The organism is Vibrio sp. M260112 (genome assembly GCF_036533775.1).
Taxonomy (GTDB): Bacteria; Pseudomonadota; Gammaproteobacteria; order Enterobacterales; family Vibrionaceae; genus Vibrio.
In genome coordinates this window covers 1-57,671 of record NZ_JATABH010000022.1, presented here as the reverse complement: position 1 = coordinate 57,671, position 57,671 = coordinate 1, and the positions used below count along the sequence as shown (strand labels likewise).

At 45.5% G+C, this 57,671-nt stretch carries 48 protein-coding genes, 1 pseudogene and 2 riboswitches; of the genes and pseudogenes, 37 read left to right on the top strand and 12 right to left on the bottom strand.

The window, feature by feature from the left end; all coding sequences use genetic code 11:
- The first annotated feature begins 38 nt into the window (after positions 1–38).
- From mpl to thiQ, 5 genes are all read left to right on the top strand, one after another.
- A complete protein-coding gene (gene mpl / locus QTN95_RS11460; protein ID WP_138973854.1) occupies positions 39–1,391 on the top strand; it encodes a UDP-N-acetylmuramate:L-alanyl-gamma-D-glutamyl-meso-diaminopimelate ligase in 1,353 nt (450 codons plus the stop codon).
- Between the two features lie 14 nt (positions 1,392–1,405).
- Positions 1,406–2,029 (top strand): flavin prenyltransferase UbiX, encoded by a 624-nt coding sequence (locus QTN95_RS11455; RefSeq protein ID WP_138973853.1) that lies wholly within the window; start codon positions 1,406–1,408, stop codon positions 2,027–2,029.
- A 53-nt stretch (positions 2,030–2,082) separates the two neighbouring features.
- Positions 2,083–2,203, top strand: a riboswitch (TPP riboswitch).
- 52 nt (positions 2,204–2,255) lie between these two features.
- On the top strand, positions 2,256–3,263 hold the full coding sequence (thiB, locus tag QTN95_RS11450) for a thiamine ABC transporter substrate binding subunit (RefSeq protein ID WP_331417570.1): 1,008 nt from the start codon (positions 2,256–2,258) through the stop codon (positions 3,261–3,263).
- A 9-nt stretch (positions 3,264–3,272) separates the two neighbouring features.
- A complete protein-coding gene (gene thiP / locus QTN95_RS11445) occupies positions 3,273–4,877 on the top strand; it encodes a thiamine/thiamine pyrophosphate ABC transporter permease ThiP (protein WP_331417569.1) in 1,605 nt (534 codons plus the stop codon).
- Positions 4,861–5,565 carry a thiamine ABC transporter ATP-binding protein gene (thiQ, locus tag QTN95_RS11440; RefSeq protein WP_331417568.1) on the top strand — a complete coding sequence of 235 codons (705 nt, stop codon included), beginning with the start codon at positions 4,861–4,863 and terminating at the stop codon, positions 5,563–5,565. The genes thiP and thiQ overlap by 17 nt, the downstream gene beginning before the upstream one ends.
- Before the next feature lie 62 nt (positions 5,566–5,627).
- Here the strand turns inward: thiQ and yjgA are convergent, their stop codons facing one another.
- Positions 5,628–6,155 (bottom strand): ribosome biogenesis factor YjgA, encoded by a 528-nt coding sequence (yjgA, locus tag QTN95_RS11435; protein ID WP_331417567.1) that lies wholly within the window; start codon positions 6,153–6,155, stop codon positions 5,628–5,630.
- 108 nt (positions 6,156–6,263) lie between these two features.
- Between yjgA and pmbA the strand changes: the two genes are divergently transcribed.
- A complete protein-coding gene (gene pmbA / locus QTN95_RS11430; RefSeq protein WP_331417566.1) occupies positions 6,264–7,607 on the top strand; it encodes a metalloprotease PmbA in 1,344 nt (447 codons plus the stop codon).
- Between the two features lie 58 nt (positions 7,608–7,665).
- On the opposite strand, the gene lysC is transcribed toward pmbA, so the two are convergent.
- Positions 7,666–9,018 (bottom strand): lysine-sensitive aspartokinase 3, encoded by a 1,353-nt coding sequence (lysC, locus tag QTN95_RS11425; RefSeq protein WP_331417565.1) that lies wholly within the window; start codon positions 9,016–9,018, stop codon positions 7,666–7,668.
- A gap of 113 nt (positions 9,019–9,131) precedes the next feature.
- Positions 9,132–9,309, bottom strand: a riboswitch (Lysine riboswitch).
- 225 nt (positions 9,310–9,534) lie between these two features.
- On the opposite strand from lysC, the gene QTN95_RS11420 reads away from it, so the two are divergent.
- On the top strand, positions 9,535–10,656 hold the full coding sequence (locus QTN95_RS11420) for a pyridoxal-phosphate-dependent aminotransferase family protein (RefSeq protein ID WP_331417564.1): 1,122 nt from the start codon (positions 9,535–9,537) through the stop codon (positions 10,654–10,656).
- A 38-nt stretch (positions 10,657–10,694) separates the two neighbouring features.
- On the opposite strand, the gene QTN95_RS11415 is transcribed toward QTN95_RS11420, so the two are convergent.
- From QTN95_RS11415 to QTN95_RS11400, 4 genes are all read right to left on the bottom strand, one after another.
- The gene (locus tag QTN95_RS11415; RefSeq protein WP_331417563.1) at positions 10,695–12,470 is read right to left on the bottom strand and encodes a PglL family O-oligosaccharyltransferase; all 1,776 of its coding nucleotides are present in this window, start codon (positions 12,468–12,470) and stop codon (positions 10,695–10,697) included.
- A gap of 69 nt (positions 12,471–12,539) precedes the next feature.
- Positions 12,540–15,362: an excinuclease ABC subunit UvrA gene (gene uvrA, locus QTN95_RS11410; protein ID WP_331417562.1), complete on the bottom strand. Its 2,823-nt coding sequence runs from the start codon at positions 15,360–15,362 to the stop codon at positions 12,540–12,542.
- Between the two features lie 135 nt (positions 15,363–15,497).
- Complete coding sequence (galU, locus tag QTN95_RS11405; RefSeq protein ID WP_138973843.1) at positions 15,498–16,373, bottom strand: UTP--glucose-1-phosphate uridylyltransferase GalU; 876 nt, start codon at positions 16,371–16,373, stop codon at positions 15,498–15,500.
- 116 nt (positions 16,374–16,489) lie between these two features.
- Positions 16,490–17,143, bottom strand: coding sequence for a response regulator transcription factor (locus QTN95_RS11400; RefSeq protein ID WP_331417561.1), 654 nt, complete (start codon positions 17,141–17,143; stop codon positions 16,490–16,492).
- Between the two features lie 282 nt (positions 17,144–17,425).
- Here QTN95_RS11400 and QTN95_RS11395 point away from each other — a divergent pair, with 282 nt between their 5' ends.
- The 26 genes from QTN95_RS11395 to tldD all read left to right on the top strand — a co-directional run bounded on the left by QTN95_RS11395 (position 17,426) and on the right by tldD (position 46,998).
- Complete coding sequence (locus QTN95_RS11395) at positions 17,426–17,959, top strand: single-stranded DNA-binding protein (protein ID WP_269377940.1); 534 nt, start codon at positions 17,426–17,428, stop codon at positions 17,957–17,959.
- Positions 17,960–18,129: 170 nt separating this feature from the next.
- The gene (gene csrD / locus QTN95_RS11390) at positions 18,130–20,139 is read left to right on the top strand and encodes an RNase E specificity factor CsrD (RefSeq protein ID WP_331417560.1); all 2,010 of its coding nucleotides are present in this window, start codon (positions 18,130–18,132) and stop codon (positions 20,137–20,139) included.
- Positions 20,140–20,145: 6 nt separating this feature from the next.
- A complete protein-coding gene (locus tag QTN95_RS11385) occupies positions 20,146–21,582 on the top strand; it encodes an MSHA biogenesis protein MshI (protein WP_331417559.1) in 1,437 nt (478 codons plus the stop codon).
- The gene (gene gspM / locus QTN95_RS11380; protein ID WP_331417558.1) at positions 21,582–22,232 is read left to right on the top strand and encodes a type II secretion system protein GspM; all 651 of its coding nucleotides are present in this window, start codon (positions 21,582–21,584) and stop codon (positions 22,230–22,232) included. Before QTN95_RS11385 ends, gspM begins: the two co-directional genes overlap by 1 nt.
- Positions 22,225–22,554, top strand: a complete 330-nt coding sequence (locus QTN95_RS11375) for an MSHA biogenesis protein MshK (protein WP_138973837.1) — start codon at positions 22,225–22,227, stop codon at positions 22,552–22,554. The genes gspM and QTN95_RS11375 overlap by 8 nt, the downstream gene beginning before the upstream one ends.
- A gap of 15 nt (positions 22,555–22,569) precedes the next feature.
- The gene (gene mshL, locus QTN95_RS11370; protein ID WP_331417557.1) at positions 22,570–24,228 is read left to right on the top strand and encodes a pilus (MSHA type) biogenesis protein MshL; all 1,659 of its coding nucleotides are present in this window, start codon (positions 22,570–22,572) and stop codon (positions 24,226–24,228) included.
- 5 nt (positions 24,229–24,233) lie between these two features.
- Positions 24,234–25,073, top strand: coding sequence for an ExeA family protein (locus tag QTN95_RS11365; RefSeq protein ID WP_331417556.1), 840 nt, complete (start codon positions 24,234–24,236; stop codon positions 25,071–25,073).
- Positions 25,074–25,076: 3 nt separating this feature from the next.
- Positions 25,077–26,123 (top strand): tetratricopeptide repeat protein, encoded by a 1,047-nt coding sequence (locus QTN95_RS11360; RefSeq protein ID WP_331417555.1) that lies wholly within the window; start codon positions 25,077–25,079, stop codon positions 26,121–26,123.
- Positions 26,113–27,837 (top strand): GspE/PulE family protein, encoded by a 1,725-nt coding sequence (locus QTN95_RS11355; protein WP_138973833.1) that lies wholly within the window; start codon positions 26,113–26,115, stop codon positions 27,835–27,837. The genes QTN95_RS11360 and QTN95_RS11355 overlap by 11 nt, the downstream gene beginning before the upstream one ends.
- Positions 27,838–27,845: 8 nt before the next feature.
- Positions 27,846–29,066, top strand: a complete 1,221-nt coding sequence (locus QTN95_RS11350; RefSeq protein ID WP_331417554.1) for a type II secretion system F family protein — start codon at positions 27,846–27,848, stop codon at positions 29,064–29,066.
- The gene (locus tag QTN95_RS11345) at positions 29,050–29,538 is read left to right on the top strand and encodes an MSHA biogenesis protein MshF (protein ID WP_331417553.1); all 489 of its coding nucleotides are present in this window, start codon (positions 29,050–29,052) and stop codon (positions 29,536–29,538) included. Before QTN95_RS11350 ends, QTN95_RS11345 begins: the two co-directional genes overlap by 17 nt.
- A 69-nt stretch (positions 29,539–29,607) precedes the next feature.
- Complete coding sequence (locus QTN95_RS11340; RefSeq protein WP_331417552.1) at positions 29,608–30,174, top strand: prepilin-type N-terminal cleavage/methylation domain-containing protein; 567 nt, start codon at positions 29,608–29,610, stop codon at positions 30,172–30,174.
- Between the two features lie 28 nt (positions 30,175–30,202).
- Positions 30,203–30,718 (top strand): type II secretion system protein, encoded by a 516-nt coding sequence (locus QTN95_RS11335; protein ID WP_331417551.1) that lies wholly within the window; start codon positions 30,203–30,205, stop codon positions 30,716–30,718.
- 132 nt (positions 30,719–30,850) lie between these two features.
- Entirely contained in the window at positions 30,851–31,324 is a 474-nt protein-coding gene (locus QTN95_RS11330; protein WP_331417550.1) for a prepilin-type N-terminal cleavage/methylation domain-containing protein, read from the top strand.
- A complete protein-coding gene (locus QTN95_RS11325) occupies positions 31,324–31,872 on the top strand; it encodes a type IV pilus modification PilV family protein (RefSeq protein ID WP_331417549.1) in 549 nt (182 codons plus the stop codon). Before QTN95_RS11330 ends, QTN95_RS11325 begins: the two co-directional genes overlap by 1 nt.
- Positions 31,872–32,597: a PulJ/GspJ family protein gene (locus QTN95_RS11320; protein WP_331417548.1), complete on the top strand. Its 726-nt coding sequence runs from the start codon at positions 31,872–31,874 to the stop codon at positions 32,595–32,597. Before QTN95_RS11325 ends, QTN95_RS11320 begins: the two co-directional genes overlap by 1 nt.
- The gene (locus QTN95_RS11315; RefSeq protein WP_331417547.1) at positions 32,587–33,006 is read left to right on the top strand and encodes an MSHA biogenesis protein MshP; all 420 of its coding nucleotides are present in this window, start codon (positions 32,587–32,589) and stop codon (positions 33,004–33,006) included. Before QTN95_RS11320 ends, QTN95_RS11315 begins: the two co-directional genes overlap by 11 nt.
- The gene (locus QTN95_RS11310) at positions 33,006–36,164 is read left to right on the top strand and encodes a DUF6701 domain-containing protein (protein WP_331417546.1); all 3,159 of its coding nucleotides are present in this window, start codon (positions 33,006–33,008) and stop codon (positions 36,162–36,164) included. The genes QTN95_RS11315 and QTN95_RS11310 overlap by 1 nt, the downstream gene beginning before the upstream one ends.
- A 152-nt stretch (positions 36,165–36,316) precedes the next feature.
- Entirely contained in the window at positions 36,317–37,360 is a 1,044-nt protein-coding gene (locus QTN95_RS11305) for a rod shape-determining protein (protein WP_004747218.1), read from the top strand.
- Positions 37,361–37,413: 53 nt separating this feature from the next.
- Entirely contained in the window at positions 37,414–38,283 is an 870-nt protein-coding gene (mreC, locus tag QTN95_RS11300) for a rod shape-determining protein MreC (protein ID WP_331417545.1), read from the top strand.
- Between the two features lie 5 nt (positions 38,284–38,288).
- Complete coding sequence (mreD, locus tag QTN95_RS11295; protein ID WP_269377959.1) at positions 38,289–38,777, top strand: rod shape-determining protein MreD; 489 nt, start codon at positions 38,289–38,291, stop codon at positions 38,775–38,777.
- Between the two features lie 3 nt (positions 38,778–38,780).
- Positions 38,781–39,341, top strand: a complete 561-nt coding sequence (locus QTN95_RS11290; RefSeq protein WP_331417544.1) for a Maf family protein — start codon at positions 38,781–38,783, stop codon at positions 39,339–39,341.
- Between the two features lie 19 nt (positions 39,342–39,360).
- Positions 39,361–40,830 carry a ribonuclease G gene (gene rng, locus QTN95_RS11285; RefSeq protein ID WP_331417543.1) on the top strand — a complete coding sequence of 490 codons (1,470 nt, stop codon included), beginning with the start codon at positions 39,361–39,363 and terminating at the stop codon, positions 40,828–40,830.
- Positions 40,831–40,839: 9 nt separating this feature from the next.
- Complete coding sequence (locus QTN95_RS11280; protein WP_331417542.1) at positions 40,840–44,712, top strand: YhdP family protein; 3,873 nt, start codon at positions 40,840–40,842, stop codon at positions 44,710–44,712.
- Between the two features lie 12 nt (positions 44,713–44,724).
- Complete coding sequence (locus QTN95_RS11275; RefSeq protein ID WP_138973818.1) at positions 44,725–45,543, top strand: carbon-nitrogen hydrolase family protein; 819 nt, start codon at positions 44,725–44,727, stop codon at positions 45,541–45,543.
- Between the two features lie 9 nt (positions 45,544–45,552).
- Complete coding sequence (gene tldD / locus QTN95_RS11270) at positions 45,553–46,998, top strand: metalloprotease TldD (protein WP_331417541.1); 1,446 nt, start codon at positions 45,553–45,555, stop codon at positions 46,996–46,998.
- Positions 46,999–47,222: 224 nt separating this feature from the next.
- Here tldD and arcA read toward each other — a convergent pair whose 3' ends face one another.
- The gene (arcA, locus tag QTN95_RS11265) at positions 47,223–48,443 is read right to left on the bottom strand and encodes an arginine deiminase (protein ID WP_331417540.1); all 1,221 of its coding nucleotides are present in this window, start codon (positions 48,441–48,443) and stop codon (positions 47,223–47,225) included.
- 566 nt (positions 48,444–49,009) lie between these two features.
- Here arcA and rraB point away from each other — a divergent pair.
- Both rraB and QTN95_RS11255 read left to right on the top strand, forming a co-directional pair.
- Entirely contained in the window at positions 49,010–49,426 is a 417-nt protein-coding gene (gene rraB, locus QTN95_RS11260) for a ribonuclease E inhibitor RraB (RefSeq protein WP_269377966.1), read from the top strand.
- 134 nt (positions 49,427–49,560) lie between these two features.
- Positions 49,561–50,362, top strand: a pseudogene (locus QTN95_RS11255) (glycosyl hydrolase 2 galactose-binding domain-containing protein).
- Here the strand turns inward: QTN95_RS11255 and QTN95_RS11250 are convergent.
- The 5 genes from QTN95_RS11250 to argR all read right to left on the bottom strand — a co-directional run bounded on the left by QTN95_RS11250 (position 50,359) and on the right by argR (position 55,933).
- Complete coding sequence (locus tag QTN95_RS11250) at positions 50,359–50,751, bottom strand: DUF2061 domain-containing protein (protein WP_331417539.1); 393 nt, start codon at positions 50,749–50,751, stop codon at positions 50,359–50,361. The pseudogene QTN95_RS11255 and the gene QTN95_RS11250 sit on opposite strands and share 4 nt — an antisense overlap.
- Before the next feature lie 148 nt (positions 50,752–50,899).
- Positions 50,900–51,337: a universal stress protein gene (locus QTN95_RS11245; protein ID WP_331417538.1), complete on the bottom strand. Its 438-nt coding sequence runs from the start codon at positions 51,335–51,337 to the stop codon at positions 50,900–50,902.
- 18 nt (positions 51,338–51,355) lie between these two features.
- A complete protein-coding gene (locus tag QTN95_RS11240) occupies positions 51,356–53,935 on the bottom strand; it encodes a TRAP transporter permease (RefSeq protein WP_331417537.1) in 2,580 nt (859 codons plus the stop codon).
- Between the two features lie 226 nt (positions 53,936–54,161).
- Positions 54,162–55,130 carry a TAXI family TRAP transporter solute-binding subunit gene (locus QTN95_RS11235; protein ID WP_269377971.1) on the bottom strand — a complete coding sequence of 323 codons (969 nt, stop codon included), beginning with the start codon at positions 55,128–55,130 and terminating at the stop codon, positions 54,162–54,164.
- Between the two features lie 332 nt (positions 55,131–55,462).
- The gene (gene argR, locus QTN95_RS11230; protein ID WP_269377972.1) at positions 55,463–55,933 is read right to left on the bottom strand and encodes a transcriptional regulator ArgR; all 471 of its coding nucleotides are present in this window, start codon (positions 55,931–55,933) and stop codon (positions 55,463–55,465) included.
- Between the two features lie 334 nt (positions 55,934–56,267).
- Between argR and mdh the strand changes: the two genes are divergently transcribed.
- Positions 56,268–57,203 (top strand): malate dehydrogenase, encoded by a 936-nt coding sequence (mdh, locus tag QTN95_RS11225; RefSeq protein WP_269377973.1) that lies wholly within the window; start codon positions 56,268–56,270, stop codon positions 57,201–57,203.
- A gap of 96 nt (positions 57,204–57,299) precedes the next feature.
- Positions 57,300–57,491, top strand: coding sequence for a hypothetical protein (locus QTN95_RS11220; protein WP_138971929.1), 192 nt, complete (start codon positions 57,300–57,302; stop codon positions 57,489–57,491).
- Positions 57,492–57,671 lie beyond the last annotated feature (180 nt).

The following is a 57,671-nucleotide window of genomic DNA, read 5'->3' as shown; positions in this document are numbered from 1 at the left end:
TAATGAACAGATAATTTTTGCCTAGGACAAAGTCAGTTATGCACATTCATATCTTGGGAATATGTGGCACCTTCATGGGTGGCGCAGCGATACTCGCTCGTCAGCTTGGACACAAAGTGACAGGTAGTGACGCGAATGTTTATCCACCGATGAGTACGTTGCTGGAATCGCAAGGTATTGAAATCATAGAAGGCTTTGACCCATCTCAGCTTGACCCAGCACCGGATCTGGTTGTTATCGGTAATGCAATGAGTCGAGGTAATCCGTGCGTTGAGTACGTGCTAAACAGCCAAATTCGTTACACTTCTGGACCGCAATGGTTGCAAGAGTTTCTACTCCATGACCGTTGGGTGCTAGCGGTGTCGGGTACACATGGCAAGACAACGACTTCGAGCATGCTTGCTTGGATCTTAGAGGACTGTGGCTATCAGCCAGGATTTCTTGTTGGTGGCGTACTAGGAAACTTCGGTGTTTCAGCACGTTTAGGCGAAAGTGTCTTTTTTGTCGTCGAAGCAGATGAATACGACAGTGCTTTTTTTGACAAGCGTTCTAAGTTTGTACATTACCACCCACGCACTTTAGTGATGAACAATCTTGAGTTCGATCATGCGGATATCTTTGATGATTTAGAAGCGATTAAGCGACAATTCCATCACCTTGTTCGTACCGTTCCTGGAAATGGTCGTATTCTCGCGCCTAAGCAAGATGCTGATCTTGCCGATGTATTAGAACGCGGTTGCTGGAGTGAGACTGAATTTAGCGGTGAAGAGGGCGATTGGCAGGCTGAGAAGCTGATTGTAGATGGTTCTCAGTTTAAGGTGTTCTTCCAAGGCGAAGAAGTGGGTATTGTTCGATGGGACTTGGTTGGTGACCACAACGTCGATAATGCCTTGATGGCGATTGCAGCGGCGCGCCATGTCGGAGTGACACCAGATTTGGCCTGTGAGTCATTGGCTAAATTTATTAATACTAAGCGTCGTCTGGAACTGAAAGGTGAAGTGAACGGTGTGACCGTCTACGACGATTTTGCTCATCATCCTACCGCAATTGAACTTACCCTAGGTGGATTACGTAACAAGGTCGGCAAAGAGAAAATTATTGCGGTATTGGAACCGCGCAGCGCAACGATGAAACGTGGTGTTCATAAGGAAACCTTAGCGGCATCATTGGCAACCGCTGACGAAGTGTTTCTTTACCAGCCTGACAACATTGATTGGTCGGTGGAAGATGTAGCCAATCAGTGCCACCAACCTGCCCAAGTGAGCGCACAGATTGATGAACTTGTGGAGAAGATCGTGACGAGTGCGAAAGCGGGTGATCACATTCTTGTGATGAGCAATGGTGGCTTTGAAGGTATTCACACTAAGCTGGTGGATAAACTGGCTCAATAACGTAGTTTTAAAGAATGAACAAACAACATAAAGCCATCACTTTAGCTTTTACTGGAGCATCCGGTGCGCCTTACGGATTGCGGCTTTTAGAGTGCTTACTTGCTGCGGACTATCAAGTTTATCTGCTGATTTCGTCTGCCGCTCGTGTGGTTCTCGCTACCGAGCATGATCTGAAATTGCCCGCTCACCCTGAAGCCACACAGCAAGCGTTGGTTGACCATTTTAAATGTGCCCCAGAAAAACTGGTTGTCTGCGGCAAGGATGACTGGTTTTCTCCTGTTGCTTCGGGATCTGCTGCACCAAAACAGATGGTAGTGTGTCCTTGCTCAGCCGGTAGTGTAGCCGCGATTGCACATGGGATGTCGGATAATCTTATCGAGCGAGCAGCGGATGTGGTGATGAAGGAGCGTGGACAGCTTCTTTTGGTGGTGAGGGAGACTCCGTTTTCGACTCTTCATTTGGAAAACATGCTCAAATTGTCGCAGATGGGTGTCACGATTATGCCTGCGGCTCCAGGTTTTTATCATCAACCCAAGTCGATAGAAGATCTTGTCGATTTCATGGTCGCACGTATTTTAGATCATCTTGGCATTGAGCAGGGCTTAGTACCGCGTTGGGGATATGACCAACGTAGTTAAGAGTTCCTCTCATCAACTCTAGCTATTGAGTCACATAACTATTACAATTTGTCCGTTACTCATCGGGGAGCGATAGAGGCCATTTATATTGGACTCAGCTGAGATCGAGCTTTGCTCGGGACCCGTGTACCTGAACCAGATAATGCTGGCGTAGGAATTGAGTCTGGACATCCTTAACCACATTGTCCCTCAAGCCTGTGCCGCTCATACAAGGAGAGAGCGAGCAGTGAAAACCACTCTAAATACCATTTCAATCAGTACTCTGGCTGTTGTTAGCCTAACGTCCTTTTCTGCTCTTGCAGCAGACAAAACCTTGACTGTTTACACTTACGATTCCTTCGCCGCGGATTGGGGTCCAGGCCCTACGGTAGAAAAAGCATTCGAAGCACAGTGTGGCTGTGACGTTAATTTTGTCGCGTTAGATGATGGTGTATCGATACTAAATCGCTTACGTCTAGAAGGGGAAAACAGCAAAGCGGACATCGTTTTGGGGCTAGACAACAACTTAATGGCAGAAGCGAAGAAAACGGGTTTGCTTAGCCAACATAATGTCGATACCAGTGCTGTGACTCTGCCGAATGGCTGGGATGACAAGACCTTTGTTCCTTATGACTTTGGCTATTTTGCTTTTGTTTACAACAAGGAAAGATTGGCGAATCCACCTAAGAGCTTGAAAGAGTTGGTTGAATCTCGTGACGATCTTAAAGTTATCTACCAAGACCCACGTACTTCAACGCCGGGACAAGGTTTAATGTTATGGATGAAGTCCGTCTACGGTGATGACGTTTCTCAGGCATGGCAAAAGTTAGCGAAAAAAACCGTTACCGTAACCAAAGGCTGGTCAGAAGCGTACTCGATGTTCCTTGAGGGTGAATCTGATTTGGTTCTTTCGTACACCACTTCACCTGCTTATCATTTAATTGCTGAAAACGACGCGAAATTTGCGGCAGCAGACTTCGCTGAAGGTCATTACACTCAAGTGGAAGTGGCAGCCAAAGTTAAGGGTTCAAAAAACGAACAGCTTGCTGATGAGTTTATGAATTTTATCCTCAGTGACGGTTTCCAATCGGCGATGCCAACGGGTAACTGGATGTATCCAGTAACGGGAGTTGCATTACCGAAAGGTTTTGAGACTCTGACAGTACCAAGCAAAGCTCTCGGTTTTAGTGCTGATGAAGTGGCGGATAATCGCAAGTCATGGATTCGTGAGTGGCAAAGCGCATTAACTTTCTAAGGTTGTCTTTTGCGTAACATTCCCAAAATAGGCATTTGGGTCGCGATATTTATCGCGGCCTTTGTTATTTCTGCCTTAGGTGCATTGCTAGTCAATGCGCCAACTCTCGATGTGAGTCATGTTTGGAGCGATCCTTACTATCGTCATGTTACCAAGTTCAGCTTCTACCAGTCATTCCTTTCGACTGTGATCAGTGTAGGTTTGGCGATTCCTGTGGCGCACGCGCTATCGCGGCGACAGTTCCTAGGCAAAGCGTTATTACTCAAGCTGTTTGCGACCACGCTCGTTTTACCTGTGCTGGTTGGTGTTTTTGGGCTACTGGCTATTTATGGCAATAGTGGTTTAGTGGCTCAGTTATTTACCAGTTTAGACAGTAAACTCCCATTTTCGATTTATGGGTTGAATGGTATTTTGCTTGCCCATGTGTTCTTTAATCTTCCTTACGCAACCCGTCTGTTATTACAAGCTTTAGATTCGATTCCTCAGCAACAGCATAAGCTTTGTGCTCACCTCGGGATGGGGCACTGGGACAAATTTCGTTGGGTTGAATGGCCCCGTATTCGACAACAGCTCCTACATGTCAGTGGTTTGGTCTTTATGCTTTGCTTTACGAGTTTTGCAACAGTAATGGCATTAGGGGGAGGCCCAAAATCAACCACTATTGAGCTTGCCATTTATCAAGCGATTAAATTTGATTTTGACTTACAGGCCGGTGCTCTGCTGGCGATCTGGCAGATGATGTTGTGTGGTGTTATGGCTTTGGCTATTCAACGCTTAGCTAAACCTATGGCGGTGACGCCAGGTAGCCAGTCTAGATATGTCTATCTATGTAAAGACACTCGGGCATCTAAGTGTTGGGACTGGGGGTGGATATGTGCTGCGATGTTACTTGTTTTGCCTCCGTTACTGATGGTGGTGTTGAGTGGTCTCAATCAGCAGGCGCTAGAGATATTTAGCGATGGCCGTTTTTGGTTGGCGTTATGGGCATCGGTAAAAGTTGCAACGCTGGCTAGCTTTGTCGCGGTGATAGCGGGTGTCTCGATATTGATTACTAGCCGTAGGTTTAGGCTCAATAAACGGGAAAAGAGCGCGGATCATATAGAGTTGATCGGGACGATTATTCTTGTCACTCCTGGGCTAGTGATTTCAACAGGTGTGTTTCTATTACTGCGCAGTTTTACCGATGTGTTTAGCCTTGCGTTCTTTGTTGTCGTAGCTGTAAATGCCTTGATGGGGCTGCCTTATGTGATAAAAACATTAGCTCAGCCGATGCTGCATATAGAACAGCAATACCAATATGTATGTGCCAGTCTAGGAATGAAAGGGTGGCAACGTTTTCGGGTTGTCGAATGGAAAGCGCTCAAGAAGCCGCTCGCCCATGCATTTGCAATTAGCTTTATGTTTGCCATCGGTGATCTAAGCGCGATTGCCTTGTTCGGTAGCCAAGAATTTCGCACACTACCACTGTATCTTTTCCAACTCCTTGGTAGCTATCAAATGGACGCTGCAGCGGTAGTCTCCTTAACGTTATTAATGCTCAGTGTCGGTTGTTTTGCTGTGATTGAGAAACTGCTTAAAGCGAATTCAAAGGTAAATTATGTTAGCGCTGACTAAAGTCGATTATTACTACCATGATGAGTTGTTTCATTTTGATGTGAGTATCGCACAAGGTTCTGTTGTGGCTTTGATGGGGCCTAGTGGTGCTGGTAAATCGACACTGTTGGCCTTAGTTGCGGGTTTTATTGAGCCTAGTAGTGGGCGGATTGAAGTAAACGGTGTCAATCTTGTGGGGCAAGAACCTCATCAACGTCCTTTTGCTATGTTGTTTCAAGAACACAACTTATTTGCTCATTTAACAGTAAGGCAGAATATTGCATTGGGCTTACACCCTGGCTTGAAATTGACTGCCGAGCAGAATAAACAGGTGGAACAAGCGGCTAAGCAGGTTGGCGTTGAGGAGTACCTTGAGCGTTTACCAGAGCAACTCTCAGGTGGTCAACGTCAGCGAGTTGCTTTGGCTCGTAGCTTCGTCCAGCCTCATCCCATCTGGTTACTTGATGAACCTTTCTCAGCTCTCGATCCGATTCTACGTGAGGAAATGCTGGGACTGGTTAAAACCTTAGCAAGAGAGCGACAAATTACCGTATTGATGGTGACTCATCATATTAGTGATGCCAGAGCAATTGGTAGTGATTTTATCTATGTTGCTAATGGAAAAGTGGAAGTGACGGGCAAGATAACGGAGTTGTCGTCACAGCATCAAAATGTATCGTTTAGTGATTTTGTTAGAGCAGGGGAATAGCTCTAACAAAAAGGCCGATGGATGACATCGGCCTTTAGAGTGCGTTTAATTGAAGAGGCTAATTAGCGCGCCGCTTCATTTAATGCTTTTAACATTTGAAAAATTTCGCGAGATGCCTTTGGTGGTTTATTCGCTGATTTTTCCTTTGCTGCCTGACGCGCTAGCTGACGAAGACGCTGACGATCTGCATCGGGATATAGTTCTACTGCATCATTGATAGCAGCATCACCTTTCTCGATGATACGGTCGCGCAACAGCTCAAGTTTGTGTAACTCTGCGGTTGCTTGAGAGTGTTTGTTTCGTACTTTATCCAGTGCAGCTTGCAGCGGCTCTGGATCTTCTAAACGCATCAGTCTACCAATGTACTGAAGCTGACGACGACGAGCTTCGTTTTTGAAACGTTGCGCGTCTTTGATTGCGTCTGCAAGGTCTTCACTGAGTGGAAATTTTTCAAGCACCGAAGGTTTCAGGCTAACGAGTTCTTCACCCAACTTTTGAAGCTCGTCCATATCGCGTTTCATTTCGGTTTTACTAACCCAAATGATCTCTTCTTCCTCTTCCCATGGCGCTTTTTGATTCTTACGTGCCATCTTTCTGCCTTATTTGAACATCTATTTCTCTATTTTAACAAGAATCGTGGGGAGAAAGCGAAATTCTTGTTATTCTAATGGCAATTGATTTTGAGAAATTAAGTAAATATGGACGTAAGACAGCAAGTTGCTCAACAAAGAGTTGAGTTAGAAGCAGCAGTGGCAAAAGCACTGGAAATGGCAGCAGAGAAATCTGATGCTGCAGAAGTGGCCATAAGCAAGACGACGGGCTTAAGTGTATCGACTCGTATGTGCGAAGTGGAGAACGTTGAGTTTAATAGCGATGGTGCTCTAGGTATTACGGTATATCGCAATCAACGCAAAGGCAGTGCGTCAACATCTGACTTGAGCGAAAAGGCGATTCAACAGACTGTACTTGCTGCGCTTGATATTGCTCAGTACACATCGGAAGATCCGTATGCAGGGCCAGCGCCTAAAGAATTGATGGTTAAAGAAATCCCAGATCTTGACCTGTTCCACCCTGATACGCCTGATCCTGATGTTGCTGCGCAAATCGCGATTGCTGCTGAGCGACAGGCTTTGTCTTACAGCGATAAGATTAAACAGAGTGATGGTGCAAGCTATGACAGCCACTACGGCTTGAAAGTTTATGGTAACAGCCACGGCCTATTGGCGAGTTATGCATCTAGCCGACACAGTACGAGCTGTTGCGTGATTGGACAGGGGCGTAATGGCGAAATGGAACGTGATTACAGCTATACCGTCGCCCGCCATAAAGATGATTTATGGACGCCAGAAGTGGTTGGCCAGAAAGCGGCTGAGAAAACGGTCAGCCGTCTCGATGCGCAAAAAATGAAAACAGGTAAATACCCAGTGATGTTCGCTGCTGACGTTGCCACTGGATTGCTAGGGCATCTCGTGATGGCGATCAGTGGAGGCAATCTTTACCGTAAATCGTCATTCTTACTTGATCATCTTGGCAAACAGATTCTTCCTGAGTGGTTTAGTGCCTCGGAGCGCCCTCACGTTCTTCGAGGTCTTGCCTCGACGCCATTCGATAGTGAAGGGGTTTTCACTCAAGATCTTGAAATCATTACCGATGGTGTACTTGCAACATATCTTCTTACTAGTTACGCAGCACGTAAGATGAACATGACGCCGACAGGCCATGCTGGTGGCATCCATAACTGGTTTGTAAAATCGACAGGTCAGAACTTCGAGCAAATGCTGAAAGAGCTAGGCACGGGGTTATTGGTCACCGAAGTAATGGGTCAAGGCGTGAATGTTGTCACTGGCGATTACTCTCGTGGTGCTGCGGGCTTCTGGGTTGAAAACGGTGAGATTCAATATCCGGTGTCTGAAATCACCATTGCGAGTAACTTGAAAGAGATGTTTAACCAGATTGTTGCGGTGGGCAATGATGTTGAAACTCGCTCCCAAATCCAGACTGGGTCAATCTTGCTTGAATCGATGAAAGTCGCAGGCGAATAAGGTAAACCTTTGAGCTTGAAGGGTTGGTATAGTGTGCCAACCCTTCAAAATTTTCTCGCTACTTTTCAAACAACTCCGCATGCAGTTTTTGAATGGCGAGACGTGATACGGATTCATTGACCAAGAAACATAAATTGTGCGGGCTTGCGCCGTAACAAATCATTCGTAAGTTCAAGTCCTCCAAAGTACCAAATACCTGCTTCGCGTAACCTTTACTTTCACTCATGTTATTACCGATCAGAGCGACGACACTGAGATTATGCTCAACCTCTACACTACAAAGCTCTTCCAGTTCAACACGCGCTGATTCGGGTAATTGTGGTGCGCCACCCGATGTTCCTGTTTGATCAAGAGTTAGAGAAACACTGATCTCTGATGTCGTGATGAGATCGACGGATACCTTATGCTTCGCCAGTATTTCGAATACTTTCGCCAAAAAACCGTACGCGTGGAACATTTGGGCACTGCGTAGCGTGACCATGGTTTGGTTGTTGCGCAAAGCCAATGCACGGAATAGTGGTGAGCTTTCGACTTGATGACGTATCCAAGTGCCGCCCTTCTCTGGCTCTTTCGATGAACCGACGAAAACAGGGATATCGTGGCGCAAAGCGGGTACCAGTGTTGATGGGTGCAGGATCTTGGCACCAAAGTTCGCCATCTCTGAAGCTTCACTAAAGCTGATCTCTGGGATTGGCGATGCTTTTGGCGCGATTCGTGGATCAGTGGTGTAAATTCCTGGAACGTCTGTCCAGATTTCCAGTCCTGACGCCTCTACGGCCTCGGCAATCAATGCTGCACTGTAGTCACTGCCACCTCGGCCTAATGTCGTGGTGTTACCTTCGTCATCGGAACCGATAAAGCCTTGTGTGATCACAACAAAATCTTGGCATAGCGGAACGAGTAACTGTTTCGCTAAGGCGCTGATTTGTTCCAATACCGGCTCTGCTTTTCCAAAATGGCTGTCTGTACGAAGAACATCACGAATATCAAAACGAACCGCATTGATGCCGCGCTCTTTCATTAGTTGAGTGAGCAGATGTGTTGACATCAGCTCACCACAAGCCACGAGGTGGTCGGTAAGTTTGTGGCTAGGTTGAATCGATGCCGCTTCAGCCAAGCTAGTAATCGTATCGAGGATTGAATAAACCTCAGTCGCAGTCTGAGTTGCATCTTCTAGTTGGCTTATAATGGCGTCGTGAATTTCAGCGAGTTCAACAAGAACTTGATTGCGTCGAGTTTGGTCTTGAACGCCGTTGGCAAGTTCAACTAATAGGTTAGTCACACCAGAACATGCGCTGCTTACAACGAGTTTGGTGTTTGGATTGTTTTCGATAATTGCAGCACAGCGGCTCATCGCCTCAAAGTTAGCGACACTTGTCCCACCAAATTTAGCTACATTAAAACTGCTCACAGCATTTCTCCCAAGGCTTCCTGAAATAAAAAATTTTGGTAGCTATACCAACATCCAATGTTTTGCTTTGATGAAGAGATTCGAGCGAAAGAGAGGTCTATATTTGAATGATTTACCTCAGAAGCTCATCATCAGACAGGGCTGATGACAGTTGCAGGGATTCAACCCTAACAACCGATAGATTCAAACCGACAATTTGAATCCATCTCGGCACTGCTCCCCCTCAAAGCGTTGTTTTGGAGTTGTGGCTCCACAACACATCTACCTGGGCAGTGCTCCTCTTCTGCAAAATAATTTGCTATGTGGCATAAATATCCACCACATGATCTGCATTGAACGTGTTTCTGTGAGTTATGTCAATGACTATCTGTAACTTTATGGCATTTATAATTTAACAAACTTGTGACACTGGTTTGACCTCACGACTTTGGGCTAATTGTCGCAGAGCCAGAATTGGATTAAGGTGGTTTGATGAGTAAAGATAGAACGAAAAATATAATTCAAAAGGAGCTGCCAATGACGATTCAAAGTTTTATTCCTCCCCACCGTATTCTTATGGGGCCAGGCCCTTCAGATATCTCACCACAAGTTTTACAAGCCTTGAGTCGTCCAACCGTTGGGCATTTAGATCCATTGTTTGTCGCGATGATGGACGAGCTTAAATCACTACTTAAATATGCGTTTCAGACGGAAAATGAGTTTACCATTGCCGTTTCTGCTCCGGGCAGTGCGGGAATGGAAGCCTGTTTTGTCAACTTAATCGAAGCTGGCGAGAAAGTGATTGTTTGTCGAAATGGTGTGTTTGGCGAACGTATGCGTGAAAACGTTATTCGTGCTGGTGGTGTAGCCGAAGTTGTCGATGATGAATGGGGCGCGCCTGTTTCTATCGATAAAGTCGAGCAGGCATTGAAAGCAAACCCTGATGCTAAGGTGCTTGCGTTTGTTCATGCTGAAACTTCCACAGGAGCATGCAGTGATGCAGAAGCTTTAGGTAAGCTCGCTAAGCAATATGGCGTGCTAACTATTGTTGATGCCGTGACTTCCCTTGGTGGCGTGCCACTTAAAGTGGATGAATGGCAGCTTGATGCCGTGTATTCGGGAAGTCAGAAGTGTCTCTCATGTGTACCTGGATTGTCTCCCGTGACTTTTTCACCGGCTGCTATTGAGAAGATTCAGTCACGCACGACGCCAGTGCAAAGTTGGTTCCTTGATCAAAGCTTAGTGTTGGGCTATTGGAGCGGAGAAGGTAAACGCAGTTACCATCATACAGCGCCAGTAAATAGCTTATATGCACTTCATGAAGCATTGCTGATCCTGAAAAATGAAGGGTTGGAATCAGCATGGGCTCGTCACCGTGCTATGCACGAAAAGTTGAAACAAGGCTTGGAAAAACTTGGTTTCGAATTTGTCGTCGAGGAAAGCTCTCGCCTTCCTCAGCTCAACGCAATCTATGTTCCTCAAGGCATTGATGAAGCAAAAGTTCGTACCCACCTTCTAGACACCTATAATTTAGAGATTGGTGCAGGTCTGGGCGCTTTGGCTGGTAAAGCGTGGCGCATTGGTTTGATGGGCTATGGGGCTCGTGCTGAGAATGTAGCTCTGTGTTTACGAGCACTTGAAGAGGCTCTTACTCAGTAACAGCCATCTTTATTTTAGGCGACCTCGGGTCGCCTTTTTTATTGCGGCTGGTTTGTTCGGTCTGCTTTTAGTGCATCTATGTCTGGTGGAATATAGTGAACTTCGGAGAAATTTATGTCAGGGAACAAAAACTGAGCTTCGCTACGAATTTGCTCTGCTTTGATCGTTTCCCCTAAGCCCAAATATGCCAAGATCAGGTTGTTGTAAAAAGCAGGTCTAGGTTTATCTCGAATGATTTTCAGTGACCAGTCAACATAAGCTTGAATGAGTTCATCTTGCTGCGTCATCAAACCAATATTGAGAAACGTGCTGTAGATGTCCCAGTTATACCTGTCTTGCCACACCACTGGGTTAGACACCTGATTAAGAATATCAGGGTTCTTTGGTTGAGAACGCTCAAAACCAGTAAGGACATAATTGGTATGAAGAGTTGTGGTTAAGTAAAACCCAGACACGATGGGCATGACTAAACTTAAAACACGCAGCGTGCTTTGGGAGATGATACTCAACGAAGCTTGTCGATAATGACATGCGCGTTGATCAACCCAGTAGAGCAGAATGATGAATGCGATCCAGTGAATCGCCGAGTGATAAAAAGGGTATTCCAGCTGGCTGTGCAACACGATGGGCACGAATAGGGCAAACATAGCTAAACGAGTCCCTTTCTTTGCCTGATATAGGCGTGCCAGAACGAAGAGAGCAGCAAGAAGAATCGCAAGTAGCGGCAATAAGCCCCCCTCCACCCCCCAATACAAGAGTTCGTTATGTGGGTGAACCATTGAAGCTAACCCCGGTTTATAACTGAGATTGAGTTGATGCTGGCGGGCGGTGTAAACAAGATACTCAGGCTCGAATCGACCGTAGCCATAGCCAGTAAATGGCTTTTCAATCAGCATGTCCATAGCTTGTGGAAAGGTATATTGTCTTGGGCTTTGCAGATGCATTTTTTCAAGAGCAATTGGCTTTTGTTCTGATGGGATCGTCAAACAACTAAATCCTAGGCCTACCCCCAATAAAATGGATACAGTCCAACCTATAAATCGCTTTTTAGTTGCAAAGCGATAAACATAAGGAAGAACCAGCAGCGTTGATAAAAGCGCGGCTAGCCACCCTGTTCGTGAACCGAGCACGATAAGCAGCGGCACGCAAAGTAGCGGCATGAGATAGAGTAACGTTACTTCGCTAATGTGGCGTTGGTATTTGGTTGGCTGGCGAGTGAGTAAATAGCCAGAAAGAGCTAAGCCTGTAGCAAGGAAGCTCGCCATCACATTGGGTTGCTGAAAAATCCCATATGGACGATTTATTTCAGTGTCATAGCCGAAAATATTGCCCGGTTGTAGCAGAAAAAATTGAGCCCAACCGAATAGGGATTCAATAAAAACAGCAATCGTAATAAACCAGAGTAAACGTTGTTTCTGCTTATTACTGAATCGAAACTGTTGCAGGACAAAAAAGAGTAAGAAACCAGCCCAAAGCCCCGCTAACCTAATGGCGACGAGAGCGGGCTTAGACCCTGCATAAAAGATGGGCACAGTCATCATTACACAGCAAATAAATAATCCAATAGTGAGCTTGTTGTATCTTAGGTAGCCCGTAGTGCCTAATTGGTATAAACCGATAGCGAGTGAAACACTGATTGCCAGCCAAGTTGTTGCGTTGAAGGACAAGGCGAGGCCTGAACCACCAGGATTCGGCATATAAAAATGCATAGCTACGAGAAATACAAATCCTAGTGATACTAGGAAAGGCTTGATTAATGGGAGTTTAGGTGTCTTGATCTCAAGTTCTGTCCCTGTTACGTGTACCGTCGCCATAAATCATAACACCTCAAATAATAGACCAGTGATGCAAGGTCACTGGTCTATCAATCTCACAATTAGTGATTATTTTAACATAGGTTTTAGGAATCTAGCAGTATGAGAGCCTTCGATAAGTGCCACATCTTCTGGTGTCCCTGTCGCGATAATTTCACCACCCCCTTGACCACCTTCAGGACCGAGGTCGACAATCCAGTCGGCGGTCTTGATGACATCTAGGTTGTGTTCGATGACAACCACAGTATTGCCATGGTCACGTAAACGGTGCAATACATTCAGCAGCTGCTGAATATCATGGAAATGAAGGCCTGTCGTTGGCTCATCGAGAATGTAGAGCGTTTTCCCGGTATCTCGCTTCGAGAGTTCACGCGCCAGTTTGACTCGCTGAGCTTCGCCACCAGATAAAGTCGTGGCAGCTTGCCCTAAACGGATGTAGGAGAGTCCCACATCCATCAAGGTTTGCAGCTTACGGGCGATAACAGGAACAGGGTCGAAGAACTGGCGAGCATCCTCAACCGTCATCTCTAGCGCTTCATCAATGGTTTTTCCTTTATAGCGCACTTCTAATGTTTCTCGGTTATAACGTTTCCCTTTGCACACATCACATGGAACATAGACATCTGGAAGGAAGTGCATTTCAACTTTAATTACCCCATCTCCCTGACAGGCTTCGCAGCGACCTCCTCGCACGTTAAAGCTGAAGCGTCCTGGTTTATAACCACGAGCACGTGATTCCTGAGTACCAGCGAATAGCTCACGTATTGGCGTAAAAATCCCAGTGTAAGTCGCTGGATTTGAACGAGGAGTTCGTCCGATAGGGCTTTGGTCAATATCAATCACCTTATCAAAATGCTCTAACCCTTTTATTTTTTTGTATGGAGCAGGGGTTGCAGTCGTAGCTCCATTGAGTTGCGTATGAGCAATTTTAAAGAAGGTGTCGTTAATCAGGGTAGATTTACCTGACCCCGAAACCCCAGTGATACAGCTAAATAGACCCACCGGAATTTCTAGAGAAACGTCTTTCAGATTGTTACCCGATGCACCAATCAACTCGACAACTTTTTTCGGGTCTCTTGGGGTACGAGTTTGAGGTAGCGCAATCTGTTTTGCGCCACTAAGGTATTGACCTGTTAAAGAGTCTGGGTTGGCAAGAATTTGCTCCATGGTACCTTCTGCCACCACGTTACCACCATGAACGCCAGCCCCTGGACCTATGTCTATGACGTGGTCAGCCATGCGGATAGCATCTTCGTCATGCTCGACAACTAATACGGTATTTCCTAGGTCACGCAAATGTGTGAGCGTTTTAAGCAGGCGTTCATTATCTCGCTGATGTAGACCAATTGAAGGTTCATCAAGAACATACATGACACCCACAAGCCCAGCGCCAATTTGGCTAGCGAGTCGAATACGCTGTGCTTCTCCCCCAGAAAGCGTTTCCGCACTGCGGGATAAGTTGAGGTAATTCAGTCCGACATTCACAAGGAATTGCAGACGGTCGTTAATCTCTTTCATTACCTTATCGGCAATTTGTGCTCTTTGTCCGGACAGGGTTAGACCTGCGAAGAACTCCAATGCTTCAGCGATACTTAACTCAACGATTTCAGGAAGGGTGGTATCACCAATAAAGACATTGCGAGCTTCCAGTCTTAGGCGGCTGCCATCACAACTTGAACATGTTTTTGTCGAAATGTATTTCGCCAGATCTTCACGGACTGCATTCGATTCAGTATCACGATAGCGACGTTCAAGGGTATTGAGAATGCCCTCAAACGGATGACGTTTCACGCGAATATCACCACGATCATTGATGTACTTAAATTCGACTTCAGTTCGACCTGAGCCAGTTAAAATAATGTCCCGGGTCTTTTTTGGCAGAGAATTAAATGGTGCGTGCAGATCGAACCCATAGTGATCTGCAAGTGATGAAAGCATCTGGAAGTAATAGTAGTTTTTCTGATCCCAACCACGAATAGCGCCCTGAGCCAAACTTAGTGAATCATCAACAATGACTCGAGCTGGGTCGAAATATTGCTGTACACCTAAACCATCACAGGTACCACACGCACCAGCTGGGTTATTGAATGAGAACAAGCGTGGTTCAAGCTCTTGCATGCTATAGCCACAATGTGGGCAGGCAAAGTTAGCCGAAAAGACAATTTCCTCACCGTCTCCATCCATTGAAGTAACCACTGCAATGCCGCCAGAGAGTTCAAGGGTAGTTTCGAACGATTCAGCCAGTCGTTGCTGAAGATCATCACGGACTTTAAAGCGGTCTACGACGACTTCAATGGTGTGTTTTTTATGCAGCTCAAGGGTCGGAGGATCGGAAAGATCACAGGTTTCTCCATCGATACGAGCTCTGATAAAACCTTGTGCCGCCAAATTCTCCAGCGTCTTGACGTGTTCACCTTTACGCTCTTTGACGATAGGAGCGAGTAGCATCATTTTTGAGCCAGTAGGAAGTTCTAAAACCTTGTCCACCATCTGAGAGACGGTCTGTGCCGTTAGAGGCGTTTTATGCTCTGGGCAGCGAGGTTCACCTACTCGCGCGTAAAGGAGTCTGAGGTAATCATAGACTTCCGTAATCGTACCTACGGTAGAGCGAGGGTTATGTGACGTTGATTTTTGCTCAATCGATATCGCAGGTGATAGCCCTTCGATGTGGTCGACATCGGGCTTTTCCATTAGGGATAAGAACTGACGAGCGTATGCAGAGAGTGACTCGACATATCGACGTTGACCTTCGGCATAGAGTGTATCGAAAGCTAAAGATGACTTACCGGAACCAGATAGACCAGTAATCACAATCAACTTGTCACGTGGAATCGTTAGGTTAATGTTTTTTAGGTTATGGGTGCGGGCACCACGGATTTCAATCTGATCCATCTTGATTACTCTATGCAAAAACAAGTCGGCTAAGTATTACATAGAGTGAGAAATGTGCAAAGAAAAATACTGGATAAAAAAACAGTAACAAAAAGGCAGCTACCGATAGCTGCCTTAATCTTTGTAACAGACGGGTTATACGTCTTCTTTGGTGGTGTGTTGCTTACCAAGCTCAGATTTTTTTGTGTCTTTCAGATAAAGATTCTCAAAACAGTAATTTGTTGCTTCGATGTAACCCTCAACGCTTCCGCAATCGAATCGTTGACCTTTGAATTTGTATGCCAGAACACAACCTGCTTTTGCCTGTTTAAGTAACGCATCGGTGATTTGAATCTCACCACCTTTGCCTGGTTCGGTATTTTCAATCAGCTCAAAAATATCTGGCGTAAGAATATAACGGCCAATGATGGCTAAATTACTTGGCGCTGTTCCTGGCTCAGGTTTTTCAACCATGTCATCAACTCTGAAGATGTCGTCTTTGATCATTTCACCGGAAATCACACCATACTTGTGAGTTTCGCTTTCTGGCACTTCCTGAACGGCAACGATTGAACAGCGGAACTGCTTGAATAGGGCGACCATTTGCGCGAGAACACCTTCTTGTTCATTGACACACAGGTCATCGGCGAGTACGACGGCAAAGGGTTCGTCACCAACCAGCTCTTTACCAGTAAGGATGGCATGGCCAAGGCCTTTCATCTCACGTTGACGAATGTAAGTAAAGTTGGCGGTCTCAATAATGTCACGGATATCGATCAATAAATCTTCTTTATTGGTACCGCTGATCTGATGCTCTAGCTCATAGTTTTTATCAAAGTGATCCATAATAGAGTGTTTGCCACGTCCAGTGACGATGCACATCCCGTTCATACCTGCTTGAATCGCTTCTTCGACGCCATATTCAATCAGTGGTTTATTGACCACTGGCATCATTTCTTTTGGCATTGATTTCGTCGCTGGTAGAAAGCGTGTACCGTAACCGGCGGCCGGAAAAAGGCACTTTTTGATCATGATTAAACCTTTCAATTTTTTTACTGAATTCCTGACTGGCGCAACAATACCATGCTTTAACTAAATAGATAATGAATACGCCAGTATTCGTATTGAATTCGTTTTAACTATGTGACTCAGTAGTTGGGATTCATATGTTGTCTAGCCCACGATGCAGCCTGAGCACGATTTTTCACACACAATTTTTTGAAGATCTTTTGCAGATGAGACTTTACGGTAAATTCACTAATAAACATATCTTCAGCAATTTGTATGTTAGACGCTCCAGAGATCAGGCAGCGTAAAATTTGCAGTTCACGAATCGTGAGATCAACCGTTGCGGGTGCGGTCTGACTGTCGACGACACTGCGATAGTAATAGAGCAGTTGTGCAGATACTTTGCTTGGCAAGCAATTCTCGCCATTGATAATATCTTTGCAGCGTTTGGCGATGTACTCAATAGAATCCTGTTGATAGAAGAGGCCTTTAAGGTGACCAAAAGCAAGAACTTCATCGGTTGAAAGCGGATGTGTCACATTGAAAATGATCGTTTCAAATGACTTATCAGCCAGTGGAAGATCGCGAATCTGGCTTTTGAGCCTAGTATAAGCGTAGTGATCAATTAATAAAATTCGGTGTTTGTGCCGTTGAAGTGCGATGAGCAGATCATTAGGTTGCATTCGAGGTATGGTCAGTTCTAACTGTTGCTCAAGCTTATCAATAAATGGATTAGTGGCAGTGACGTCTTCAGATAAAAAGTGAATGGTTCTGGTGTATATTTTTTTGTTCATTTTTTTAAATCCTGTGTATTTGCATTAGTGCACACATAGAGTGCTGCAACGAAACCATCAGTGCGAATCGAGGTGTGCAGTTTGCGTTAAAATTCATGACAAAAAGTAATTCATGAATTACTCAGGAGAAGGGGAGCTGAAGAGGGGTCTAAAAATAGACTTAGAGTTGTTTGACTTAGAGCTACGACGATACATTGTCAGTCGAGGAATTTGTCCCGAGCGTAAAGCGTGTTATCCTATTGCGCTATTTATCTATCATTACCAATTTAGACGGAGCGAAACATGGCTAGCCGTGGAGTTAACAAAGTTATTTTAGTAGGTAATCTGGGTTCAGACCCAGAAATACGTTACATGCCTAGCGGCGGTGCAGTAGCAAATATCACTATCGCAACGTCTGAATCGTGGCGTGATAAGGCGACTGGCGAACAGCGTGAGAAAACGGAATGGCACCGTGTTTCGTTATTTGGCAAACTTGCGGAAGTGGCGGGTGAGTATCTTCGTAAAGGTTCTCAAGTTTATGTTGAAGGTCAACTTCAGACGCGTAAATGGCAAGATCAAAATGGTCAAGACCGTTACACAACTGAAATCGTTGTTCAGGGCTACAATGGCGTAATGCAAATGCTTGGTGGTCGTGCTCAAGGTGGTGCTCCTGCGCAAGGTATGGGTCAATCACAGCCACAACAAGGTGGTTGGGGACAACCACAGCAACCTGCAATGCAACAACAGCCTGCATATCAGCAACAGTCACAGCCACAACAAGCTCAGCCTCAATACAATGAGCCACCAATGGATTTTGATGACGACATCCCATTCTAAGTGCTTGTTATTGAAAAAAAGCCGCGCAAGTCGCGGCTTTTTTATATAGTAAATAATATCACATACGAAATCCCCCTAGTTGCTGGGTAAGGAATGCTAGCTAAGTGACTGTTTATCTATTAGCATCCTGAAAATTTGAATCATACGTTGAGAAAAGGAATTCTTTATCCATGAGGTACACGCCTACCTTAAAATTGAGTACTCGACTTGTTGCCTTTGTGACTGTCATTGTCACGAGTGCGATGTTTATTCTATTTCTTGGTGGGACACTGTCGTTTAAACAACTGGGTCAAGAATATCTAGAGCACTCATTGAAAGGCATTGTTGAAGTTGTCGATAAAGAGATGGAAGACCCAGATGCGGCCTATTCTCTCCAGCGATGGATGCCAAAAATGCTTCAAGCCTCGAACATTGTCGAGATGGAGTTGCACTCGTCTTACGGTGTGATTTATCGATTCAAAGACACAACCTCTAAAATAGACGCCTCTCTGCTATATCACACTCAATACACCTTGGAGCGCAATGACGGCTATAGCATTCGTTTTAAAGCGGTCCCACCGTATATTGGTTATGGATACTCAATGCAAGCGCTGTGGTCGATTACCTTAGCTGTTGCACTGATCGTCTTCTGTCTGCATCGTGGTCTTAAGTGGCTTAAGGATCAACTGCATGGCTCTGAACTGCTTGAAGAGCGTGGCCGAATGATATTAGCGGGTCGAGTAGAGGAGTATGCGCAAGGCGATGTCAAAGAGTGGCCTTATACTGCTAGTGAAGCACTCGATCGACTTATAGAAGAACTTCAAGATGCGCGTCAGGAGCGAAGTCGTTTTGATACCTTTATCCGCTCGCAGACCTTCTTGGATCAGTTAACGGGGGCGGCCAATCGAGTGCTATTCGATAGCAAATTGGAAGCGGCTTTGTCTGAACATGGATCCCATGGTGGCGTGTTGATCATTCGGGTAGATGACTGGGAAGTGATTCAAGTTGAGCAAAGTAAGCAGGTGGCGAACGACTTTCTCATTGAAGTGGGTGAAGGACTGAATAATGTGATACAGAGATATCCAGATGTGATCCTCTCTCGTTATTACAGCTCGGATTTTGCTATTTTTGCGCCTAATTTGTCGACTAAAGAAGTGTCAAATATGGCTGGCCATTGTTTAAAACAGTTAGCCAAACTTGATCCTCCTTCTCCTCTTGAAACCGATAATTGGGTGCATATTGGTGTCAGTATGTACCGTGAGGCAGAGAGTCAAGGGCGAATTATTGATGAAGCTGAAACTGCGTTAAAAAGTGCACAATTGCAAGGCATCAATACTTGGAGTCGTTTTCAAAAACACATTGAAGCAGACGAAGAACGAGGCAGTGTCCGTTGGCGAACTTTGTTTGATGTGGTGCTAAAGCCTGAGAACCTGTACATATTCTCCCAGCCTTGCTATCTCCTGAACCAGCAGCAAGATAAGAAAGTTGACCATTATGAGCTGTTTGCACGCATTAATGACCCAGATAAGGGAGTGATTAAGGCGTCGCGATTTAATTCAGCGATAGAATCAGTGGGCTACGAAGCTCGACTTGATACGGCGACAATCACGACAATTAGGCGCTACCTCGCTCAGTCAAACGATTCAGCAACTTACGCCATCAATTTGCATGTTGTTCCATTTGCCGACCGAAGTTACTTCAAGTGGTTCAGAGATGAACTCCTGCAATTGCCGTCGGAGCAAAGAGCGAGGCTAATATTTGAATTTGCTGAAGCCCGTTTGGTTAAGCATCTGGATTACATGCGTCCAGTGAGCAAGATGATTGCCGGTTTAGGGTGCCAAGTGGCAGTAGGGCAAGCTGGCCGTTCAATCGTCAGTACCCATTACCTTAAAGAGCTACCTGTCAGTTATTTGAAGCTCCATCGAAGTTTAATTAAAAAGATCGAACAACGGCATGAAAACCAGTTGTTTGTCCGCAGTCTAATGGGGGCGTGTGATGGACTTAAAACTCAGGTAATCGCCGTTGGTGTCGATAATAAGCAAGAACATAAAACGATTTTAGATTTGGGCGTGCACGGTATACAGGGTCGCTACTTATGTGCTGAGAAACAGATGCTGCCACTTGCAGCTAGCAGCATGAATGTCAGTCCATCTTCGAACAAAGTACAAGCTGGTCGGCGCAATCGCTGGAGAAGAACATAGAGCAGAATGAACATTCAATCACTGATTAGCAAATTTAAGCGCAGTAAAGAAACGGCAAAGCGTCTGAGCGTTGTTGTTCAGCCGAGTGCACTCTATTTTTCATCATTGCCTGGTGTAGAGTTAGCATTGTCGGTTCCTTATCAGGGCTCTACGTGGCATGAAACATTATTGGATGCTTTGCGAGATGCGAATGTGTCTGAGGTTGTGCTTGATGTCGTGCTCGACTCCAACCTGTACCAAACCTACCAGATAGAAAAGCCAAGTGTTCCAGAAAACGAACTTGCTGGGGCTTTGCCATTCTTACTCAAAGATCTTGTTAGCGAACGAGTGACCGATATTGTGGCAGACGCTGTGGCTCTGCCTAACAGCAATAAACTGCAAGTCTATGTATTTTCGCGCAGTGCAGTAGTCAACTTATATCACGGTCTCAAATCACTCAACATAGAGTTGTCGAGAATTATGGTTGAGGACGAAGTCTGGGGGCATGCGAGTGAGAATAAAAACTTCTTATTACTTCAACGCAGCAGGCAAAGTCAGTTCAGAGTTAGTGCATTTGTGGAGTCGCAATGTGCATTCCAACGTACAATACGAGGCATTGCCTCACCATTGACGGGCGTTGCAAGTAGTATCTTACAGCTAGATGGTATCGCACTAGAGTTGCAACGTTCGATTGATTACCTTTCGTCACAGTTACGCAGTGTTTCTCTGCACCAAATGTACATCTGTTGTGATGATGAAGAGCAGCAGCAAATCGTTGACGCTTTAAACGACACGCTTAGTGTCAAAGTCTCGCAGCTGTCGGAGTTGGGACAGCAATCCGGAGAAATTCTGGTTGGAATTGTTCAAAATTTACAAAATGCACAGATCAACCTGTTCCCTGAAGAGTTCAAAACGAAGCAAGACTATTTCACCCTACGCAATGTTGCGCTCATCTGGGGAGTGTTAAGTGCCTTTCTTTTGCTCAGCAGTGCCGCATTGGTGTACCAGAAAACTCAGTTAACTCAAGAACTGCAATTATATCGGTCACAAGTCGCAGAGTTTGAAAAACAAACCGCGGTGTTGAACCAACGCCTTAGTCAGCATAAACCGACCCCTGCCAAAGTTGCTGCGGTAGCAAGGTTAAAGCTAGAAATAGAAGCGAAACGAAACTCTCTCAAAGCGGTCAGCGAGTTTGATGAAACTCAGCAAGTTGGTTATTCCGGTGTGATGCGTTCTTTGGCGGCTTTAGGTCGCAACGATATCTCGTTGAGTGAGATCTCCATTGATGCCGTCACGCTTGATTTGGTTGGTTTAGCCAGAAATCCGCAAGCGATCCCTAATTGGGTCAATCAATTCAAATCTGAGTTAGACCTCGTAGGAAGGACGTTTGAGAAACTCAAAATAGGTCGCAATGAACAAGGCATTATCACGTTTGAACTAAAGACGACTCAGGAGAGCGAATAATGCAGCAGTATTGGCAACAGTGGCAAGACAAGTTTGCTCAGTTAAGTCAGCGGGAGAAATGGCTGGTCGCTCTATGTGGCGTCGTGGCGTTTGGACTAGGAATATATGTTGTATTGGTTGAGCCGATCTTAAAAAACAATCAAGCGGTGATGAAACAGATCACTGCTACTAAGCTCGATGCACAACGTTTAGAGGCCGACATATTATTAATGACGGCTAAACTTAAAAAGGATCCAGACCAAGAACTCAATCTGGAGTTCAAGCGTTTGATGTCTGAAAGTCAGAGTTTATCTGAGCAACTTGCAGAGATCGTTGAGAATCTGATTTCACCGAGCGAGATGGCGCTACTGCTAGAAGATGTCTTATCAGAGACAAAAGGCTTAAAGCTGGTCGCGCTCGAATCAATGCAAGCTGAGCCAATAGTAAGTAATGAACAATCAGAAACCCTGTCCAGTTACTACTTACATCCAGTCAGACTCGAAGTGACGGGGAACTATTTTGCCATCGTTGAGTATTTAGATACGCTAGAGAACTTACCGATGAAATACTACTGGCGAAGCTTTCGATACACGGTTGAAGCGTATCCTGAAGCCCGTTTAGTGCTTGAAGTGTATACCCTAGGTTCCAGACAGGAGTTTATTGGTGGATAGAAAGTGGCTGTTTGCAGTATTCATGCTTATTTCAACGACTGTTTGGTCAGCACAAGATCCGACAGCACCTCTGGGTTGGGAAGCTCAACGGCCTGCGGGTGAGAAACCGAAGCAAAAGGTGCGACCACCCCTACCGGAGCTTCAAGCTATCGTCTGTTCTGGTGAGCAAGATTGTTTAGCGACTCTTGCTGGTCAGGTAAGGGGGATGGGGGAAAAAATTAATGGCTACCGAATTAATCAAGTCCAGTCAGATGCTGTCATTTTGTCTCGCGGTGAACAGCAATGGAAATTAGAACTCTTTTCTATGGAAATTAAACAGTAAGGTCAGTGGAAACATATGCGTAAACTCGCTATCGCAATTACGATTACATCTATATTGGCTGGTTGCTCCATGGGACATCGCGATCCGATAGAAGCGAAAGGCACTCTCAATCAAGCGATCAATGAGCAAAATAGCCGCAGCCTTGAAACTCTGCCGCCTTCTGTTGAGGCTGACTTGATGCCGGAACTTGCCAATGACGACATAACAGAAAGCAAAACCATAAAACGTTTTCGAATCAAGGCCAATGGCGTCGAAGCAAAAGCTTTTTTTACCAGCTTGGTTAAAGGAACGGAATTTAGCGCCGCTATCCACCCCAAAGTGACAGGTTCTATCACAGTTAATCTGAGTGATGTTTCTCTTGATGAGGTGCTATCGGTAGTTCAAGACATGTATGGCTACGAAGTGACTAAGTCAGGTAACGTAATTCAGGTTTATCCTGCGGGGTTACGAACGGTGACTATTCCGGTTGATTACTTACAGTTCAAGCGTTCTGGTCGTTCACTTACCTCGATTTCAACCGGTACGATCACGAATACCGATAACAGTTCGTCGAACAACTCATCCAATTCTAATTCAAACTCGAACTCATCTAGCAGTAACTCGACTAACTCGACTCGAGGTGGGACGGAGATTGAAACGACTAACGAAAGTGATTTTTGGCCTCAGTTAGAAAGTGCGGTTTCACAACTTATTGGTTCTGGCAATGGACAAGGTGTTGTGGTGAGCCCTCAGGCGAGTGTGATTACCGTCAGAGCTTATCCTGATGAGATTAGAGAAATTCGCAACTTCTTAATGGTCTCCCAGCAACGTATGCACCGACAAGTTATTTTGGAAGCAAAGATTTTGGAAGTGACCTTGAGTGATGGCTATCAACAAGGGATAAACTGGTCGAAAGCCTTTACATCAAACGGGACGAATTACACTTTAGGTAAGGGCTCTACGGTCAAAGACTCGAATGGTTTGCCTTTGCCTTTTCCTTTGCCCGGCTTAGATACGATAGGCACCTTGTTAGGCGGTCAGTCTAATTTGGTTATTTCGAGCGGTAGTTTTGAAGCCGTATTGAGCTTTATGGCAACGCAAGGTGATCTGAATGTTCTTTCAAGCCCTCGGGTGACGGCCTCCAACAACCAGAAAGCGGTTATCAAGGTAGGCACGGACAGTTATTTTGTCACTGATTTCTCAGCAAATACGGATTCGAACAGTTCGACATCGAATACCACAACAGACATAGAGCTAACCCCTTTCTTCTCCGGTATTTCGTTAGATGTCACTCCGCAGATTGATGACCAAGGTAATGTGTTATTGCACGTTCATCCTGCTGTTATTGATGTGACTCAAGAGCAGAAAGAAATTGATTACGGTTCGAGACGACTAACATTGCCATTAGCAACAAGCTCGATTCGAGAATCGGATTCGGTGATTCGTGCTCAAGATGGCGATGTCGTAGTGATTGGTGGCTTAATGAAGTCGAACACGGTTGAGCAAGTGTCAAAAGTGCCATTTTTAGGTGATGTACCCGCATTAGGGCATCTGTTCCGCAATACGACTCAACTGACGCAAAAAACCGAATTGGTGATTCTTTTGAAACCATCAGTTGTTGGTATCAACACTTGGCAAAAAGAGCTGGAACGTTCTAGAGATTTGCTGCAAGAGTGGTTCCCTGACGGGCAGTAGTATATATGTACCTCGAACACTTTGGTTTTGAGCACTTGCCGTTTCACCTCACTCCAGACACAGACTTGTTTTTGGGGTTAGAGCCTCATTATGAGGCGATTCAGACAGTCATGGCGGCACTGGCCATGGGGGAAGGGCTAATCAAAGTGACAGGGGAAGTGGGCACAGGTAAAACCATGATATGTCGAGTCATGGCAAAGCTGTTTGAACCCCATATCCAATTGGTATTTGTACCTAATCCCGCTTTGGATGGAGAGCAGTTGCGAAAGGCGGTCGCCAGTGAACTGGGTATCGATAATAGTGAGTCAGCATCGATTGTTGATGATATTCAGGGGCGTCTGATTGAGCTGACGGCGCAAGGCAAGCAGGTTGTTGTATTGATTGATGAAGCACAAGCTCTTAGTGATGATGCTTTGGAAGTGCTGAGGTTGTTCGGCAACCTAGAAACTGAACGGTGTAAGCTGTTGCAAACGGTAATATTTGGTCAGCCTGAATTGGATGAACGTCTGTCACAGCATCATTTACGTCAGTTTCGCCAGCGGATTACTTTTAGTGCTCAGTTACGCGGACTGACTCTTGACGAGACCGTGGCTTACATTGACAACCGACTAAGCAAAGTCGGTGGTCAAACTTCTCTATTTTCTCTCAATCATAAGAAGGCTATCTGGCGAGCAAGCAAAGGTTATCCAAGATTGATTAATCAAATCTGCCATAAAGCACTGCTGTTGACTTGCAGTCAACAGCTAGCAATTGTCACTAATCGACAACTATTTGCTGCCATTCATGACACTTATGACAGTTGTAAACCTAAATTTAAGAGCCCGCTATTGTGGGGGTGGAGTTAAATCATGAGTGCAATTAATAACGCGCTTGCCAAGTTAGCTAAAGAGTCGCCATCGAAAGTGACACTTGCCAAAGCTGATATCGCCCCAGTGAAACAACGTCCTGTTTTACCTTGGGTGGTAGGAAGTTTTGCGCTGAGTTTAGCGGTTGGTGGCTGGGCAATATCTCAGCAAGCACCGATGAGCGATCGACTTGAGACCATCGAATTTGCGAGCGAGCAAATTGAGGTTGCTTCACCCACTCAGAAAGTGACGCCCAATCACTCTGCCCTGTATCGGACGGATCGCCAAGATAAGCCGTCCCAATCCGCTATAGAAACGCAAAAGGTGAGTAAAAAAACGCCACATTTACAGCAAGCTCCGACTGTTTTGCTGGCTCAAAATAAAGCGACAAGCAACCAAGCTTCTCAAGTGACACAGGCTCAACTAGGCGAAGTGGTCATTGAGCAAGTCGATTTAACGCCACAGCAGTTGTCGGATAAAGCACAACAGCGCGCAAAAAAAGCACTGGATGGCAACAATCTATCAGAAGCACTCAATCATTATAGTGAGGCATTGCGTTATACACCGGCCGATGCCTCAGTCAGAAAACGCTTATCTGCGCTTTACTATGGTAAAGGAGAAGTAAGAAAAGCCGCTGAAATTTTGCAAAAAGGTATCGCCCTCAACCCAGAGGATGTTGATTTACGCTTAGCTTTGGCAAGAATGCTGATGAAAGAGCAGCAGAACGGCGTGGCTTTAACGGTACTCAGTGCCCTACCAAAATCTGTCTCAGTGGAGTACTTAGCTTTACGTGCTGCTTTAGCGCAAAAAGAAAAGCAAGATGAGATGGCTCTGCAAAGTTACCAGCAGTTAGTTGCCATCGAGCCTGATAGTGCTCGCTGGTGGTTAGGACTGGCTATTCAACAAGAGCGAGCTTTTGATTTAGCATCGGCAAAAAGCGCCTACCATCAAGCGTTGACTAAGCTTGGACTCTCTAGCCAGTCGCAGCAATTTATCCGAGACCGACTAACTCTGATTAGCAGTTTAGAGGAATCCAGCAGTGAAAATTAAATTAAGAAAGCGCTTGGGTGATTTGCTAGTCGAAGAGGGCATTATCACTGAACAACAAGTTGAGCAGGCGCTAAATGCACAGCAATCAACGGGTCGAAAGTTAGGTGCGACATTAATCGAGTTAGGATTCTTAAGTGAGCATCAGATGCTGACATTTTTGTCTCAGCAACTTGATATTCCCTTGATCGATCTCAGTCGAGCCAATGTCGATATCGATGCGGTCCAACTTCTGCCTGAAGTGCACGCTCGCCGTTTACGGGCATTGGTCATTGGTCGTCAAATGGATACCTTGCGAGTCGCAATGAGCGATCCTGCCGACCTGTTTGCTCAGGAGGCGCTACTCGGTCAATTATCGCAATACGCGATCGAGTTTGTTATCGCACCAGAAAAACAACTGGTGGACGGGTTTGACCGCTACTATCGCCGAACTAAAGAAATTGCTTCGTTTGCAGAGCAGTTACAGGCGGAGCATCAGGTAACCGAAGCCTTCGATTTTAATATTGAAGGTGAAGACAGTGACGAAGTGACAGTGGTTAAGTTGATCAATTCACTGTTTGAAGATGCCATCCAAGTGGGAGCATCGGACATCCACATTGAACCAGATTCGAATGTTCTGCGTCTACGCCAGCGTATCGATGGGGTCTTGCATGAAACATTGCTCAATGAGGTCAACATTGCCTCGGCGTTAGTGCTGCGTCTAAAACTAATGGCTAACTTAGATATTTCTGAAAAGCGTTTGCCGCAGGATGGACGCTTTAATATCCGAGCCAAAGGGCAATCGGTGGACATTCGTATGTCTACTATGCCAGTGCAATACGGTGAGTCGGTGGTTATGCGTCTGCTCAACCAGTCTTCAGGCGTGAGAAAACTAGAAGAGTCAGGTTTGCCCGATGATCTACTCGTCAGGTTAAGGCGTCAATTGCGTCGACCTCACGGCATGATATTAGTGACTGGCCCAACTGGTTCGGGAAAAACAACGACTCTGTATGGTGCACTCAATGAACTCAATGAGCCAGGCAAAAAAATCATTACTGCTGAAGATCCCGTTGAATACAGATTACCGCGAGTCAATCAGGTTCAGGTTAATCCTAAGATAGACCTCGATTTCTCTACTGTGTTGAGAACATTTCTACGTCAAGACCCTGATATCATCTTGGTCGGTGAGATGCGTGATCAGGAAACGGTCGAAATTGGCCTTCGTGCAGCACTTACTGGGCATTTAGTGCTAAGTACATTGCATACCAATGATGCTGTCGATAGTGCGCTACGAATGATGGACATGGGGGCGCCAGGCTATCTTGTGGCGAGTGCTGTTCGTGCGGTCGTCGCTCAGCGATTGGTGCGAAAAGTATGCCCTGATTGTAAAACGGAAGATGAGCTTGATGCGGCAGACAAGCAATGGATCGCTCAACGCTTCCCTAATCAGGTTGAAAGTCATTTTGTTAAAGGCCGTGGTTGCCAAAACTGTAACCTAACGGGTTACAGAGGGCGTATTGGTGTATTTGAAATGCTTGAGCTTGAGCAAGATATGATGGATATGCTTCGCGCAAATGATGCCGTAGGCTTTTCACGCGTGGCGCGTAACGCACCCAACTACAAACCGTTGCTTGCTTCTGCCATGGAGTTAGCTTTGCAAGGCATTGTCAGTTTGAGTGAAGTGAAGACCTTGGGAGAAGGTGACTCTTCAGGTTCTGCACAGGCGATCTACATCTAGGAATCACTATGCCACATTTTCGATATCAAGGCAGGCACTCAGATGGCTCAGCGACGTCTGGAACGATAGAAGCACCGACTCAGGATGCGGTTGCCGAACAGTTGTTGAGTAAGGGAATCATTCCGACCCGTATTCAGGCTGGCGGTGGTCAGGCTGCGTTCAATATTGATGTCAAAGCGTTACTCACTCCAACGATCCCTTTGGAAGTGCTGGTCATTTTCTGTCGTCAGCTATACAGCTTAACTAAAGCCGGAGTTCCCTTGCTGCGCTCGATGAAAGGGTTGAGTCAAAATAGCGCCAACAAGCAACTTCAGCAAGCGCTTGAAGCGGTCACTCAAGAGCTAACCAACGGTCGCAGCTTGTCGAATTCAATGCAGATGTATCCTAAAGTGTTTAGCTCACTGTTTGTCTCTATGGTCCATGTCGGGGAGAACACAGGTCGTCTTGATCAGGCCTTGTTGCAACTGGCGAACTACTATGAGCAGGAAGTTGAAACACGTAAGCGTATTAAAACAGCGATGCGTTACCCGACGTTTGTGATCAGTTTTATTGTGGTCGCGATGTTTATTCTCAACGTTAAAGTGATCCCTCAGTTTACCAGTATGTTCGCTCGCTTCGGTGTGGATCTGCCACTGCCAACACGAATCCTCATTTCAACGTCAGAATTCTTTGTTAACTATTGGTTGGTTCTGGTCGCTATCATGATAGGTGCCTTATTTGCCCTGAAAGCTTGGATCGGGACTGCCAATAGTCGTGAGCAGTGGGATAAGTTTCGCTTGAGAATGCCTGTGGTCGGAGAGTTGATCAATCGAGCTCAACTGTCACGATTTTCAAGAACCTTTGCCTTGATGCTTAAGGCGGGGGTACCGCTCAATCAATCATTGGCTTTATCTGCGGAAGCGTTAGGAAATCGATTTCTAGAAAACCGACTTCTTGAGATGAAATCCTCCATTGAAGCGGGCAGCCCTATATCATCGACAGCAATTAATAGCGGCATCTTTACACCATTGGTTATTCAGATGATTTCTGTCGGCGAGGAGACGGGGCGAATAGACGAACTGCTACTAGAAGTAGCTGACTTCTATGACAGAGAAGTGGACTATGACCTAAAAACACTAACAGCACGCATCGAGCCGATATTGTTGGTGATTGTCGCCAGTATGGTGTTAGTGCTTGCGCTGGGTATCTTCCTGCCGATGTGGGGCATGCTTGATGCTATCAAGGGTTAATGCGGCACTGTTCCTTCAGCGCTCAAGATTAATCACTTGGTTGCTGGTGGTGATGGTTCTGACTCTCAGCTTGCTACTCGCGTGGCAGAATGTAGAAGTTAAGGCCAACGATTCTGCTTTCTTGCTGGCGACTCAAAGAGTGATTGAACGAGCGAGTTACTTTAAGCAGCAGTGGTTATTGGCAAAGAGAAATACGCCGTTAGAGGTTGATGGTAGGGTGTTGAACTACACTAATAGTGGGTGGATTGAACCGCTTGATAGTGACCGACAGAATAGCTGTACTTTTTGGTTAGAGGTTCTATACCCAGAGAAAGAAATCCTAGGTAAAGAGCCATGGAAGATAGTCGATGATTCAATAGGCACCAGCTACAGTTGTAGCTATTTTTATCAGCAAGGCAGAGTGTTCACTATCAATCTGATCGGTAACAAGTTTTCTGCTAAAGTTGGATTCTTAGCTGAGTCTCATAATTGAAGTTTGGCTTCTAGCAGAAGTAAGAAAATTCCGTATAATACGGTGTACTAAATAGTAGGTTATTAATTTATGGCTAACAAACAGTCTGGTTTTTCATTGGTTGAGTTGGTCGTGGTCATTGTCGTGGTAGGTTTACTTGCCGTGGCGGCGTTACCGCGCTTTTTAGATGTGACTGATGAAGCAAAAAAAGCCAGTGTTGAAGGTGTTGCTGGTGGATATGCGACGGGCGTGTTATCGGCTAGAGCCCAGTGGGAAGCAGAGGCGAGACCCTCGGTGACCATTGATGGTACAACACGTAATACAGTGAACTATGACGGTGTTGATTTTTGGCTTACAAGTTCTGATCAAGCTGGTGGGGATTTTAGAGATGGCTATCCGTATGCCATCAACAACGGTGACAATAGTTTTCCTGCCGGGCTGACCAATGATATTTGTATCGAACTCATGTCTAACCTACTTCAGAATCCGCCAAGAGTGGGCACAACTGCTCAAGCTGAGGCCGATTCAAATATTAAGTATTCAGCTCAGGCTGATGACGGGGCTTCAACTTGCACCTATATTCAGCAAGAGGGTAATAGCGAAAATCAGTTTGTTTATGAAATTGAAACGGGTCGTGTGACCGTAACTCTGCAGTAATGCGCTATAAAAATAGAGAGATAGAACGATGAAAAGACAAGGCGGTTTCACCCTTATTGAACTTGTGGTAGTCATTGTTATTTTGGGTATTCTTGCCGTCACTGCGGCACCACGTTTTTTGAACTTACAAGATGATGCTCGACAGGCAACCTTAGAAGGATTTCGAGGAGCAGTTGCGGGCTCTATGGGGATCTCATATGGGCGCGCAGCTATCGAAGGTATTGAGAGAGTTCGTTGGGTAGATACAACTTCGGAAAATGTTGTAGGTGGCGTACAGCATTCGTTTGGGTACCCTATTGCGGATAATACTAACGGTATTGGTGCAACAATAGAGCAATCAGGGGAGTTCGTTGTTCTTAGCACAACAGGTACCAATGGTACCGATGCAACAATTGTTTATGGTATTGCTAACTATAACGGCGCTTGTGTTCGCTACACTGAGGCAACAGCAGCGGATGTGGCGGCAACAGTGACATTGGTTGTGCCTGAAGAAGGTGAGGAAGCGGCGACTGCGTGTGATGTACTAGCACCTGCCGAAGGCTAACGTCACAAATTAGTAAATAGGCCAGCAACGCTGGCCTTTTTCTTACGTTATACCATCATCTTTCAGTCCTCATCACGCAGATCTTTTGCACCAACTGATATACTTTAAAAGTCTCCCTTCACGGTACTAGGCATGATTAAGTCGAAGTTCTCTGGTTTTACATTAGTTGAGTTGATTATTGTCATCCTACTTATTGCGATTGTTTCTGCGTATGCTGCCAGTCGTTATGCTGGTACTTCCGGCTTTTCTCCCTTTATTGCTCAAGAGCAGGTAATCTCGGTTATTCGCCAGGTTCAGGTTAACCGCATGCAATCGAATATCGATATTGATGCTGTGGTTGGCAATAGCAACTTTTCCTTACGCTTATTGAACGACTGTATTGGCTCCCAAGCTGCCTGTGCAGATCAAAATCAAAGTCGCAGTGATTGGGTGGTGATTGAAGATGTTACTTTTAGCTCTAATGTTGGTGATCTAGTCAATTTTGATCTGTTGGGGAGCCTGAGTGATGTTGTTGCTCCTGTCCTGATTGAAATGCGTTCTACAGATGGCACTTGTGCAGGGGTGGAAATAAATGCCATTGGTTACGTTTCGCCACGGGGGTGCTAATGAAGCGTAAGCTTGGCTTTACCTTAATCGAGAGCATCATTGTGATTGTGGTGATGGGGCTGGCTATGGTGACTATCACCAGTTTTCTCGTGCCACAAATAACGCGTTCAGCAGACCCTTACTACCAAACTAGATCGGCGGCGTTGGGACAAAGTGTTATGTCCTCAATTTTGGCGCGTGGTTTCGATGAAAACAGCGATTTGAGCGGTGGCTTTGCTCGCTGTGATGAAGTCATTGTTGGCCAGCCGGTTGTCAGTTGTACCGCAGAGGACGACTTTGGTGCAGAGGAAGATGAGGGAGTTGATGCTGACGCCATTCGTCCACAGTTATATAACGATGTCGATGACTTTATTGGCTGTTGGCAGCAACAACCTGCCAACGGATGTCGTGATTTAGATTTGTTACTAGGAGATTCCAGCTACCGTAATTTCCGTTTGGATATTGAGGTGACTTATGCAGATGGAACGAGCTTAAAGAGAATTAATCTAGTGATTTCTGCCGCCGACCAGACACCCGTGACCCTGGATGCTTATCGAGGTAACTATTGATGAAAGCCAAAGGTTTCACGTTAATTGAAATGGTGATCACCCTAATTGTTGGCGCGATTCTGGTGCTGGGTATTGCTGGCTTTGTTGAGCTGGGTGCGAGAGGCTATTCGGATACGGTCGAACGTCAGCGATTGCAAACTCAGGCGAAATTTATATTGGAGAAAATGTCGCGCGAGATTCGCCATGCGGTGCCTAATATGCTTAGTAGCAACAGCGTAATCGCACAGTCCACTAGTTGTCTCTCTTTTTTTCCGATTCTGGACTCGGGTTATTATGCGGTTTCAGGGGACGATATTCAGTTTGTTATCGGTCAGCAAGGCGTCACTGCGGACGATCTAGGCCAACTGACTCTAGTCATTAATCCTACCGAAGCAAATCCGACGAACAATGTGTTCCCACTGAACAATGTCACTAGCAGCAACGATACCTTTTTAATTCCAGATGCCGCGTCTTCTTTAGTTGGCAATTCAGTGTCGAATCGTCATTACATCTATAATCCTAATGGTCGTGTCGATTACTGTTTGGCTGGTGGTCAACTGCGCAGAGCGGTGAATGGTAATAATGATTTACCCTTATCAGACATCGGCGTAGATGGAACGCTCGATTACATTCCTGCAACCGTTCAGACCAATGGCATTGTTGATGTTGATATCACGTTTAACAATGCGCAGGGAGACGAAGCGAGTAACTTTCAGCAGCAGATACAGGTGCTAAATGTTCCGTAAAAAACAGCAAGGCAGTTTATATATAGTGATTATTTTTGTGCTTGTTGTGATGGGGTTTCTGGCAACAAGCCTTAGCCGTATTAGCTGGTCAAACAGTGATAGTCACTCGAAGGATGCGATAGGGACGCAGGCAGCTCTGTTAGCGCACTCTGGCAACGAGTGGGCGCTAAAAGAGATTTATGATATTGCAGGCGCAGATTCAGTGGCCAATCAATGTGCAGCGATAGATGGGACAGCGATAAATCTATTTCAAACCACGGTCAGTTGCCAGAGTGTTGAGGTAAGTTGTCAGGCAAGAGGTGGACAACTTGCGGACGGAACTCAAATGTATGTGGTGACCTCAGTGGCAAATTGTGGAACAGGGGTAAATCAAATGCAGCGTAGTCAGCAAGTATGGATTAGGGAGTGATGATGCGAATAATTAAGTCGCTGTTTATCAGCTTGACACTATTGCTGTTTTCGGCCGTAACCTTTGCTGCATGTCAATATAAGGGCAAGGAAGACTTCACTGTTTCATTTACTGTATTGGCTTCTGATAACTATCAAAGCTTTGTTCTTAACCAAGGTAGCCATGGTTATACCTTATGGTACACAAAGGAAGAAAAAAGTTCAGGCAGCTATATCTTTAACGAGCAACAGCTTGTTACTGGCAATACTTACCAAATTACGATTGTGAGTGAGTATAACAGTTCGATAAAAATGAGTGATCTTGAATACTATCGTAATGATGGCAATGGTTGGCTACTGATTGACAAGAAAACGCAAGCACTCGAGAACGGAGCTCACAGACCCGCTCCTTCTAATGGTGTTAGTGATTTGAACTGTAGCAATACAGCTAATCCGCCATCGGTGTTTCCAGAACAGTGTGCAATCGCACCTTATGCCGTACAAAGTTGGCAAGGTGCTGCATCTTCAGCATTAACGTTTACTGGCGACGGAAACATATATGGCACCAAGTCTTTTCTGGGCAAAGTGGGCTTTGATCAAGTCGTAAAAGAGTGGGATGAGCAACAAGCTTGTGATGGAAAAGCTTGTGAGGCCGACTCTGCATTATTTGTTGATAGCCCTGCCGTAGAATCTGTGTTTACCACTACACAGAGTGTGACTTTAGGTTGGAATAGCACACCAGAGTCCTTTACGGGAAATAACTATAGCAAGGTAACAGTCAGCGGTGGAGTACACATATTCCCCAACAGCGAGTATCAAATTGGTGAACTGGTCATACTAAATGATGCCGTGGTTCAGTTCCCGAATAAAACATGGCTTAAAGTGAACAAGCTAACCATGATCGATAACGGTAAATTTGTCACAAAAGATAATGATAGCTCCAACTTAATTATATGGGCGGAAAATTCAACATCTGGAGTATTGGCTAATATTGATATAGGTGAAGGAACCCAGCCTATTTATGCTGTTATCTTCAGCCGTCATTCAGCTCGTTTTAGTGGCAGTGCGTCTATTATTGGTTCGATTACATCTAGATATATCGAAATGGATGGAAGCAGCCGAATCGATGCGAGGGGCAATGAATGCTCGACTCCGGTAGAGATTAGTCGTATCGAAATTAAACCCTACAACTATCATCTAACCTGCGAGATTGGGGATGACCAGATTGTTGAGGTCCATGTTTTAGATAGCGATGGCAATTATCTTTCAGGTTATCAACCGTCTTTAATTCAGGAAAATGGCAATAACCTGAGCATTAATTTTATTGCTGAAGCAAATGGTATTGCTCAATATCGAGTAACCACCTTACCAACCTCCACTGTCGGAGAGTATGATCTGAAAGCGAGCCTCACGACAGAGGGGCAGACGTTTGAAGATACGGATCAGATCAAGTATGTGCCGTATAAATTTGAGGTCGCAGATCAGTATGTGATTGCGGGTCAGAACAATCAGGCGAGTGTCGATGTAAAAGCGTGTAGTAATAGTGGCCAGTTGATCACATTAGGTTATACCGGAAGTCCTACGGCGAGTTTTTCCTACCAAAGACCCTCTTCCGCCTTGGTTGATACGAATGATTTCACTTTTAGTGCCCAACTAACAGACTCGAATCGTAACGCTGATTTTACCTTTAAAGAGTCTGGTCATATTCGAGTGACGATGACCGATAACAGCTTTGTCTGTGATGATGGCCGTTGCCCCGTAGAAGGCGGTGCATTACAAGGCCAGTTTGATGTCTACTCGCGACCATGGAAAATCGCAATGTGTAATGTGGCTGAGGTGAATAATAGCTCAAACCTCAACCCAGCAACCACAACAGGCAGTCCCGGTTTTATGGCGTCTGGTGATGATTTTACTGTGAGCTATGTTCCCATTGTGCATGGTGACGCTAGAGGCAGTGCGTCTGAGCAATGCGACTACCCTCAGACAGGCAATTATGGCTTGGATAATGGTCCACTTAATGTAACTTATCGTGTCATTTACCCGACGGCATCGGCAGTCAGCGGTACAGTCACACCCAGCACAATTCCCGCTTTCGATAGTAGTAACCTAACGAGACAACTGACTCACAATTGGAATGAGGTTGGTACTGTCCAGTTTACGACAGGGGCAACTTACCTAACGATGGATCTCGATGCTGATCAGCTGGAAATCGGTCGTTTTTATCCTAAGTTCTTCAATGTCGTCAATACCCCTAGTTGGGATTACCCAGGCAACCAATCTTTCGCCTATATGAATCAGCCGTTTAACGGTGTGTCCTTTGATGTCGAAGCGTTAAACGCTCAGGAACAGGCAGTGCAAAACTATGCTAGCTTTGATTCTGATTTAACGGCGGGCTTTGTTCTGTTCGAACCAGATTTTACCGAGCGATTTAACTCGCCCACACCGAGCAAACAGTGGGCACTCACATCACAACGTAGTATTGGTACTTTCACATTGGACGATGCTGCGCCTTCGACTGATTGCGAAAGTGAACTGTGCTGGGAAAAGGCGCCAGCGGCAGATGGCTACCAAGATGGTCCATTTAATGGTGCAACTGGCACTGCATCAAATATCTCGATAACTGACACCGGAGTATCAAATAGAGATCCTGTCGATTATCCAACACCAGCAGAAGGTGAAGATGATCCTCGCGTGCTGACACTGCAACCGGATATTCGTTTTGGACGAATAGAGCTGGATAGTGTTGGTGGAACGGTTAGCTCTGAACTGCCAATTCCACTGCGCGTGAAGTTCTGGGATGGCAGTCGCTTTATTACCAACACCGACGATAGTTCCACAGAGGTGGATGGCAGTAACGATGCAGGCGAGAATCGCAATATCTGGGTTGAGCCTAATCAAACCGCTTTTGAGGTTACCTTAGGTGATGGTGGTCAAATAGCCGTTGGTCAATCTCGAACCATAACTGCCACTCATGCCTCAGATGTTCGCCAGCAGACGCAGGTATGGTTAGAGCTGGACAATGCCAGCAATCAGCTACCTTGGTTGCGTTTTCGTTGGCAAGATGCCAATCGGGCAGAAATAAATGGCGAGGAGGATCCTTCTTCGGTAGTGACGTTCGGAATTTATCGAGGAAATGATCGGGTGATCTTCAGAGGTGAACCGGGCTTAACTGGGCAGTAATTTCTGTGTTTTTTTTGCCCATCGTTAGGAATCTGTTAGAAATTGCGTGTTTCAGCCCATGTTTACACTTCAATGCCTTGCTGTAGCGGCAAGGCATTGGTACATTTAGTGCAATTTTCTATCTTATAATTCTTTCAGGACGAGCGAAGAATATGTTCAAAAAACTTCGTGGCATATTTTCAAATGACCTATCTATCGATTTAGGTACTGCCAACACTCTTATCTACGTTAAAGGACAGGGCATCGTCCTAGACGAGCCTTCTGTCGTTGCAATTCGTCAAGACCGCAACCGTGCGGGCAAAAGTGTCGCTGCTGTCGGACACGCCGCAAAGCAGATGCTAGGCCGTACTCCAGGTAACATCTCTGCAATCCGTCCAATGAAAGATGGCGTTATCGCTGATTTCTACGTGACAGAAAAAATGCTTCAGCACTTTATTAAACAAGTGCATGACAATAGCGTACTAAAACCAAGCCCACGTGTACTTGTTTGTGTCCCTTGTGGTTCAACTCAAGTAGAGCGTCGTGCAATCCGTGAATCTGCGCTAGGTGCAGGTGCTCGAGAGGTTTATCTAATTGACGAACCTATGGCAGCAGCGATTGGTGCAGGTCTACGCGTTTCTGAGCCAACGGGTTCAATGGTGGTCGATATCGGTGGTGGTACGACGGAAGTTGCGGTTATCTCACTAAATGGCGTGGTTTACTCTTCGTCAGTGCGTATTGGTGGTGATCGTTTCGATGAAGCGATCATCAACTATGTGCGTCGTAACTACGGTAGCTTGATTGGTGAAGCAACCGCAGAGAAGATCAAACATGAAATCGGTTCTGCTTATCCAGGTGATGAGGTTGAAGAGATCGAAGTTCGTGGTCGTAACCTAGCAGAGGGTGTGCCGCGTAGCTTTAGCCTAAACTCCAATGAGATTCTTGAAGCACTTCAAGAGCCACTAACAGGTATTGTTTCTGCAGTAATGGTTGCACTTGAGCAATGTCCACCAGAGCTTGCTTCTGATATCTCAGAAAACGGTATGGTACTAACGGGCGGTGGTGCGTTACTTAAAGATCTTGATCGTCTTCTGACTGAAGAAACAGGTATCCCTGTTGTTATCGCAGAAGATCCACTAACGTGTGTTGCGCGTGGTGGTGGTAAAGCTCTTGAAATGATCGATATGCACGGCGGCGATCTGTTTAGCGAAGAATAATTGATTGATCTTGGCGTTACGCCAAGATTGGCAAGATAAGGATCTCATATTCTATGAAGCCTATTTTTGGCCGGGGACCTTCACTTCAGCTACGTCTGTTTTTTGCCGTCATTCTATCAGCCAGCCTAATGCTGGCTGATAGTCGTTTAGGCGCATTTGCCCACGTACGTTATCTGCTCAATAGTGTAGTAGCCCCAATCCAATATTTAGCGGATGTTCCTCGCGTAATGTTTGATGGTGCTTATGAGCGTTTTAACATCCGTCAAGATTATATGGAAAGCACTCGTACGCTTAAGCGCGAGGTGTTACGCCTTAAAAACGATCTACTGCTGCTTGATCAGTATCGTGAAGAAAACCAGCGATTACGAAAGCTACTGGGTTCATCATTTATTCGAGATGAACGTAAAGTGGTGACCGAAGTGATGGCGGTTGATACCTCGCCATATCGTCATCAAGTGGTGATAGATAAAGGTCAGATTGACGGTGTTTATGTCGGACAACCAGTCGCCAATGAAAAAGGCATCGTGGGTCAAGTCACCTTCGTGTCGGCTCACAACAGCCGAGTGTTGCTGTTGACTGATAGCCTCAGCGCCATTCCTGTGCAAGTGATTCGCAATGATATTCGAGTTATCGCCTCGGGTAATGGTAAGTCAGATCGTATCAATCTTGATCACATCCCAATCAGTTTAGATATTGAACAGGGTGATCTATTAGTGACATCGGGTTTAGGTGGCATTTATCCAGAAGGCTTCCCTGTGGCACATGTTGCCGAGGTTGAGCGAGATACTGCTCGTGAATTTGCTGTGATTGAAGCGGAGCCTGTGGTCGACTTTGAACGCTTACGTTACTTGCTATTGATATGGCCGAATGATTCTCGTCAGGAGAAGATCCAACAAGTACTGCCTGAGAATTTGGAGGAGTAAGACCAATGGCGAATAGTGTACTAAAAGGTAAGCTTGTCATTGCTTGCTCTTTCTTAATCGCATTGACGCTCCAGACCATTCCTTGGCCTGGTATGCTTGACCTACTACGCCCATCTTGGTTGCTGTTAGTAGCTTGCTATTGGGTTTTGGCTCTGCCTCATAGAGTGAATGTCGGCAGTGCTCTGATTTTGGGTCTTCTATGGGACTTGTTGCTCGGCTCAACGCTAGGAATTCGCGGTATGATGATGTCTATCGTGGTCTATCTGGTGGCGTTGAACTTCCTTGTGATTCGCAACATGGCTCTTTGGCAGCAAGCCATTTTAATTGGCATTATGTCGATGGTCTTAGATGTACTGATCTTCTGTGGTGAGTATTTGATTCAGGATGTAACGTTTAATCCCGTTTCTCTTTGGAGTGGTTTGATTAACTGCATACTCTGGCCATGGATGTTCCTCTTAATGCGTCGCGTTAGACGCCATTGGCATATACGATAATAAATGAATACATCACTGATTTTGGCCTCAGGCTCGCCGAGACGCAAAGAGCTGCTTGCACAATTAGGCTACTCATTTTCTGTTGTTGTTACCGACGTAGAAGAGTGTCTCAAGACAGGAGAAAGTGCGCAGCAATACGTCGCGCGGCTGTCTAAAGATAAGGCTATGGCTGCGGTTAAGCTTGAACCCGAATCAGTGGTGATTGGCTCTGATACCATCGTTGTTTGTGACGATATGGTATTGGAAAAGCCGCATGACTTGGCGCATGCTAAACAAATGTTATTGATGCTTTCTGGACGAGCGCATCAGGTGATGACAGCGGTGACTGTCGCAACACAAGAGATTCAAGAAACTGTAGTGGTCTCTACAGACGTATGGTTTAAAACCCTGTCAGAACAAGAAATAGAACAATATTGGCAAACGGGTGAACCGTGCGATAAAGCTGGTAGTTATGGTATTCAAGGAATTGGTGGGCGATTTGTAACGCGTATAGAAGGAAGTTACTACGCGGTTATGGGCCTGCCTCTTTATGAAACCGACCAGCTCTTGCAAAAATTTTTATAATTTATTTTGAGGTGCGCTCATGAGTGCAGAGTTGCTTATCAACGTGACCCCGAGTGAAACTCGAGTGGCCATGATTGAAGGGGGAACCCTACAAGAAATCCATGTTGAACGTGAAGCAAAACGCGGAATTGTCGGAAACATCTATAAAGGCAAAGTGAGCCGAGTCCTACCGGGCATGCAGGCTGCATTTGTTGATATCGGCTTAGAGAAAGCGGCCTTTCTTCATGCTTCGGATATCGTTCCACATACTGAGTGCGTTGCTGAAAATGAGAAGCAGCAGTTTCAGGTTCGTGATATTTCTGAATTGGTACGCCAAGGTCAGGACATTGTCGTTCAAGTGGTAAAAGATCCTCTCGGGACAAAAGGTGCACGCCTAACAACCGACATTACTCTGCCGTCGCGTTACCTAGTCTTTATGCCTGGGGCGAGCCATGTTGGAGTATCGCAGCGAATTGAGAGTGAAGAAGAACGCAATCGACTGAAAAAAGTGGTCGGTCACTACTGTGATGAAAACGGCGGTTTTATCATTCGTACGGCGGCTGAAGGTGCGGATGAAAAAGAGCTCTCCCAAGATGCAGCTTTCCTGAAGCGTCTATGGTCAAAAGTCATGGAACGTCGCAGTAAGTACAAAACACGTTCGACGCTCTATGGCGAACTTGGTCTTTCTCAACGTATCTTACGTGATTTTGTTGGCACTGAGCTTAACAAAATCTTGGTCGACTCTCGTACAGAATTCGAGAATCTCAAAGAGTTCACTTCGGAATATGTCCCTGAATTAACCGAAAAGCTAGAGCTGTACGAAGGCGACAAACCCATCTTTGATATGTATGACACCGAGAATGAAATTCAACGCTCTCTTGAGCGTAAAGTGGATTTGAAATCAGGTGGTTATCTGATCATTGATCAAACTGAAGCCATGACAACGGTGGATATCAACACGGGTGCGTTCGTTGGGCGACGTAATCTCGAAGAGACGATTTTCAACACCAATATCGAAGCGACTCAGGCGATTGCGCGTCAACTTAGATTACGTAATCTTGGCGGGATTATTATTATCGATTTCATCGATATGGCGTCAGATGAGCATCGCAACCGTGTTCTTACATCTTTGGAAGCCGCGCTAAGCAAAGATCGTGTCAAAACCAATATCAATGGTTTTACTCAGCTTGGATTGGTTGAAATGACCCGTAAGCGTACTCGCGAAAGCATTGAGCACATCTTGTGTTCTTCGTGCCCTACGTGTGAAGGTCGTGGCAGCGTTAAAACTGTTGAGTCTGTATGTTATGAGATCCTACGTGAAATTACTCGCGTCAATCGTGCTTACGATGCGGATAAGTTTGTTGTCTACGCATCCCCAGCCGTTGCAGATACCTTACATGGTGATGAGTCTCACGCATTGGCAGAGCTTGAAGTCTTTATTGGTAAAGAAGTAATAATTCAGGCAGAACCTTTGTACATTCAAGAACAATTCGATGTCGTAATGATGTAAAGGTTGTTTGTGAGCTCAACTACCCCTCGCCTGCTTAGAATATTGCTTTGGTTCACTGTAACGGTATTAGTGTTTTTAGCGATTACCGTTACGGTGCTGCGTATAACCTTACCTCAACTCAACCATTTCCAACCGCAAATTCAGGTTTGGATCAATCAGGGCTCAGGACTTGATTTCAAAGTGTCTGATTTACATGGTTTTTGGCGAAATTCGCACCCTTCGATATCTCTGAAAGGGGTCAAGGCCAATACGCCTGAGAGCAGTGGTATTCATTTTTCAGCAGATACCGTTGAAGTTGAACTTGATCTATTCCAGTCACTGATTCAGAGAGAGCCAGTCGTTGCTGAGCTCAAAATCTATCAACTTAATCTTGATATCACATCGGTTGAGTGGGCGAATACTGAGCAATCGCCGGAATTGAAGCCTCAAGGCGAGCAGAAAGGGGTATTGGAGCAGCTAGACAAACTCCTTCTACGCCAGCTCGACAGTTTCTCTCTAACTCAATCGAAAATTGATTTTCTCGGTATTGATGGAACGCCTCGCACGCTAGCGATCGCTAAACTGAAATGGCAAAACAATGGCCGTCAGCACTTAGCGGATGGCGAAATCAGTTTGGCTAATAGTGAACTCAATTCTGCGCAAGTTAGAGCCGATTTTGTTGATTTTGGCTCGCTGATTGATGTGAGTGGTGAGTTCTATGTATCCGCTCAAAACGTCTTAGTGACGCCTTGGTTAACAAAGTATCTTAAGACTGAAACGGGTATTGACAAAGGCCAACTGAGTTTTAGTAGCTGGTTAACGTTGGAACGAAGCCAACCACTCAATGCCTATGTTGAACTGGAATCTTCTGAATTAAGTTGGAGGGAAGGGCAACGGCATGAGCTGTGGATTGAATCTGGAGTTCTTGAGTTAGAGCCTAAGTCAGATGGTTGGCAAGTTAACGTTCACTCACTCAATCTGAGTACAGATGACAAGCAGTGGCCTGTGCTTGATGCAGCCTTTGACTGGCAACCTGATCAGTGGCGATTGAACGTATCTCAACTGGATATTTCGGCTATTACCCCATTAGTTAAACTCGCGCCGGACTCTAAAACCACCACAGAGTTACTTCAGAAGTTATCTTTGGGTGGTTTAATTGAAGATGTGCGAGTGTCTATGGGTGAATCAATAGATTCGCTGAAGTATTCGGCACAGCTATCTCAAGGCACCATGTCACAATGGGAGTTGCTGCCGGGTATTCACCATCTGTCGGCATCGATTTCTGGTACCCCAACTCAAGCTAAGGCGAGCGTTAACTTAATCGACGATGTTTTACCTTATGGTGAAGTGTTTCAAGCCCCGTTAAATATCAAGCAAGGACAGGTTGATATTGTATGGCAAAAAGACGACACGGGGTGGCGTCTATGGGCAGATAAAGTCACTGCGGCGACGCCTGATTTACAAGTTCTTGGCGCGTTTCGTCTTGATTTTCCAGATAACAAAAGCCCGTTTCTTTCCTTCTATGCTGAGGCCAATCTTTTCAATGCGGGTGAAACCTGGCGTTATTTGCCTACATTAGCATTGGGATATGAACTTACAGACTATCTCAGCACCGCCATCCAAGGTGGTAAAGTCAATGCGGCGAAGTTGCTATGGTATGGGGAGCTTGCTGACTTCCCGTATAAAAATAATGACGGTATGTTTCAGGCTTGGGTAGGACTCAAACAAGCAAAATTCAGTTTTGATACGGCGTGGCCACCAATTATCGATCTTCAGCTTGATCTGTTGTTTCAAAACGACGCAATGTACCTAGATTCACGAAGTGCAACCCTGATGGATGTGACGGCCAAACGCATTACTGGTCGTATTCCAGAATTAGCCGAAGGTGGGCATATAGAGATCGAAGCACAGGCTATCGCACAAGGGAATGCGGTCAGAGATTATATGACGGCATCTCCGCTAGTGGATTCAGTTGGCGCAGCGTTAACAGCGATACAGGTTGATGGCAAAGTTGAATCCAGTTTCCAGCTTAATATCCCGTTTAGTGCCGATAAGGAAGCAAGAGCTTGGGGATACGCCGATCTTGCCGAAAATTACGTCACCATTGAATCACCACCGATGGCATTAGAAGCAGTTTCGGGAAGGGTAGAATTTGACAACGATGTTGTCAGTGCTGCTGGTTTATCCGCCGATATACTCACTCAGCCCGTTTCAATTGATTTTCGTGGGGAGAACATTGCTCAAGGGTATGGTGTAGCGATTAATGTGGTTGGTGACTGGGATGTAGAACCTCTGACTCCTTATCTTGGCAACCGCTGGCTTGATCCTCTGGAAGGTCATGCGCCTTGGCAGATGGATATCGACATTCAGCTTAATGACATTGGTTTCACTTATCAGATAGATACTGAAGCCGATCTAAAATCGATTACCAGTCATTTTCCCGCGCCTTTAGCGAAAGCAAGCGGAATGGCAGGCAAAGGACGACTACAAGCGTCGGGTAACCAAGAAAGCATTACGGCTCGTGTACAATTGCCAAACTTTAAATATCAAGCCGAAATTGATATTCGACCAGACACGCCTGTGTTGACCGATACGAATCTTGTTTTAGGCAAAGGTAGCTTCAAAATTAGTCCGGTTGCTGGACATCAGGCTCAGATCAGGCTTAACAAGCTAGATCTCGACCAATGGATTGATCGACTGGCGAGTGAGCAAGGGCCTTCAGAAGCCGTGTTGGCACAGATGAATACGCCCAAAATTCCCCTACCCGCTAGAATTGATATTGATGCCAAGGAGCTGACTTTAGCGGGTATTGAGTGGAACGATGTCGATTTCTCGGCGAAGAGAAAAGGGCTTGGTTGGTACATGAGTTTAGATAGTCAGGAGGCAAAAGGTGAAGCATCTTATCTTGAGCCGTATGACTTATCGGTTTCACTCCAGCGTCTGCATGTTTACGTTCCTAAATTGGATTCTGCCGAGTACAAAGATAAAACCATGTTTGACAGTGACGCTCAGCAAGCGCCGTTGATCAGCCATTTTGATCGAACCTTCCACCAGCAAGTACCGAATATCACTCTCGCCATCGATGATTTTTGGCTCCAAGGGTATAAAGTCGGTAAGACTCACCTCGATTTGCAGCGACAGGGCGAGAAGTTGGAGTGGAAGAAGCTGACTTTCGAAAGCGGCAGCAATAAGGTCGACATGAAAGGATGGTGGCAGTTGAACGATACCCTAAGCCATACTCGTTTCGATGTGTCGATGTCTGGTGAAAACAACAGTGATGTTATGGAGCGATTTGGTATCTCTTCAGGCATCCAAAAGGCACCGTTTGAGCTCAATGCTAAGGTCGAGTGGGATGGTTCTCCTTGGTCAGGTAAAATTGATACCCTCAAAGGTGAAGTTAACACCAAACTGGGTAAAGGCACGATTTCCGATGTCAGTGGTGCCGCGCGTTTATTGGGCTTGTTCAGTCTTGATTCGATCATTCGTAAAATGCAGCTCGACTTTAGTGATGTTTTTGACAAAGGTATGGCATTTAACTCCATCACGGGCAGTGGTTCTATCCGTAACGGTGTGTTCTTAACAAACGATATCAAGATGGATGCGGTAGCGGGTGAGATGACGATTAAAGGCCTCGCTAACCTCAATACTAGAACCGTGGATGCTGAGGTGAATTTCACTCCTGACATTACCTCCGGTATTCCGGTGTTAACTGCCTTCGCGGTTACACCGCAAACAGCACTTTATGTCTTGGCGATTACGACAGTTATCTCTCCTGTGGTCGAAGTATTTACTCAGGTTAACTATGAGGTGAAAGGCCCGTTAGACGCCCCTATAGTTAAAGAATTGTCACGTAGTAAAGGGGAATTTAAACTCCCTGAAACGCTAAGAGAAGCGATCAAGTAAGGATTATTGCTCATGGAACGAGTCGGACTCATTCAAATGACATCAGGGCCTAACCCACAGCAGAATATGGCCTATATTCAACAACAGGTGGGTGAGTTGGCGCGTGCAGGGGCTAAATTGATAGTCACTCCGGAAAACGCTCTGGTGTTTGGTAGCCGTAGTGACTACCACCAACATGCGGAGCCATTAGGGGAAGGAACTATCCAGCACTTCCTTGCTCAGTTAGCGCGTGACAATAACGTTTGGCTGTTGATTGGAAGCATGCCAATCAAGCGTGATGTGGGGGTTACAACAACCTCATTACTGTTTGATCCAAACGGAATACGAGTTGCTGATTATGACAAACTACACATGTTTGATGTAGATGTCGCCGATGGACACAAGCGTTACCGCGAGTCAGAAACCTTCACGCCGGGAGAACGAATTGTCTCCTATCAAGCACCGTTTGCCCACCTAGGGTTGACTATCTGCTATGATGTTCGTTTTCCAACTTTATACAGCGAACTGGCTAGATCTGGAGCTAACCTTATTTTTGTTCCTGCGGCTTTTACTGCAGTAACAGGGAAAGCACACTGGGAAATATTGCTACGAGCACGTGCTATTGAAACCCAATCTTGGCTAGTCGCAGTAAATCAAGTCGGAACACACCCGTGTGGACGTGAAACTTGGGGCCACTCGATGGTTATTTCACCTTGGGGAGAGGTTATGAGTAGCCTTTCTGATCAAGCCGATAATTTATTGGTCGATATCGACCTAACTCAAGTAGAAGAATTAAGAGCAGCGATGCCAGTAGCTCAGCATGCTCGATTCAGCAATCAGTTACAACATTAAGAGCAAAGTATGACCATAAATCACGTAGAAGACGCGTTGTTAAAGACCGCCGGGCTCAGCGAACAAGATATTGCTGATACATTGTCGAGCATAGCAACTCGCCAAATTGATTATGCCGATATCTATTTTCAATCGAGTTGGCATGAATCGCTTGTTCTTGAAGATAGCATTATTAAAGATGGTTCGTTCAATATTGACCGTGGTGTCGGCGTTCGTGCAGTAACTGGAGAAAAGACAGGTTTTGCGTACTCTGACCAAATTCACTTGGAAGGTCTTAAGCAGAGTGCAATCGCTGCTCGCGGAATTGCTCAGCAAGGACAGAGCGGCCGTGTACAAGCATTTACGCGCAGTGATAATCAAGATTATTATGCGGCTGTAAACCCACTGGAAAGTTGGAAAAAAGAGCAGAAAACGCAGTTGTTGAAAGAGCTGGATGCTTATATTCGAACTAAGGAACCGTTAATCAAAGAGGTTTCTGTGAGCCTCAGCGGTGTTCATGAGCAGATGCTGGTGGCGGCAACCGATGGCACTTATGCTGGGGATATTCGTCCGCTTGTACGTTTATCTATTAGCGTTCTGGCTCAAAAAGGTGACCGTCGCGAGCGTGGTAGCTCTGGCGGTGGTGGTCGTTTTGGCTACGACTTCTTCCTCACTGAAACTGACGGTGCAAAAGTCGCTTATCAGTATGCTGATGAAGCGATTCGCATGGCTCTCGTTAATCTAGAAGCCGAGGCAGCTCCAGCAGGAACAATGCCAGTTGTGCTCGGCTCTGGTTGGCCGGGTGTGTTGCTCCATGAAGCGGTAGGGCATGGTTTAGAAGGTGACTTCAACCGTAAAGAATCTTCGGTCTTTAGTGGCAAGATTGGTGAAAAGGTGACATCAAACCTTTGTACGATCGTTGATGATGGCACATTAAAAGACTTACGTGGCTCTTTGAATGTTGATGATGAAGGCGTGAACGGTCAATACAACACACTGATTGAAAATGGCGTACTAAAAGGTTACATGCAGGACAAGCTCAATGCTCGTTTAATGGGGGTTAACCCGACAGGTAATGGCCGTCGTGAATCCTATGCACATTTGCCTATGCCGCGTATGACTAACACCTACATGTTGCCTGGTCAGCATACACCTGAAGAGATCATTTCAACGGTGAAGAAGGGCCTTTACGCTCCTAACTTTGGCGGTGGTCAGGTTGACATTACATCTGGTAAGTTTGTTTTCTCTGCATCTGAAGCGTATTTGATTGAGGACGGCAAGATTACTCGCCCAGTGAAAGGCGCAACCCTCATCGGCTCAGGTATCGAAGCCATGCAGCAGGTCTCTATGGTAGGTAATGACCTAAGCATTGACCGCGGTGTTGGTATATGTGGTAAAGCAGGCCAGAGCGTACCTGTAGGTGTTGGGCAACCAACATTGAAATTGGATTCAATTACAGTGGGTGGTACGGAGTAGAAATCGAGTACGCATTGCTTCGAGTACCTAGAGCGGACTTCGTCCTTCTAGAGGTAGCGGTGGTAAGTGAGACAAAAATTGAAGGCAGTGATATTTTTTTAGGAGTTAATTGCCTGGATGTAAAAGTAAAGGGTTGACACTTTGTGTCAACCCTTTAAATTTTCGGAACTCGGAACTCGGAACTCGGAACTCGGAACTCGGAACTCGGAACTCGGAACTCGGAACTAGATCCCGTCACGCTCGATAGGGCAACTCATACAACGCGCACCACCACGTCCTCGACCCAGTTCATTGCCCGGAATCGTGAGTACTTCAATTCCTGCTTTGTCATATTTCTCGTTGGTGTAGACATTGCGTTCGTAGCCGATCACAACCCCTGGTTTGACCGTCAGTACGTTGTTGGCATCATTCCACTGCTCACGCTCCGCTTCGTAACTGTCACCACCAGTAGTGATGATTTTCAGGTAATCGAGCCCAAGAGCTTGTTCAATAGCATGGATAAAGCTTGGCACTTTTTCGACCTTCATATCACCGTGATCTTTTGGTGTCAGGCGCCAAGTATTGAGATCTTTACGCATGATCTCTGGATAGACAGAGAAGGTGTCGATGTCCATATGCGTCATTACGGTATCAAGGTGCATACATGAACGGTGTTTTGGTAGCTCAATTGCGATGACTTCTTTAGCTTGACCATGTTTGAACAGACTTGCCGCAAGATTTTCAACACCTTGCGCGGTCGTGCGTTCAGACATGCCGATAAGAACCGCCCCTTTACCAATAACCAGTACATCACCACCTTCAATATTAGCGTTGTCGTAGTGAAGGTCTTCATCGCCAAAATACTTGATGAAATCTTGTCCTGCGAAGACGGGATGCCAACGATAAATTGCTCGTAAATGATTGGTTTCACGTTGACGTGCAGGCTTCATCATAGGGTTGAGCGACACACCACCGTAAACCCAGCAAGAGGTATCACGAGTAAACAAGTGGTTAGGAAGTGGCTCGATAACAAAGTCGAGTGGACGATGCATGCTAGGCAACATAGAGGCTGACTGAATTGGCAGCTCGGAATACGCTAATCCACCTAGTAAAACAGTCGCTAAGTGCTCATTGTCCATCTCTGCGAGATAGTGGCGCAAATCTTTCGCAAATGTCGGCCCATAGCGAAGGTCGGATATCTGGGTATTGAGCAGCCAAGTCTTAGCTTCCTCGACCGCTAAGGTTTCAACAAGTAAGTCGTGTAGTAGTAGTACTTCAACCCCCTGAGAGGTAAGGGTTTGGGCAAACTTATCATGCTCTTCACCTGCTGCTTCAACCGCGAGAACATCATCAAAAAGCAGTTCATGACAGTTTGAAGGGGTGAGGTGGGTGAGTGCTCGCTCTGGACGGTTTAACAGAACACGTCTTAATTGACCAACTTCTGAGCCTACGTACAACTTACTCATTTTGTATCCTTACATTAAGTTTCAGAGCGTATTTATGGCAAGATTGTTATAAAGATGCAAGCGCACTTACTGGATGTAATAACTGTCAAGTTTGCTTGTTTTAAATTTTAATTCTAGAAATTAACGCAAAGGCGGACTTAAATTTTATTTTTTATTTGTAAGTAGAAGTACCAAAGTGTGCGTCGCTATGCGTTCTTAGATCATGGGTAGAGTGAGGATAATTTGACCCAGCGAGCATAGCTATGCAGATTTTAACCGGTCATATTTGTATTGGTATGTTTTTATGCAGATTGAATGAAGAGTAGGATATGCAAAGGGCATTAATAAAAACGCATAAAGGATACGTTGCTAACATCGGTAGCGGATTGATAGATAATTCTGAATCGAGCAAATGATAAAAAATTGTTAATTTGCGATCTTGTGAGGTCGATCTTACTTGAACTTGGGATTGTAACAGCAGAAAGATCTGGATCCTGTCATATTCCGGGTAGTAATTTTTCTGGATCCATGCGATATTTCGTCGCTGTTAACTAAGATCAACTATGTCACTATCTGGAGCACTAAATATGTCTCACGAAGATGAATATCTATCTGTCGAAGAATTAATTGAGATTCAAAAGGAAGAGACTCGCGAAATCATCCAAGCCCTGCTAGAAGATGGCAGTGATCCAGATGCTCTGTATGAAATTGAGCACCACCTATTTGCTGAAGACTTCAACACCCTAGAAAAAGCTGTTGTTGAAGCGTTCAAAATGGGTTTTGAAGTGCTTGAAGCAGAAGAGACAGAAGACGAAGATGGCAACAAGCTACTATGCTGTGATGCGACAATGGAATCTGCATTGAACGCTGAAGCTATAGACGCGCAAGTTGAAAAACTGGTTCATCTCGCTGAGAAGTACGACATCATCTACGATGGTTGGGGTACTTACTATGAAGGTGAAGACGCACTTTACCCTGATGAAGATGACGACGACGAAGAGTAATCTCTGACATCGCACCGAATTTAAATACCAGCCACTAGGCTGGTATTTTTGTTTTGTCTCAAAGGCTGAGTATCTTTTGCCTGTTGATTCGCATTATAATCAGGCAACTTTGATCTAGGACAATATTTGCACCGATGAAACTCTCCCTTGCAGGCCTTTGGCAAGTTTCCCCACTGACTGATTTATCTATTCCACAAGATGACATCATGTTTCCAGCCCCTTTAAGTCAGGTTTTACCTAACACCTTATCGGAAGAAGACATTGCGGAGCAGGAATGGCACTTGATGCACGATATTGAAGTCGATGAAACAATGCTGAACTTCCCATCGGTAGACTTGATCATGGCAGGTGTTGATTATCACGCTGAAGTGCGCCTCAATGGTGTTGCAGTCTTCGATTGTGATAAATCTCAGCCAGTCTACAAAAAAGATATTCGTCCTTATCTGCAAATGGGTCGTAACCGTTTTGAAATTCTGTTTCTTCAAGACGAAGATGATTGGTTACTCGATGAAGAAGGCAGCAATGATCTTTGCCATTTAGGGGTCATTGACACACAAATTTGATGAACGCATTGGCATCTGGAAGGAACCGTATTTGCAGTTCATTCGCAATGTCCGTTTGGAACATGTGACCACTGAACAGATTTGGCATCACGGAGGAGGTTGTGAGTTTTTGGTTGATCTGCACTACAAAACCTATTTGCCTGGCTTAGTATCCGCATCGGTGAAGTTTAACGGCATGACGTATAACCTGCCCATTGACGTGCGTGATAACCATGCGAGCGCACTGTTTCAAATTGAAGCCCCTATTTATGCCGATAGCGTTGCTCCAAAACTTGAGGATCTTTATTTGCTCGAGGTGACGCTAGACGGCCAAACCCAACGCTTTCACGTTGGGCTGAGTAAAGAGATGTGTGTATCCCACTATCCGCTTTAGGCGTGACTGCAATGCCAGTTAAGGGTAGCGTCCTGTTTGCGCTGCCACACCTTCTCATGGAAGTAGTAAGCGAAGGTATTAATGGTTGGCTCTATTGAGGCCATGATACCTCCAACAAATGCATCCCCAGTCATTACATACACCACACCAAATGCGACACTAAAATGCACAATTGCAAAACTGGTTGTCTTGATTTTTGCTGAGCGCGCAAAAGATTTCAGTAACTGGCTTTTTGTCCAGATCTGCTCGTGAAAATAGAAAGCGACAGTGTTTACTGAAGGCTCGATCATCGCGATCAGGCTACCGATGATCAGATCACCTGTCAGCAGGTATGCCACTGTAAATGCAATCGTAAAGTGAAGAGATGCGAATGTTAGTGTCTTTTTCATCTTGATAGCTCGATGTTGTTGTCGATGGAGCTATTATTGATAACTATTCGCATTAATCAAATTGGCTTGTTTCGATATATTTAATAGGAAAAACCTATTAAAAAAGGGTGCCAACACGGCACCCTTTTGAAACACATAGCCAAGGTTGTTAGCCTTGTGGTTTTACTACCAATACATTGATCGGGGAGTTTTGAACCACTTTACTTGCGACAGAGCCAAGTACGACTTTGTCGATCTTCGAGCGTTTGTGGCTTGGCATGACGATAAGATCGGCACCAAGTTTCTCTGCGAAATCAAGAATGGTTGAGTAAGGCTTACCTTCCGCAACATGGACTTTGTAGACGATATCTTCAGAGACGTGCTCTACCGCGAACTTTTTGAGCTGATTTTCAACATCGGCTTTCATCTTCATGGCTGCATCTTTAGGGAAGTAGCTAGCCACCATTGACATGTGAATACCAGGCAATACATTCAAAAGGTGAACCACCGCATTTGAGTGTTTTGCGTGCCAAATAGCAAGCTCGACAGCTTTATCGGAAAAGCCTTTGTCGTTCAGATCGACAGGAACAAGAATTTGCTTATACATTATTGATTCTCTTCATTGTTACGCGCTCAGCTGTTCCTTTCGAGCTCGTCGTTTTTGGTTTAATGCAAGACCAATTAAGAGGATCAGTGCAGGTACAAACACCCACTCTTTCATTGGTCGATCAGCGGCCACGACAACCGAAGTTATCTCCCAGTCGAAATCGATCCCAGCCGCTTCGGCAGGGCTACCAAACTCAACCATATCAACAACCATGCGGCTGTCGGTGTTGTTGAGCATCAAGCCCATCGAACTGATTCTCTCATCGGCGGTGGTGGCATTATCTTCAAATGGAAGACGTACCGTTTTCGAAATGAAATCACCCTCAAGGTTTTCACCCGATACGATCAGTTCAATACTTTCGCCAACATTCAACTGCTCGGTAATTTGAGAAATTTCAGTACCTGGGTAAAGTTCTTTAGCTGGGTAAATCTGATCCCACCAATAACCCGGACGGAAGAAAGTAAAGGTTAGGAAAAGCAGCAGCACAGTCTCCCACCATTTGTTCTTGGTAAACCACCAGCCTTGTGTTGCCGCTGAGAATATCAGCATTGCTATCACAGACGATATGATCGTAAGCAATAAATGCCACCAACTATCAATTCCCATCAATAGTAGCTGGGTATTGAAGATGAACATAAATGGCAAGATTGCTGTACGAATATCGTAGGTGAAACCTTGGATACCGGTTCGAATCGGGTCTGACTTTGCTATTGCAGCAGCAGCGAAAGCCGCTAAGCCCACTGGTGGAGTATCATCTGCCAGAATACCAAAGTAGAACACAAATAGATGGACAGCAATCAGTGGAATGATGAAGCCACTTTGAGCGCCTAACGTCACGATCACGGGAGCCATCAGAGTTGAAACAACAATGTAGTTTGCTGTTGTTGGTAGACCCATACCTAAGATCAAGCTGATCACTGCGGTGAACACCAGCATCATGATGATATTGCCGCCAGAGATAAACTCGACAAAGTCAGTCATTACCAGGCCGATACCAGTCAGTGTTACGACGCCAACAACGGTACCCGCTGCCGCTGTCGCGACACCGATACCGATCATGTTACGTGCACCTGAGACCAGGCTTTCGGCAAGATCAACAAAACCGACTTTAGTCTGCTCAGCCACGTCGCCCTCTTTCGATAATACGGCGATTAGCGGACGTTGAGTGATCAAGATAAAGATCATAAATACCGTCGCCCAAAACGCCGATAGACCCGGAGAGAAACGTTCAACGGTTAAACACCAAACTAATACAACGATAGGAAGTAGATAGTGCAAACCCGATTTGATGGTAGGCCCTGGATCTGGAACTTCCGTTAGTTCAGCATCAATCTCGATCGACCCTTCTTTCGTATAGCTTGCAGATATCTTCACTAAAACCACATAAGCAATCAGAAGTGCAACAGTGACAATTGGTGTTGCGGCATCACCAAATACATCTTTAGTCCAGCCAACACCGTAATAGACAGCCCCACTGATCACGCAAAGACCTAAGATGGTGCCAGTAAAAGAAAGTAGGCTATTAATAAATTTAGGCGTATGACGACGAGGCAGACCAGTCATGCCCGCTTTACAAGCTTCAAGGTGAACAATGTAAATTAGAGCAATGTATGAGATCAGAGCAGGCAGAATCGCGGCCTTAATGACTTCGACATAGGAAATACCCACATACTCCACCATAAGGAAGGCTGCGGCACCCATAATCGGTGGTGTTAGCTGGCCATTCGTTGAAGCGGCAACTTCAACCGCGCCCGCTTTCGTTCCTGGGAAACCGACCCGTTTCATTAACGGAATGGTGAAGGTACCTGTTGTAACGACGTTAGCAATCGACGAGCCTGAAACAAGTCCAGAGAGACCTGATGCAACGACGGCTGCTTTCGCTGGACCGCCTTTCATATGACCTAGCAGTGAGAAGGCGACTTTAATAAAGTAAGCACCGGCACCTGCTCGCTCAAGCATTGCGCCAAATAGGACAAACAGGAAAACAAACGAGGTTGAAACACCCAAGGCAACACCAAATACCCCTTCGGTTGTTAGCCATAGGTGAGACATCGCTTTATTGAGGCTAGCACCTTTATGGGCAATGACATCCGGCATATAAGGACCACCAAAGGTGTATAGCAGGAAGACTGCCGCAACGATCATTAGCGGTGGACCAAGTGCACGACGAGTCGCTTCTAGAAGTAGCAGCATACCTGAGATAGCGATAGCGATGTCAAACGTCGTAGGTGCACCAGAACGGCCCGCGAGTTCGGTATAGAAAATATAGATATAGGCAGCGGAAAAACTACCCGCTAGCGCAAGCAACCAGTCAACAACTGGAATGCGATCACGTGGTGAATTCTTCATTGCTGGGTAGGCTGTAAACGCGAGAAATACAGCGAACATTAAATGAATAGAACGTGCTTCGGTATCGTTGAGTACGCCAAAGTTAAAAATGAACGGCAGAGGGGATGCGTACCAAAGTTGGAACAGTGACCAACATAGCGGCACAAACCATAGGATGCGACCTGACAGTCCAGCAGGAGCACGCGCACCAGTATCGGATTGAGCTACCATTTCTTGCACATCTTGAGACGGAGTTGTTGTCTTCGACATGTACTTAATCCTTATTATAAATGGTCCGTATATTTATGATTATGAGAACCTTTATTTTGCATCTTTCATTGTAGTGAAAAGATGAAATATTGCTCAGTTGTATGGTTTCTTGGGTATATAACGAGGTAGAGCTTCTAGAGAATGAAACTCAAAATAGAGTCTAGTGTTTTAATGAGTACGAGTTTTAACCAAGGAGGCGAATACCTCCTTGGTTTTCAAAGAGGGCTTACTTAAGTAGGCCGATCTCTTTGTAGTACTTCTCTGCACCTGGGTGTAGAGGGATAGAAAGACCTGATTTAACCATGTCTTCTTTCTTCAAGTTTGCAAACGCAGGGTGTAGGCGTTTGAATGTATCGAAGTTCTCGAATACAGATTTAGCAACGTTGTAAGCAACTTCGTCTGACACTTTTGTCGAAGTTACCATTGTTGCCGCAACACCAAAGCTGTTTACGTCTTTGTCTGTACCACGGTACATGCCAGCAGGAACTGTGCTGTATGCGTAGTAAGGGTTGTTTGCAACGATTTCATCGATCTTCGCACCAGTTGCTGAAACGAGTTTCGCATCACATGAAGTTGTTGCTTCTTTGATAGATCCATTTGGGTGACCAACTACGTATACGAACGCGTCGATCTTGTTGTCACAAAGAGCTTGGGAACGCTCAGAACCTTTAAGTTCAGAAGCCAGTTTGAAGTCTTCGTTAGTCCAACCCATTGCTTCCATAACCACGCCCATAGTTGCGCGGTCACCAGAGCCTGGGTTACCAATGTTTACACGCTTACCTTTAAGGTCAGTAACATTTTCAATACCAGCATCGCTACGAGCGATGATGTTGAATGGTTCTGTGTGTAGAGAGAATACAGCACGTAGCTCTTTGTACGGGCCTTGCTCAGCAAACTTACTTGTACCGTTGTAGCCATGGTACTGCCAGTCAGACTGAACGATACCGAAGTCTAGTTCACCAGCACGCATAGTGTTTACGTTGTAAATAGAACCTCCAGTTGATTCTACAGAACAACGGATGTTGTGTTCTTTACGGCCTTTGTTGACTAGCTTACAGATAGCACCACCAGTTGGGTAGTAAACACCCGTTACAGAGCCAGTACCAATAGTGATGAACTCTTGAGCGTTAACTGCGCCAGCGCCCATAACAGCAGCTGCAATCGCACCAACTTTAATAAGTTTGTTCAATGCCATGAATTTCCCTTCCTTTATTCATTATTAACCCTAAGCAATTGTAGTTGCTGTGGGAGTTTCCTATAAACGGAAACGGCATCTTTTCCAATCCGTATGTTGAAAAAGCGGCTGAATAATATCAAAAAATTGGCACATAATTATACGATTGTTAAAGAATATAGACAATATGTCTAGTTGTTCTAACAATATTTAGTGAATATTTCGAGATTAAAATCTTTTAAAATCATCGACTTATACTCCGGCCTAAACCAAAGTATGATTTATTTAAGATGTGATATAAATCACACCGCTAAATTGGCGGCGCGATTTATATTTTGCTGTTTTATATGAAACTAGCCTGTGTATTCAAACAGATCGCACACAGAGGCAAAGAGTTGCTCTGTAGTAATTGATAACGTTGGCGTAATGAAGATGGTATCGTCCCCAGCGACAACACCTAAAATGCCTTCTGATTTGCCCAGTGAATCGAGTAAGCGAGCAATTAACTGAGCGGCCCCCGGGCCTGTGTGAATCACAACGAGTGCATTGTTGTGGTCGATATCTAAAACCAGCTCACGCAAAGAGCTTGAAACTGTAGGCACACCAAGCTCTGCTGGAAGGCAGTAAACCATTTCCATTTTTGCATTGCGAGTACGTACAGCACCGAACTTAGTCAGCATGCGTGATACTTTTGACTGGTTGATATTCTCAAACCCTTCGTTTTTAAGAGCTTCCACAATGTCGCCTTGGGAGCCAAAACGTTCTTCTTTTAGCAGGGCTTTGAAAGCGCGAACGAGGTTATCTTGTTTTTCTGAATGGCGCATGGTTCTCTTTCTATGTTGGTGAATATAAAAAGCAAGTGAATATTCTCGCATAGCTATGCACATAGTGCCAACTTCAAGCCCAATTTCTGTCTAGCATATCACTGTAAACTTCAAGGTTATTTTCCGTAGAAATGCCTCTTAAATCTTTGTCATCAAAGGTAAAGCAGATCATAATAGCCGCAATGTGTGTAGCACGCTTTAGTCGCATTGCGCAAGGTCGCAAAGCTGACGTTAATTGATTGTAATCAGGTTGTGATTGGTTTAGCTTGAACGCAGCTGATTTTAAATCGCCCTACAAAACATATATAAGAGAATCTTCTCAAGGAGAACTACGATGAAAGTAGCTGTTATTGGTGCCGCTGGTGGCATCGGTCAAGCCCTAGCCCTTCTACTTAAAAACCGCCTTCCTGCTGGTACAGATCTCGCTCTGTATGATATTGCGCCTGTGACTCCGGGTGTTGCAGCAGATCTAAGCCACATCCCAACACCAGTATCAATCAAAGGTTATGCTGGTGAAGATCCAACGCCTGCACTCGAAGGTGCTGACGTTGTACTGATCTCTGCGGGTGTGGCACGTAAGCCTGGTATGGACCGTGCGGATCTATTTAACGTAAACGCGGGCATCGTGAAGTCTCTTGCTCAACGCATCGCAGATGTATGTCCAAAAGCAATGGTTGGTATCATTACTAACCCTGTAAATACCACTGTGCCAATTGCAGCTGAAGTTCTTAAGCAAGCTGGTGTTTACGACAAGCGTCGTCTTTTCGGTGTAACTACGCTTGACGTAATTCGTTCAGAAACGTTTGTTGCTGAGCTGAAAGACAAAGATCCAGGCCAAGTACGTGTACCCGTTATCGGTGGTCACTCAGGTGTTACGATTCTTCCTCTACTGTCTCAAGTTGAGGGTGTTGAGTTTACGGCTGAAGAAGTAGAAGCACTGACTAAACGTATTCAAAACGCAGGTACTGAAGTTGTTGAAGCTAAAGCGGGTGGCGGTAGTGCGACTCTATCTATGGGTCAAGCGGCATGTCGTTTTGGTCTAGCTCTAGTTAAAGCACTTCAAGGTGAAGAAGTGATTGAATACGCATACGTTGAAGGTGATGGCGAGCACGCACCATTCTTCGCACAGCCAGTGAAACTAGGCAAAGACGGTGTAGAAGAAGTACTAAGCTACGGTGAGTTGAGTGACTTCGAGAAATCTGCACTAGATGGCATGCTTGAAACACTTAACGGCGACATCCAAACGGGTGTTGACTTTGTAAACAAGTAATCCAATTTGAATAATGAGAAAGCCGACTTTCGAGTCGGCTTTTTTGATCCTTTTGTTTTTCCTGCTGTACTTACTGAGTAGCAGAGGAGAAAAAATATGGATATTAGGGAGCTAGAAAAGGGCATGCTAGTTGAATGCCGTCAGGGAGTTGGAGTCGTGGTCGAGACGGATGAAAGTACGCATGCGGTCGTGATCGAAGATCGAAGCTCACATCAAAAGTTTGAAGTTGATGTTGAGGATTTGATTGATGAGCCTCAGCTTCATCATGGATGTGAACGTTACTATTAGCGAAAACAAAAAAGCGAGCATTAGAGCTTAACTCCTATCACTTAACGTGTTTGGAACGAACTGGATAGCGAGTCTTATTCATACGAACGGTCCTTGATTCGGGCCGTTTTTTTCGCTCTGGCAGAATGTAGCGCTTCACTCGCTCTCGCATCGCCCTTAACTTTTTGGGGATCGAACCTG

Excerpts from the sequence above, each read along its gene's own strand:
- mpl (WP_138973854.1), top strand. The coding sequence starts at position 39 with ATGCACATTCATATCTTGGGAATATGTGGCACCTTCATGGGTGGCGCA.
- QTN95_RS11455 (WP_138973853.1), top strand. The coding sequence starts at position 1,406 with ATGAACAAACAACATAAAGCCATCACTTTAGCTTTTACTGGAGCATCC.
- thiQ (WP_331417568.1), top strand. The coding sequence starts at position 4,861 with ATGTTAGCGCTGACTAAAGTCGATTATTACTACCATGATGAGTTGTTT.
- yjgA (WP_331417567.1), bottom strand. The coding sequence starts at position 6,155 with ATGGCACGTAAGAATCAAAAAGCGCCATGGGAAGAGGAAGAAGAGATC.
- pmbA (WP_331417566.1), top strand. The coding sequence starts at position 6,264 with ATGGACGTAAGACAGCAAGTTGCTCAACAAAGAGTTGAGTTAGAAGCA.
- QTN95_RS11420 (WP_331417564.1), top strand. The coding sequence starts at position 9,535 with ATGACGATTCAAAGTTTTATTCCTCCCCACCGTATTCTTATGGGGCCA.
- QTN95_RS11415 (WP_331417563.1), bottom strand. The coding sequence starts at position 12,470 with ATGGCGACGGTACACGTAACAGGGACAGAACTTGAGATCAAGACACCT.
- uvrA (WP_331417562.1), bottom strand. The coding sequence starts at position 15,362 with ATGGATCAGATTGAAATCCGTGGTGCCCGCACCCATAACCTAAAAAAC.
- galU (WP_138973843.1), bottom strand. The coding sequence starts at position 16,373 with ATGATCAAAAAGTGCCTTTTTCCGGCCGCCGGTTACGGTACACGCTTT.
- QTN95_RS11400 (WP_331417561.1), bottom strand. The coding sequence starts at position 17,143 with ATGAACAAAAAAATATACACCAGAACCATTCACTTTTTATCTGAAGAC.
- QTN95_RS11395 (WP_269377940.1), top strand. The coding sequence starts at position 17,426 with ATGGCTAGCCGTGGAGTTAACAAAGTTATTTTAGTAGGTAATCTGGGT.
- csrD (WP_331417560.1), top strand. The coding sequence starts at position 18,130 with ATGAGGTACACGCCTACCTTAAAATTGAGTACTCGACTTGTTGCCTTT.
- QTN95_RS11385 (WP_331417559.1), top strand. The coding sequence starts at position 20,146 with ATGAACATTCAATCACTGATTAGCAAATTTAAGCGCAGTAAAGAAACG.
- gspM (WP_331417558.1), top strand. The coding sequence starts at position 21,582 with ATGCAGCAGTATTGGCAACAGTGGCAAGACAAGTTTGCTCAGTTAAGT.
- mshL (WP_331417557.1), top strand. The coding sequence starts at position 22,570 with ATGCGTAAACTCGCTATCGCAATTACGATTACATCTATATTGGCTGGT.
- QTN95_RS11365 (WP_331417556.1), top strand. The coding sequence starts at position 24,234 with ATGTACCTCGAACACTTTGGTTTTGAGCACTTGCCGTTTCACCTCACT.
- QTN95_RS11360 (WP_331417555.1), top strand. The coding sequence starts at position 25,077 with ATGAGTGCAATTAATAACGCGCTTGCCAAGTTAGCTAAAGAGTCGCCA.
- QTN95_RS11350 (WP_331417554.1), top strand. The coding sequence starts at position 27,846 with ATGCCACATTTTCGATATCAAGGCAGGCACTCAGATGGCTCAGCGACG.
- QTN95_RS11345 (WP_331417553.1), top strand. The coding sequence starts at position 29,050 with ATGCTATCAAGGGTTAATGCGGCACTGTTCCTTCAGCGCTCAAGATTA.
- QTN95_RS11340 (WP_331417552.1), top strand. The coding sequence starts at position 29,608 with ATGGCTAACAAACAGTCTGGTTTTTCATTGGTTGAGTTGGTCGTGGTC.
- QTN95_RS11335 (WP_331417551.1), top strand. The coding sequence starts at position 30,203 with ATGAAAAGACAAGGCGGTTTCACCCTTATTGAACTTGTGGTAGTCATT.
- QTN95_RS11330 (WP_331417550.1), top strand. The coding sequence starts at position 30,851 with ATGATTAAGTCGAAGTTCTCTGGTTTTACATTAGTTGAGTTGATTATT.
- QTN95_RS11325 (WP_331417549.1), top strand. The coding sequence starts at position 31,324 with ATGAAGCGTAAGCTTGGCTTTACCTTAATCGAGAGCATCATTGTGATT.
- QTN95_RS11320 (WP_331417548.1), top strand. The coding sequence starts at position 31,872 with ATGAAAGCCAAAGGTTTCACGTTAATTGAAATGGTGATCACCCTAATT.
- QTN95_RS11315 (WP_331417547.1), top strand. The coding sequence starts at position 32,587 with ATGTTCCGTAAAAAACAGCAAGGCAGTTTATATATAGTGATTATTTTT.
- QTN95_RS11310 (WP_331417546.1), top strand. The coding sequence starts at position 33,006 with ATGATGCGAATAATTAAGTCGCTGTTTATCAGCTTGACACTATTGCTG.
- QTN95_RS11305 (WP_004747218.1), top strand. The coding sequence starts at position 36,317 with ATGTTCAAAAAACTTCGTGGCATATTTTCAAATGACCTATCTATCGAT.
- mreC (WP_331417545.1), top strand. The coding sequence starts at position 37,414 with ATGAAGCCTATTTTTGGCCGGGGACCTTCACTTCAGCTACGTCTGTTT.
- mreD (WP_269377959.1), top strand. The coding sequence starts at position 38,289 with ATGGCGAATAGTGTACTAAAAGGTAAGCTTGTCATTGCTTGCTCTTTC.
- QTN95_RS11290 (WP_331417544.1), top strand. The coding sequence starts at position 38,781 with ATGAATACATCACTGATTTTGGCCTCAGGCTCGCCGAGACGCAAAGAG.
- rng (WP_331417543.1), top strand. The coding sequence starts at position 39,361 with ATGAGTGCAGAGTTGCTTATCAACGTGACCCCGAGTGAAACTCGAGTG.
- QTN95_RS11275 (WP_138973818.1), top strand. The coding sequence starts at position 44,725 with ATGGAACGAGTCGGACTCATTCAAATGACATCAGGGCCTAACCCACAG.
- tldD (WP_331417541.1), top strand. The coding sequence starts at position 45,553 with ATGACCATAAATCACGTAGAAGACGCGTTGTTAAAGACCGCCGGGCTC.
- arcA (WP_331417540.1), bottom strand. The coding sequence starts at position 48,443 with ATGAGTAAGTTGTACGTAGGCTCAGAAGTTGGTCAATTAAGACGTGTT.
- rraB (WP_269377966.1), top strand. The coding sequence starts at position 49,010 with ATGTCTCACGAAGATGAATATCTATCTGTCGAAGAATTAATTGAGATT.
- QTN95_RS11250 (WP_331417539.1), bottom strand. The coding sequence starts at position 50,751 with ATGAAAAAGACACTAACATTCGCATCTCTTCACTTTACGATTGCATTT.
- QTN95_RS11245 (WP_331417538.1), bottom strand. The coding sequence starts at position 51,337 with ATGTATAAGCAAATTCTTGTTCCTGTCGATCTGAACGACAAAGGCTTT.
- QTN95_RS11240 (WP_331417537.1), bottom strand. The coding sequence starts at position 53,935 with ATGTCGAAGACAACAACTCCGTCTCAAGATGTGCAAGAAATGGTAGCT.
- QTN95_RS11235 (WP_269377971.1), bottom strand. The coding sequence starts at position 55,130 with ATGGCATTGAACAAACTTATTAAAGTTGGTGCGATTGCAGCTGCTGTT.
- argR (WP_269377972.1), bottom strand. The coding sequence starts at position 55,933 with ATGCGCCATTCAGAAAAACAAGATAACCTCGTTCGCGCTTTCAAAGCC.
- mdh (WP_269377973.1), top strand. The coding sequence starts at position 56,268 with ATGAAAGTAGCTGTTATTGGTGCCGCTGGTGGCATCGGTCAAGCCCTA.
- QTN95_RS11220 (WP_138971929.1), top strand. The coding sequence starts at position 57,300 with ATGGATATTAGGGAGCTAGAAAAGGGCATGCTAGTTGAATGCCGTCAG.